Source organism: Actinomycetospora lemnae, assembly GCF_028737315.1.
Lineage (GTDB): Bacteria > Actinomycetota > Actinomycetes > Mycobacteriales > Pseudonocardiaceae > Actinomycetospora > Actinomycetospora lemnae.
On record NZ_JAQZAO010000008.1, the window covers coordinates 1 to 57,267 of the forward strand.

Consider the following 57,267-nt stretch of genomic DNA (forward strand, 5'->3'; position numbering starts at 1 on the left):
GCTCCTGGGCTGCCTGCTCCTGGGCTGCCTGCTCCTGGGCTGCCTGCTCCTGGGCTGCCTGCTCCTGGGCTGCCTGCTCCTGGGCTGCCTGCTCCTGGGCTGCCTGCTCCTGGGCTGCCTGCTCCTGCGCGACCGGCTCCGCGGGCCGGCGCTCCTCGACCGGCTCGCTCGCCGGGCGGCGGGGCCGCAGGCGCGGCGCCATCCCGGGCGAGAACGGCGCGCCGCTGGGCGGGAGTCGCCGGCCGGAGGGGCGGGTGCCCCGGGGCTCGCCCGGCGCCGCCGGCTCCTCGACCTCCCCCGGGACCCCGGGCTCGCGGTCCGTGGTCCCGGCGGCGCGGTCGTCCGCGGGCGCCTCGGGAGCGCCCGGAGACCGGCGCTGCGGCAGCGGCGCGGGTCCGGCCGGTGCCGCGGGCGCCTCGGGGGCGGCCGTGGCGTCCGGGGCGGCCGTGGCGCCGGGCGCGGCCGTCACGTCGGGGGTGGCGTCGGCGACCTCGGGCTCGTCGGTCGGCGCGTCGGCCGGGCCCTCGGGTGCCGGGGACGCCGGGGCGACCGGGGTCCCCGGGTGCGGGGTGTCCGGGCCCAGGCCCGGCCGCCTCTGCGTCTGCACCACGCGCGGGCGCAGCGGGAACGTGCCGCGCCGGCTCGGCGTGCGGGAGGGCAGTCCCGCCGCCGCGTCCGCGGCGTCGGTGTCCTCGCCGGTCTCGTCGGCGTCGGTGGTGCCCGCCTGCTCGGCCGCGGGGGCCTCGGGGACGGCGAACTCGGTGCGGTCGTCGACGAGCGCCTCGACGTCGGGGTCCCCGTCGACGAAGACCTCGGACTCCGCGACGGCGGCCTCGTCGGCGACGACCTCGTCCGCCGGGACCGCGTCGGCCTGCTCCTCGTCGGCCGGCGTCGGCCCGGGCGGGGGCACGACCGGCGCGCCGTTCCACATCGGCGGCGCGGCCGCGGGCCGGCGCGGCGGGCCGTAGGGCCCGTTCGGGCCGCCGCCGGGTCCGCCGGGACCACCAGGTCCGCCGGGACCGCCGGGACCGCCGGGACCGCGGCCCGGCGGGGTGCCACGCCAGCCGGGCGGCGGACCGCCCGGTCCTCCGGGTCCGCCCGGGCCGCCGGGCGGCGGGCCCCACACGGGGCCGGCGGGACCCGCGGGGCCCGGGGTGCCCGTGCCGCCACCGCCGCCGTAGCCACCCGGCCCGGTCGGCGCCCCGGGGCCACCCGGGCCGCCGGGCTGGCCGGGGCGTCCCGGCAGCGGGCCCTGCAGGGCGCCGGGCGGCGGGCCGTAGGGCGCACCGGTGGGGCGCCGCTCGGGACGTCCCCGGTCGTCGGCCTCGTCGGGGGCGGGCTCCGCGACGTCCGCCTCGGGCTCCTCGACCGGTGCCTCGACGTCCTGCGCGCGCTCGACCTCGGGCTCCGCCTCGGCGGGAGCCTGCTCCTCGGACCGGCGGCTGCGCCGGCGGGCGGCCGCCGCGCCGATCAGGGCCGCGGCACCGCCGGCCGCGGCCGCCGCCGCCCCGCCGACGAGCCCGTGGCGGCCGGCCTCCTCGCCGCCACCGGCCTGCTCGTCGGCCTGCTGCGGAGCCTGCTGCGGAGTCTGCTGCTGGGACTCCTGGGGCGTCTGCTCGGGTGCGGCACCCCGGCGCTCGTCGACGATCGCGGCGTCGACCGGGGTGCCCTCGTCGACGTCCTGCCCGTCCGCCGCGGCCTCGACCGGCTCGCGCGCAGGCTCCGGGCGCTCGCCCCGTCCCGGCTCCGCGGGACCGGGTCGACGCCCGGGACCACCCGGACCACCCGGACCCCCGGGCCCACCCGGGCCGGCGCCGTTCGGCCGGGCGTGGGCGTGCCCGTTCGTGCCGGGCGCGCCGGCGGCGCCGCGGCGCGGCAGGACCGGGCGACGCTCCGGCGACCCGTTCGGGCTGCCGTTGGTGTCGGGCCGGCCCTGCTCCTGGGTGGGATCGACGCCGGGCGAGAAGTACGACCCGGGCGCGCCGGGCTCGCGGCGGTGGCGCTGGGGCAGGCCCGCACCGTTGCGCGCCTGTTCCGGCACCGCCCCGTCGCCACCGCGCGCGCCCGTGCCGGCGCCGACCGCGGGCGCGCCCTGGTCGACGACCGCGAGCACCGCGGACGCGGGCACGAGGGCCGTCGCGGCGACGCCGCCGTCCTCGCGGTTGCGCAGCTCGACGGTGATGCCGTGGCGCGTGGCGAGGCGGCCGACCACGAACAGGCCCATGCGCCGGGACGCCGAGACGTCGACGGTCGGCGGCGAGTCGAGGCGCACGTTGGCCTCGTGCAGGTCCTCCTCGCTCATGCCGACGCCCGAGTCGAGGATCTCGACGAGCACCGAGCCGTCGCTGTTCTGCGTCGCCTGCACCCGCACGCGGGTGTCGGGTGCGGAGAACGTGGTGGCGTTCTCGAGCAGCTCGGCCACGAGGTGCACGACGTCGCTCGCGGTGCGCCCGAGGAGCTGGGCCTGCGGGAGCTGAGCGAGGTCGATGCGCTGGTACTGCTCGACCTCCGACGCCGCGGCGCGAAGGACGTCGACCAGCGGCACCGGGCGGCTGCCGCGCCGCGACAGGTCGGTGCCCGAGAGGACCAGCAGGTTCTCCGAGTTGCGGCGCATGCGCGTCGCGAGGTGGTCGAGCTGGAAGAGGTTGGAGAGCGCCTCCGGGTCCTCCTCGGAGTTCTCCAGCTGCTCGATGAGGCGCAGCTGGCGCTCGACCAGCGCCTGGGAGCGCCGCGAGAGGTTCACGAAGATCGAGTTGAACGCGGAGCGCAGGCCCGCCTGCTCGGCCGCGAGGCGGACCGCCTGTTCGTGGACCTGGTCGAAGGCCCGCGCGACCTGCCCGATCTCCTCGCGCGTGGTGATCGGCGTGGGGACGATCGTGGTGTCGGGCGTCTCGCCCTCGCGCAGGCTGCGCACGGCCTGCGGCAGGCGCCGCTCGGCGACGTCGAGCGCGGTGCGGCGCAGGAGGCGCAGCGGGCGCAGCAGTGAGCGGGTGACGAAGAAGACCACCGCCGCGCCGGCCATCAGTGCCAGCAGCAGGACCACCGAGGAGATGCCGGCGCTGCTGCGCGCGGCGGCCTGCAGCGAGCCGGCCTGCTCCTGGAGCTGCCCGCGCAGCTGCTCGGAGGTCGCGGCATCGCGGTCCTCGACCGCCGCCGACGCGCGCTCCCAGTCGGGCCCCGCGACCTGCAGCGGGAGACCCGCCGCACCGCGGCCGAGCACGACCTGGGCGAGCAGGTCGCGGTTGTCGACGTCCGGCCCGACGACGGCGTCGGCGAGCGCGGCGTTGTCGGTGCCGATCGCCGAGCGGAAGTCGTCGACGGCGATGGACCGGCGCAGCGTCGCGTTGCGCGCCTGGTCGATCGAGGGGGCGTCGATGCGGCCCGCGGCGATCCCGGCCGCGACGACGGCCTGGACGTAGGCGTCCTCCTCGCGCACCACCGAGAGCGAGTAGAGCCCGGAGGCGAGGCCCGCGACGCTCGGGTCGGCGGCCTCGCGCGAGAGCGAGCGGTCGAAGATCTCGACGCTGTCGATGGTCTCGGTGTAGCGCGCGATCGCTCCGGCGGCGTCGGTCCGGCCGTCGATGACGTCGTCGCGCAGCTGGTCGAGCTGCTCGAACTCGGCGTCGGCCTGGTCGAGGGCCGTCGTCGTCTGCTGGTCGAGCGAGTCGGCGGACCCGGCCGCCCGGCGCAGCTGCGAGACCGCGTCGGTGGTCGCCCGGATGCGCTCCTCGACCGGCCCGGAGCCCCCCGCCCGGTTGGCCGCGACGTAGACCGCGGCGGCCGACCGCTCGTCGGCGAGGTCGCCCAGGACCTGCGCGGTGCTGTCCTCGAGGGCCACCGCCTGCTGCACGTTGTCGTACGACGCCGCCTCGCGCGTCTCCTCGGCGATGCGCAGGACGCCGAGGGTCAGCACGAACATCGTCGGCACCAGCAGGACCGCCGCGAGCTTGACCGGCAGGCTCCAGTTGCGCAGTGCCAGGCGCTCGGTCCAGTCGCCGCCGGGGCGGTCGTCACCGGAACGGCCGTCGCGCGGGTCGTGGTAGCGCACCGGCGTGCGCTCGGGTGCTCGTTCGTGGGTGGTCACGGACGGGTCCTCCCGGTTCCGCCGGTCGGTCGGAGGTCGCCCCGCGCGCCCCCACGCCGAACGCGTCCCTGGTCGACGCTCGGTGACGAGGGATGGGCTATGGTCCGGTCCGACCGCCGCTCGGCGTGGCAGGTGGGTGACACCGTGCGGCCGTGCGGTGACACGTCGGCACGACGGATGGGGAGCAGGGCGGGCGAGCGCATCAGCGTGGTCAGGCGTCCAGGGCGGTCGGTGCGGGGTCCACGGGCGGCGAGGCCACGCGGGGACGACGCAACGGGCGGGCCGGGGCGCCAGCCTGGGCGCCGTCAGCCCATCGGGTCGGTGGTCACTCCTCGAGGGCGGGGTCGAGCGCGCCCACTGTAACGGTCGCGTACCGGGGAATGACCGGCCGTTCCCCAGCGCTCCCCGAGCGGCGTCCCTGCTCCGCCCGACGGCCTGTCGGTGTCGCGGAGGACAATGGGACGGACCACCCGTCGACGTGCCCGGAGGTCGAGAGGTTGAGTCAGCCCGGCAACGGACCGCTCATCGTCCAGTCCGACAAGACCTTGCTGCTCGAGGTCGACCACGAGGCCGCACCTGCCGCTCGGCAGGCGATCGCGCCGTTCGCCGAGCTGGAGCGCGCGCCCGAGCACGTCCACACCTACCGCGTGACGCCGCTGGCGCTGTGGAACGCCCGCGCCGCGGGGCACGACGCCGAGCAGGTCGTCGACGCGCTCGTCCAGTACTCCCGCTACGCCGTGCCCCAGGCCCTGCTCGTCGACGTCGTCGACACCATGGGCCGCTACGGGCGCCTGCAGCTGACCAACTCGCCGGTCCACGGCCTGGTCATGCTGTCGAACGACCGCGCGGTCCTCGAGGAGGTGCTGCGCAACAAGAAGATCACCCCGATGCTCGGCGACCGCATCGACGACGACACCGTCGCGGTGCACCCGTCCGAGCGCGGGCGGCTCAAGCAGGCGCTGCTCAAGGTCGGCTGGCCCGCGGAGGACCTCGCGGGCTACGTGGACGGCGAGGCCCACCCCATCTCGCTGGTGCAGGACGACTGGGAGCTGCGCGACTACCAGGCCGACGCCGTCGAGGGCTTCTGGCACGGCGGATCGGGCGTCGTCGTGCTGCCCTGCGGCGCGGGCAAGACCCTCGTCGGCGCCGCGGCCATGGCGAAGGCCGGGGCGACGACGCTCATCCTCGTCACCAACACCGTCGCGGGGCGGCAGTGGAAGCGCGAGCTCGTCGCGCGCACGTCGCTCACCGAGGACGAGATCGGCGAGTACTCGGGCGAGCGCAAGGAGATCCGCCCGGTCACCATCGCGACGTACCAGGTGATGACCCGCAAGTCGAAGGGCGAGTACCGCGCGCTGGAGCTGTTCGACACGCGTGACTGGGGCCTCATCATCTACGACGAGGTCCACCTGCTGCCCGCACCGGTGTTCCGCATGACCTCGGACCTGCAGTCGCGCCGCCGCCTCGGCCTCACCGCGACGCTCGTGCGCGAGGACGGCCGCGAGGGCGACGTCTTCTCGCTCATCGGCCCGAAGCGCTACGACGCCCCGTGGCGCGACATCGAGTCCCAGGGCTGGGTGGCGCCCGCCGACTGCGTCGAGGTCCGCGTCACCATGACCGACAACGAGCGGATCATCTACGCCACCGCCGAGGCTGACGAGCGCTACCGGCTCTGCGCCTGCGCCAACACCAAGATCCCGGTGGTCAAGAGCATCCTCGCGCGCCACCGCGGCGAGCCCGCGCTGGTCATCGGCGCCTACCTCGACCAGCTCGACGAGCTCGGCGTCGCCCTCGACGCCCCGGTGATCCAGGGCTCGACGAAGAACAAGGAGCGCGAGGCGCTGTTCGACCGGTTCCGCCGGGGCGAGATCCCCGTGCTGGTCGTGTCGAAGGTCGCGAACTTCTCCATCGACCTGCCCGAGGCGTCCGTCGCGATCCAGGTGTCGGGGACGTTCGGGTCGCGCCAGGAGGAGGCCCAGCGCCTCGGCCGGCTCCTGCGACCCAAGGGCGACGGCCGGCAGGCGCACTTCTACTCGGTGGTCGCGCGCGACTCGGTCGACGCCGAGTACGCCGCCCACCGCCAGCGCTTCCTCGCCGAGCAGGGCTACGCCTACCGCATCGTCGACGCCGACGACCTGCTCGGCCCCGCCATCCCCGGCACCGAGACCGAGGGCGAGCCGGAGTCGGAGCGTCCCGACCCGCAGGGCTAGCTAGCGAGCCGGCGCGCGCATCCCGTCGAGGAACACCCCGACGGTGTGGCGCACGTCGTAGCGGTCGTCGGCCGGGCCGATGCACAGCCCGCCGACGCCGCGCATCAGCTCGATCGCGGTGACGTCGTCGCGCACCTCGCCCGCGGCCACCCCGGCCTCGAGCAGCCGGGTGCCCACGGGCAGGAGGCGGTCGAGGAAGTAGGCGTGCAGGACCTGGAACTGCGGGTCGTCGGACTGCAGCGCCCCGGCGAGGCCGTGCTTGGTGACGAGGAAGTCGACGAACACGTCGATCCAGCGCCGCAGTGCCTCGAACGGGCTGTCGGCGCGCTCGAGGGCCTCCTCGCCGGCCACGGCGCACGCCTCGACCTGGTGGCGGTAGACGGCGACGACGAGGTCCGCGCGCGTCGGGAAGTGGCGGTACACGGTGCCGACGCCGACGCCCGCCTTCGCGGCGATGTCGCGCACCGGCGCCTCGACCCCGGACGCGACGAACACGGCGGCCGCCGCGTCGAGCAGCGCGCTCTCGTTGCGTCGCGCGTCGGCGCGGCGCCGTGGCGCGCGCCCCGTCTCGTCCGTCACCTGGGATCCCGTCGTCGACAAGCGGAACTTAGTTCCGTATTGTTGGTGGAACCGCGTTCCGTCTCGCCAGGGTAGACGGGCGCGCACCGGCGAGGGGAGACGGCCGTGACCGCGACGAGCTTCGGGATCCTGACGGCGCCGCAGCAGGTCGCGTACGCCGACGTGCTGCGGGTGTGGGAGGAGGCCGACGAGGTCCCCGAGATCGAGCACGCGTGGCTGTTCGACCACCTGCTGCCCATCGGGGGCGACCCGGACGGCCCGATCCTCGAGGGCTGGACGCTGCTCTCGGCGCTCGCGGCCCGCACGCGACGGATGCGCCTCGGTGTCATGGTGACGAGCAACCGCATCCGCCCGCCGGCCCTGCTCGCGAAGATCGCGACGACGGTCGACCACGTCTCCGGCGGGCGGCTCGACCTCGGCATCGGGGCCGGCTCCCGCCCGAGCGTCCCGTGGGCCCGCCGCGAGTACGAGGCCCACGGCCTGCCCTACCACGACTTCGGCGACTCGGTGGCCGCGCTCGACGAGGCGTGCACGGTGATCGAGCGGCTCTGGACCGCGGACGCCCCGTTCGACCACCACGGCGAGCACGTGCAGCTCACCGGGGCGTGGGGCAACCCGAAGCCCGTCCAGCGGCCCCGCCCGCCGATCCTCATCGGGGGTCGGGCGTCGGCGACGCTGCGCGTGGTCGCCCGCCACGCCGACCTGTGGAACATCCCCGGTGGCGACCTCGCCGACGCGGTCGAGCGCAGCGCGCTGCTCGACCGCTACTGCGCCGAGATCGGCCGCGAGCCCGCGGAGATCACGCGCTCGATCTTCCTCCCGGTCGCCTACGACGACCCCGGCGCGACCCGGGACGCCGCCGCCGCGGCGGTCGAGGCGGGGTTCTCGCACCTCGTGCTGGGGCTGCCCGCGCCCTGGCCCCCGGGCGTCGCGCGCTGGGTCGCCGACGAGGTCGTGACGCCGTCCCGGGCGGCCGGGGCGGTGGGCTGACCCGGACTCCGTCCTTCCTCGGCGGCCTTTGCTGAGGCGGTCTCAGCGTTCGGGGTCTGGGTGTCGGGGGTCCGGGCTACGGTCGAACACATGAGCGAACAGGTGGGTGCGGCCGAGCGGGAGGCGCTCGAGCGTGCCCGCGCGGACGTGGTCGCCCAGCGCGCCGGCTACCACCGCCGCCTGCAGGCCATCGCCGCGCTCGCCGACCTCGGCACCGCGGTGGCCACCGGTTACCGCTCGACCGAGGCGCTGCTCGCCGACCGGGACAACCTCGACCGCGCCGACGCCACGCGCCTGGTGGCCGAGGCCGGCGACCTGTGCGCGCGGACCGCGATGACCGGTGAGCTGCTGCCCGCCCGGTTGCCGGCCACCGCCGACGCGCTGGCCGCCGGCGCGATCGACCCGGCCCATGTGAAGATCATCCGGGAGACGATGCGCCACCTCGACGCGCTGATGACCCCGCCCCCGCCGCCCGAGTGGTCCGGGGTCGAGGCGACGCTGGCGGACCAGGCGCGGCGGCTGCCGCCGCGGATGCTGCGGCTGCTGGCCAAGAAGGTCGTCGATCTCTACGACCCCGACGGCGCCGCCCCGCCCGACGGCGAGGACACCCGCGACGAGCTGCGGTTGCTGCGCCGCCGCGACGGGTCGCTGTGGTTCACCGGCCGGCTCGGCGACCCGCTCGACGCCGAAGCGGTCGTCGAGGTGTTCGGGGTGCTGGCCGCGCCGTGCGGTGGCGAGGACGAGCGCAGCCTGGAACGGCGCCAGGCCGACGCGTTCAGCGAGCTCGTCCAGGACGCCCGCGGCCCCCGCGGCCTGGCCACCGACACCCGCCACGACCACGAGCCCGACCACCAGCCCGACCACGACCACGACGCCGACACCGACGCCGACGACGCCCGGCCCGCCGGTGAGGGCGAGGACCCCGAGGGCGAGAACCAGGTGGCTGACAATGCTGGGTCCGGTGGTGAGGCGCCCCTGGCGCTGATCCCCGCGCCGCGCCGCGGCGGCGCGCCGACCTCGCCCGGCCCGGCCGGCGGTTGGACCGAGCGGCCCGGCCGGGCGCTGCTCACCGTCACCATCGACCACCGCTGGCTGTGCGCCGCCCTCGGCGAGCGCGGCGGCTACGGCACCCTGGACTCCGGGCACCCCGTCGACCCGGCCACCGTGCGCCGCTGGGCCTGCGACGCCGAGATCGTCCCCATGATCCTCGGATCGACATCAGAACCCCTCGACGTCGGCCGCCGCCAGCGCACCGCCCCCGACGCCCTGCGCCGCGCGCTCACCCTCCGCGACGGCGGCTGCGCGTTCCCCGGCTGCACCCGGCGCCCCCGACGCTGCCACGCCCACCACATCCGCCACTGGCTCGACGGCGGCGACACCGCCCTGCACAACATGTGCCTGCTCTGCCGCTACCACCACCAGCTCATCCACCGCGGCGGCTGGCAGATCACGATGATCGACAGCCGGCCCTGGTTCACCCCACCCTGGATCATCGACACCGAACGACGACCCCGCCCCGGCGGACGCCCCCGCGTCCCCCTCTGACCGGTCGACCGTCGCCGGGATGCTCCGAAACCGAAGCAGTCCGGGGAAGGGCACCTCCCGAACACGCTCGGGAATCCCACCGAGCTGCGGCAGTCTCACGCGCGACCTCGGCGGTGGCCTCGCGGGCACGGTCGGTCGTCGGCGCGATATCTGCTCGACGGCCCCCTCACCATCGTGTGGGACCACCGAGGTGAGGGCGCGATCGATGACTGTCGAGCAGGGCCGCCTGCGTCGGGCCCGCGAGGACGAGGTGCCGGCGCTCGAGGAGCTGATGCGTGCGGCGTCGCTGATCTGGCCCGACCACCGCGAGGACCTGCTCGCCCACCCCGACGCGATCACGGTCCCGGTGGACGAGGTGCGGGCCGGGCGCGTGCGCGTGCACGAGCAGGACGGCGAGGTCACCGGCTTCGCGACGGTACAGGCCGTCCGCGGCGGGGAGGCCGAGCTCGACGCGCTCTTCGTCCGCCCTGCCTCCATGCGACGTGGGATCGGCGCCCGACTCGTCGAGGACGCCGCGGCGCGGGCCCGTGCCGAGGGCGCCGTCCGGCTGGCGGTCACCGCAGACGCGAACGCGAGCGCGTTCTACGGCCGGTGCGGCTTCCGCATGGTCGGCGAGACGCCGACCCGCTTCGGGCCGGCGCTCCGGATGCTGCGCGACCTGATCTCCGAGCCGGTGCCACCACCCGCGCGTTGACGCCTCGCGAGCGACGCGCCCGCAGAGGTGACGACCCCGACTAGGGACCTCCGCGGCGCGACATGGGGAGCGCTCACCGACGAGGCGGCACCGCCCCGGGGTGCACGCTCGGTGACGTCGTCGGACAGCGAGGTCCGGCACCGCGAAGAAGGACACATCATGCGCCTCGTCAGCCGCATCGTCACCGGCGCCGTCACCAGCACCGTCGCCAGCGCGCACACCAGCACCGTCACCGCGACCGCCCCGGCCGGCGGGAGACCGGTGCCCCGACCCCATGACCGGCCGCCCAGCGTCACCCTGCGCGAGCTGGGGCCCGGCGAGACCGACGTCCTCGACGCCGTGTTCGCCGGTCTGTCCGGGCACAGCCGCTACCTGCGCTTCCACGGCGCCACGCCGCGGCTGACCGGTCCGGTACGGCGCACGCTCGCCGCCGTCGACGGCCGCCGCCACATCGCCGTCGCCGCGTTCGGCCCCGACGGCGTGCCGATCGGGATCGCGCGGCTCATCGGGTCGGGCGGCACGCAGCGCCGCGGAGCTGCCGCGCCGGAGGCCGTCGGCAACCTGCGTGCGGTGGAGCTCGCCATCGAGGTGGTCGACGCCTGGCAGGGCCAGGGGATCGGGCGCCGGCTGCTCGTCGCGGTCGCCGCCCGCGGACGCCAGGAGCGCTACGCACGTCTCGTGGCCGACGTCGTCGCCGAGAACACGGCGATGCGCGTCCTGCTGGCCTCGGTGCTGCCGATCGTGTCGGTCGAGACCGACGGCCACCAGGTCACCCTCACCGCCGACCTGCGCGCCGGGGTCCTCGGCCTCGCCGCCGCCTGAACCCGGAGCACACCGTGACCACGACGATCACCACCGCCCTGACCGCCCTGACCGCCCTGACCGCCCTGACCACCGACCTGGACGCCGCGGTCCGCGGCGCCGCCCCGGGCACGGCGCAGGTCGAGGCCGTGGGCGCGGCCCTGGCCCCGCACCTCGGCGACCCGCGCCTGCTCACGCCCGAGCAGTGCGTCGGCGACCCGGAGCACTACCGCCAGCTCGTCCTGCACGTCGCCGACGACGGCGCGTTCTCGCTGGTGGCGCTGGTGTGGCTGCCCGGGCAGACGACGCCGATCCACGACCACCTCTCGTGGTGCGTGGTCGGCGTGCACACCGGCGAGGAGCACGAGACCCGCTACCGACGGCTCGGCGACGTGCTCGTCGTCGACGGCGAGGACGTCGCCGGCCCCGGCGCCGTGACCGGCCTGCTGCCGCCCGGCGACGTCCACCGCGTCACCAACACGGCCCCGACCACGACGATCTCGCTGCACGTCTACGGCGTGGACGTGCGCCGTCTCGGCTCGAGCATCCGCCGGCGCTACGAGCTGCCGGTGGTCGCCTGAGGTGCCAGCGAAGTGCCGTCGCTGACACCCAGTGTCCGTATCGGTACTTCGATCAGCGCCGCGCGCCCACCGGGGGTGCGGCGTGGTGCCCGTCGACGCCGAAGCCGCGGGGGTCGTCGGTGTCGACGATCCGGCGGCCCAGCGGCGTGAGCGACACCGGGATCATCTTGAGGTTCGCCCAGGCGAACGGGATGCCGACGATGCTCACCGCCAGCGGGATCGCGGTGAGCACGTGCCCGATCGCGAGCCACCACCCGGCGACGACGAACCACACGATGTTGCCCAGCGTGGAGCCCACGCCGGCGTCGTAGCGGCGCTCGATGCGGCTGCCGAAGGGCCACAGCGCGAACAGCGCGATCCGGAACGACGCGATCCCCCACGGGATCGTGACGATGAGGATGCAGCAGATGATGCCGGCGACGAGGTAGCCCAGCGCCATCCACACACCGGCGAGGACCAGCCACAGCAGGTTGAGCACGGTCCGGAGGAGCTCCATGCCCCCAGCGTGCCACCACCCGCCCGGTTCGTCCCCTACGTCAGCTCGCGGCCCTTCGTCTCGGGCAGCGTGAGGATGATGAGGAACGCGATCAGCGCGCCGCCGGAGACGTACCAGAAGAAGAGGTCGGGACGCCCGGCGCCGGACAGCGCCGCGATGAGCAGGGGCGCGGTGCCGCCGAACAGGGCGACCGTGAGGTTGTACCAGGCACCGATGCCCAGGGCGCGCAGCTCGGTCGGGAAGATCTCGCTCATGATGGCGGGCGCGATCGACGAGAACACCGAGTAGAGCCCCAGGCCGACCGAGAACACGATGATCAGGTTGATCAGTGGCGGTCGGTCGGTGATGAGCAGGCTCAGCGGCACGGTCAGGAGCACGAAGGCCCCCGACCACACCAGCATCTGCGGCTTGCGCCCGTACCGGTCGGCCAGGGCACCCATCGGGTACTGGCCGATGATGAACACGACGGTGCCGATCGAGAGCGCCAGGAACACGTCGCTGCCCGCGGCGTCGCGGAACTGCACCGCGAAGGGGGTCAGGGCGCTGAAGAACGTGTAGTAGCACAGCGTCGAGAGCAGCGTGAAGCCGAAGAGCTGCAGCACCGACTTCGGGTAGTGGGTCAGCGTCTTGAGCAGCGGGTTCTTCGTCGCCCGGGCGGTCTCGACGTTGGCCTCGAACTGCTCGGTCTCGGCCAGGGTCCGGCGCAGCCACAGCCCGACGAGGCCCAGCACGCCGCCCACGACGAACGCGATGCGCCAGCCCCACGACTCCAGCTGCGGCCGGGTGAGGGTGCTGGTCAGCAGCAGGCCCAGCAGGCTCGCGGCCAGCAGCGCGGTGCCGGTCGAGATGTAGAAGAAGCTGGAGTACCGCCCGCGCCGGTCCGGCGGGGCGATCTCGGCCAGGTAGGCGCTCGCGTTGGAGACCTCGCCGCCGAGGCTGAGGCCCTGCGCGATCCGGGCGAGCAGGAGCAGGATCGGCGCGAGCCACCCGACCGCCTGGTAGGTCGGCAGGACGGCGATGACCAGCGACCCGCCGGCCATGAGCAGGATCGTCACGAGCATCGCGAAGCGGCGTCCGCGCAGGTCCGCGAGCCGCCCGAGGAACACCCCGCCGAGCGGGCGGAAGAAGAACGCCAGCGCGTAGGTGCTCGTCGTGCCGATGAGCGCGAGCGTCGGCGACGACTTGTCGAAGAACTGGGACGAGAAGTAGACGGCGAACGTCGCGTAGATCGTCCAGTCGAACCACTCGACCGCGTTGCCGATGCTGGCCGCGACGAGGGTCCGTACCGGAAGTTGATGACGCTCGGTACTCGTCTGGCCGGACACCTGACTCATCCGTGCTCCTCACGCTCACTGTCGTGTCGACGCACAGTAGGCGAGCGGGCGCTGTGGGTACAGGGCGCTCTCGTCGAACGGCTACTCGCGCACGATCCCGACCTTCCCGCCCGCGCCGACGTCGGCGACCTCGTAGGCCCGGGCGGCGTCGTCGAGCGCGAAGCGGTCGGTGACCACGCGCTCGGGGTGCAGGTCCCAGCGGGCGAGGCGCTCGAGCAGCTCCGCCATCCGCCACGTCGGCGCGACCCACGACCCGTGCACGGTCAGCTGCCGGTGGATGATCACCTCGCTGACCTCCACGGTCAGCGTCCCGCCCTCGCCGACCAGCGCGCAGCGGCCGTGGCGGCGGGTGTGGCGCAGCGCGGTGAGCTGGGCCGCGCCGACCCCGGAGCAGTCGACCGTGACCTCGGCGCCGTCCCCCAGCAGGTCGTCGAGCTCCCCGTCGACCTCCCCGTCGTCGGACTCCACCGCGACGTCCACCGCCCCCAGATCCCGGGCCAGCGCGCGCCGCTCGGGCGACGGGTCGGTACCGATCACCCAGGGCGCACCCATCGCCGCGGCGAGCATCCCGACCGCGAGCCCCACCGGACCGAGGCCCGTGACCAGCACCTGCTCGCCCCCGGCGAGCGCGACCCGGCACAGCGCTTCGTACGCCGTCGCGAAGCCGCAGGCCACGCACGCGCCGTCGAGGTAGGTGAGGCTCTCGGGCAGGACGAGCAGGTCGCGCTCCTCGGCGAGGAGGCGCTCCGCGTGCCCACCGTCGCGCTGCCAGCCGTACGCCCGGCGCCGCGAGGACGTGCAGCTGATCTGGTAGCCGCGGCGGCACTCGTCGCACTGGCCGCAGCCGCTGATGTGGTAGACGACGACGCGGTCGCCGACGCGCAGCCGCTCGACGCCCGGGCCGACCTCGAGGACCTGCCCGCACGGCTCGTGGCCGCCGATGACGTCCTGGTAGGCCTCGGGCCCCTCGCCGAGGTGCTCGCGGTAGATCGCGCGCAGGTCGCTGCCGCAGATCGTCGAGGCCTTGACGTCGACGACGACCTGCCCGGGCCCGGGCTCCGGGTCGGGCACGTCGCGCAGGTCGACCCGTCGCCCGCCCGGGAGGTACACGCCGCGCACGTCAGCTCCTCTCGAGGGCCCACCGCCGGAGCTCGGCCGCCTTGATCTTCGTGCCGTTCGTGCCCGACGTCGTCGGCATGGCGTCGACGACATGCACCGCCGCCGGCACCTTGAACGCCGCCAGGGCTTCGTTGCACCACGCCACCAGATCGTCCCCCGACGGCGCCGCGCCCGCCGTGCCGACGACGAAGCCGACCGCCCGCGTGGCGCCGTCCACGTCCGGCACGCCGACCACCTTCGCCGTCGCGACGTCGGGGTGCGCCGCCAGTCGCCGCTCGATCTCGGCGGGGTCGACGAGGAAGCCGCGCAGCCGCAGCGCGTCGCCGCGGCGGCACACATAGACGAAGGCGCCCTCGTCGACGAGCACGCCGAGGTCGCCGGAGCGGAACCAGCCGTCGGCGGTCCACGCGTCGGGCACCTCCGCGCCCAGGTAGGCGTCGACGACGTTCGGGCCGCGGAACTGCAGCTCGCCCTCCTGGCCCGCGGGGAGGACCGCGTCGGTGTCCGGGTCGGCGACGCGGACGGCGATGTCGGGGTGCACGACCCGCCCGCCGCCGGCCCAGCACGCGGGGGCGGGCTCGTCGGCCGGCCAGGTCGCGGTGAGCGCGAAGACCTCCGACGACCCGTATACGCCCGCGACCCGCGTCCCGAACTCGCGTCCGAGCCACGCGGCGAGCTCGTGGGACCGGCCCTGGAAGTCGGCGACGCCCCACCAGCGCCAGCTCGACAGGTCCCGCTCGCGCGATGCCCAGGCGTCGTGGAGCCGCAGCACCAGGTCGTCGCCGCTGGCCAGGTGCGTGACCCGGTGGGCCTCGACGTGGTCGAGCACCCGGTCGGCGTCGAACGTGGGCTCGAGCAGCACCGACGCGCCGGCCGCGAGGCCGGCCATGACGGCGTTGTAGCCGAACACGCCGGACAGCGGCAGCGCGCCGAGCACCACGTCGCCCTCGCCCAGCCCGAGCACGGCGGCGTCGGCCACGGCGTGGGCGAGGACCGCGGCGCCGGTGTGCGCGGCGAGCTTCGGCAGCCCCGTCGAGCCCGAGGTGGTGAACGCGACCGCGAGCGCGCCGGGGTCGGAGCGCGCGGGCTCCGGGCCGTCGTCGCGCCGCGGGGCCCAGGCGCCCGCGCCGACGTCGGCGGCGGCGGGGTCGGGCGCCGGGCCGGAGGGGCCGGTGACGACGGCCACCTCGGGAGTGACCCCGGACCGCGCCACGGCGGTCTGCAGGCGCTCGTGCAGGTCCAGGCCGTGGAAGCCCTGCGCCAGCGCGACGAGGCGCGGCCGCGCCCGCTCGAGGACGTGAGCGGCCTCCTCCACGCCGTAGCGGGTGTTGACGCCGACGACGTGCGCGCCCCGCGCCGCGACCGCCGCCTGCCAGACGAGCGCGTCGCTCCAGTTCGGCATCCACACCGCCACGGCGTCGCCCGGGCCCAGGCCGCGCTCGCGCAGCTCCTCGGCCAGCGCGCGCACGCGCCGCCAGAGCTCGCCGCGGCTGATCGGGTGCGTGACGCCGTCGGGGGTCGTGTCGAGCACCGCGGTGACGTCGGGGTTGCGGCGGGCGAGACGGCCGAGCAGGTCGGGCAGGTCGGCCGGGACCTCGCCGGGCGCGGGGAAGCCGCTGACGCGGTGGGGCGCGGGGGCGGTGGTGGTCACGAGGCCTCCCGGACCGTGGTCATCTCGGTGAGCCAGCCGTCGATGGCGGCGGCGGCGTCCGGCAGCTCCTCCATCGGGTAGTGCCCGATGCCCGCGAGCACCGTGCACCGCCCGCCCGGCACGAGCGCCGCCGCCGCGCGGACCCGCGCGACGTCGAGCCACAGGTCGTCGTCGCCGACGACGAGGTGGGTCGGGCAGGTGACGCGGGGCAGCTGCTCGCGCAGGTCGTGGGTGGCCCAGCCGATGAGGTCGGAGGTGGACACGGCCGGATCCTCGCGCCGGTGCATCGTCGCGATGAGCTCGGCCCGCTCCCGGGGCACGTCGCGACCGACGACCGCGAGCGTCCCGAGGTAGGTGCGGTCGCCACGACTGGGGGCCGCGACGTCGGACAGCTCGCGGCGCAGCCCGCGCACCGAAGGCCGGCCGCCGGTGTGGGCGTCGGCGGCCATCGCGACGACGGCGGCGAGCTGCTCCGACGCGCGGACCGCGACGTCGAGGGCGATCTTGCCGCCGATCGAGCAGCCGACGACCGCGGGCCGTCGCAGTCCGAGGTGCGCGACCAGCTCGAGGCACCAGGCGGCGTAGGCGCCGAGGTCGGTGACCGGCCCGCCCGGCGCCGGCTCGGAGCGGCCGTGTCCGGGCAGGTCGGGCACGACGACCCGGTGTCCGCGCGCGGCGAGGGCGGGCGCGGCGTGACGCCACTGGACCCCGCTCTGTCCGGCGGTGTGCAGGCAGAGCACGGGCGGGGCGTCGGGGTCACCGTGCTGCTCGACGAAGGCGAGGCCGCCACCGATCGTCAGGTAGTCGGCACGCATCAGGCGATCTCCCGGGCGGCGTCGACGAGGCGGTGGAGCGCGGCGGTCAGCCGCAGGTACTCGTAACCGTCGCCGGTGACGGTGAAGCGCCCGGCCATCGCCAGGCGCATGAAGGGGTTCTCGGGCGCCTCGACGATCTCGAGCCACGTCGCCGCGTCGGCGCCGAGGGTGAACGTGGCGCCGCGCGGGGCGCGCCGGGTGACCTCGATGACGCGGCCGCGGTAGACGCGCAGGTGGACCTCGTCGTCCTCGCAGCGCAGGCCGACCGTGCCGTCCCAGCTGGCGAGGTCCTCGGCGAGGTCGGCACGGGCGGCGAGCGCCTCGGCCCACGGCACGGTGCCGAAGGCGCGGACCACGGGATCGGGGCCGGCGCCGCGGGCCCGGAGGAGCGCGGTGGTCGTGCCCTCCTGGACGGTCTCGCCCTCGTCCAGCAGCCGCATGTGCCGCGTGACGACCCCGCGATCGCCCGAGGAGGTGCGCCGGCACCGGACGATGGTGACCTCCAGGGTCAGCACGTCGCCCACGCGGACGGGGCGCCGGTAGGCCCAGTGGGTGTCGAGCAGCCCGAGCACCGCGTCGCCGTGGATGCCGAGCCGCTGCAGCAGGCCCATCGCCACCGCGACGCCGAACGGTCCCTGCAGCACGGCGTCGGGGCCGGCGTGCAGCGGGTGGTCGTCGCCGCTGATCCGCGTGAAGTCGGCGAGGTCGTCGGCCGTGACCGGGCGCGGCGGGCTCGTCCACCGCTGCCCCACCGCGAAGTCCTCGAACCACCGGTCGCCGGCGGCCGGGGACGTCGTGCCCCTCCGCTCGTCGAGCTCCGTCACCCAGGCCTCCGCCCCGCACACGAACGACTGTTCGTGTGCCAATCCACCACTTCGCCCGCCGATGCGTCAAGGCGGGCCCCCGCGCGCCTCTAGGGTGGACGACGTGAACGCGCGTTCGACGGCCTCGCTCGTCGGGGACACCGGCCGGGGCAACGAGGCGGCGATCCTCAACGCCGCCCTCGCGGCGTTCGGGGACAAGGGGTTCCACGGTGCCTCGATGCGCGACGTCGCGCGCGGCGCCGGCACGAGCCTGTCGAACCTCTACAACTACTTCCCCTCGAAGTCGCGGCTGCTGGCCGAGGTGCTGCGCCACGCCAACGACGAGCTCGTCACGCGGCTGCACGTCGCGGTCGACGACGCCGGCGACGACGCGGTGTCGCGGATGCGCGAGGCGGTCCGGGCCTACGTGCGGTTCGTGGTCGACCACCAGCTCGCGATGGTCGTGTCCACCAACGAGGTCCGCTACCTGGCCGGTGAGGACCGGGAGCGCCTGGTCGTCGACCGCGACGCGACCCAGGCGGTGTTCGAGCAGATCGTCGAGCAGGGGGTGGCGTCCGGCGAGTTCCGCACGCCCTTCCCCGCCGACGCGGCGCGCACCGTGCTCTCGGCGCTCGCCGGGGTCGCGCAGTGGTACCGACCGGACGGGCGCCTCTCGCGCGGCCAGCTCGCCGAGCAGCAGGCGCGCTACGCCCTCGCGCTGCTGGAGAGCCCGCTCGCCCGCTGACGCTCGCGCGCCGACGCTTGCCGCGAGCGCGGCCGCGCTTCTACGGTACGAACGATCGTTCGTACCGACGCGATGTCGCGACCCGAGGGGCTACCGCCGTGACCCAGAACCGTCCCCCTGCACCGGCTGCGCCATCCGCGGGGCCACCTCGCATGGGGCGGCTCGCGACCGCCGCCGTGTTCGCCACGACCCTCGAGTGGTTCGACTTCCTCATCTACGCCACCGCGGCCGCGCTGGTCCTCGGGCCGCAGTTCTTCCCGTCGTCGAACCCCGTCGCCGGGACGCTGGCGTCGTTCGCGACGTTCGCCGTCGGCTTCGTCGCGCGGCCCCTCGGCGGCATCCTCGCCGGTCACGCGGGCGACAGGTACGGCCGCAAGCCCCCGCTGGTCGCCGCGATGCTCGTCATGGGCGTGGCGACGTTCGCCATCGGCGTGCTGCCGACGTACGCGAGCATCGGGGTCTGGGCGCCGATCCTGCTCGTCGTCGCCCGGCTCGTGCAGGGCCTCGGCGTCGGCGCGCAGTGGGGCGGGGCGGCCCTGCTCCTCACCGAGCACGCGCCGCCGGAGCGCCGCGGGTTCTACGGGAGCCTCGTGCAGACCGGCGCCGTGCTCGGGGCCGTCGCCGGCAACCTGTTCTTCCTCGTGCTCACCGCGACCCTGTCCGACGAGCAGTTCACGAGCTGGGGCTGGCGCGTGCCGTTCCTGTCCGGGCTGGTCCTCGTGCTCATCGGCATGTACGTGCAGCTCAAGATCGAGGACACGCCGGTCTTCCGGGCGATGCGCGAGAGCTCGGCGGCCGCGCAGCGCGAGGCCGGGCTGCGCAAGGCGCCGCTGCTCGAGGCGATCCGCCGCTACTGGCGCGAGATCCTGCAGGCCACCGGCGCGTTCTTCGTCGTCAACGCGACCTTCTACATCCTCATCAGCGGCGTGCTCGACTACGCGACCAAGACCGTCGGCATGTCCCGCACGTCGATCCTGCTCTGCGTCATGGGCGCCGGGCTCACGCAGGTCGTCACGATGCCGTTCTTCGGCGCGCTCACCGACCGGATGGGCACCCGCAAGCGGCTCTACCTCGCCGGCACGGTCGGCATGGCGATCTGGGCGTTCCCGCTGTTCTGGCTGATCGACACGGGCTCGGTGCCGCTGGTCTTCCTCGCCCTGCTGGTCGGGTTCACGATCCACGCGACGATGTACGGGCCGCAGGCCACGCTCTACGCCGAGATGTTCCCCGCCGACGTCCGCTACTCGGGTGCCTCGCTGGGCTACCAGTTCGCGTCGGTGTTCGCGGGCGGCCTGGCGCCGTTCGTCATGACCGCGCTGCTCGCGGCGACCGGCGCGTCCTGGTCGGTGTCGCTCTACATCATCGGCACGGCGGCGCTGACGTTCCTCGCGGTGATCACCATCCGCGAGCGGTTCCGCCGGGACCTCTACCAGACGTCGCAGGACGAGGACGCCGATTCCTCCGCGGCGCAGTCGGTGCGCGCCGGCTGAGCCTCGCTCCACCCCCGGCCACCACCACGGCACCAAACCCCGGCACGACGAAGGGCCCGCACCCCTCGGGGTGCGGGCCCTTCGCGTGAGGCTCAGGCGTGGATCAGAAGTCCATGCCGCCCATGCCGCCGGTCGGGTCGGCGGCGCCGCCGCCCGACTTCTCCGGCTTGTCCGCGACCACGGCCTCCGTGGTCAGGAACAGCGCGGCGATCGACGCGGCGTTCTGCAGCGCCGAGCGGGTGACCTTGGCGGGGTCGATGATGCCCGCGGCGATCAGGTCCTTGTACTCGCCGGTGGCGGCGTCGAGGCCCTCACCGGTGTTGAGCCCACGGACCTTCTCGGCCACGACGCCGGGCTCGTGGCCGGCGTTGTGGGCGATCTGCTTCAGCGGCGCCTCGAGCGCGGTGCGCACGATGTTGGCGCCGGTGGCCTCGTCCCCGTCGAGCCCGAGGCCCGAGAAGACGTCGCCGACCGAGGCCTGCAGCAGGGCGACGCCACCGCCGGCGACGATGCCCTCCTCGACCGCGGCCTTGGCGTTGCGCACCGCGTCCTCGATGCGGTGCTTGCGCTCCTTGAGCTCGACCTCGGTGGCGGCACCGGCGCGGATGACCGCGACGCCGCCGGCCAGCTTCGCGAGGCGCTCCTGGAGCTTCTCGCGGTCGTAGTCCGAGTCGCTGCGCTCGATCTCCGAGCGGATCTGGGTGACGCGGCCCTGGATCTGGTCCGCGGCGCCCGCGCCGTCGACGATCGTGGTCTCGTCCTTGGAGACCGTGACCTTGCGGGCGCGGCCCAGGAGGTTGAGGTCGGCGGACTCGAGCTTGAGGCCGACCTCCTCCGAGATGACCTCGCCACCGGTCAGGATGGCCATGTCGGCCAGCATCGCCTTGCGGCGGTCACCGAAGCCGGGGGCCTTGACGGCGACCGACTTGAAGGTGCCACGAATCTTGTTGACGACCAGGGTGGCCAGGGCCTCGCCCTCGACGTCCTCGGCGATGATCGCCAGCGGCTTGCCGGACTGCATGACCTTCTCCAGCAGCGGGAGCAGGTCCTTCACCGACGAGATCTTGGAGGACATGAGCAGGATGTAGGGGTCATCCAGCTCCGCCTCCATCCGGTCCTGGTCGGTGACGAAGTAGGGCGAGATGTAGCCCTTGTCGAAGCGCATGCCCTCGGTGAGCTCGAGCTCGAGCCCGAAGGTCTGCGACTCCTCGACGGTGATGACGCCTTCCTTGCCGACCTTGTCCATCGCCTCGGCGATGAGCTCGCCGATCTGCGAGTCGCCGGCGGAGATCGACGCGGTGGCGGCGATCTGCTCCTTGGTCTCGACCTCCTTGGCCGACTTCAGGAGCTGCTGCGAGACGGCCTCGGTGGCCTTCTCGATGCCCTTCTTGAGGGACATCGGGTTGGCACCGGCGGCCACGTTGCGCAGACCCTCGCGGACGAGGGCCTGGGCGAGGACGGTCGCGGTGGTCGTGCCGTCACCGGCGACGTCGTCGGTCTTCTTCGCGACCTCCTTGACGAGCTCGGCCCCGATCTTCTCCCACGGGTCCTCGAGCTCGATCTCCTTCGCGATCGAGACGCCGTCGTTGGTGATCGTGGGGGCGCCCCACTTCTTCTCCAGGACGACGTTCCGGCCGCGCGGGCCGAGGGTCACCTTGACGGCGTCCGCGAGGCTGTTCATGCCCCGCTCGAGGCCGCGGCGGGCCTCCTCGTCGAACGCGATCATCTTGGCCATGCGGGTGGTCCTCCGATGAGAGACACGTGTGCTCGGCCAGGCGCGGTGCCCGCGACGGACGACCGGCTCCATTGCGCCGGCCTCACCGTCCCGACCTGGCACTCGACGATACCGAGTGCCAATCCCATGCTGGCACTCGGGTCGGGCGAGTGCAACCGAGCCCGCGGGGTGTCGGCGGGCGTCCGCTCAGACGATGAGCAGCACGAGCACGACGACGAGCAGCAGCACGACCGCCCCTGCGATGACCAGGACCACCGGCCGCGGTCCCGGCCCGCCGCCGCGGGTGAAGGAGCCGTCCCGATCGGGCGGCAAGGGATCGCGCAGGCGCATCGGAGGTGCCACCGACGAGCGCGTCAGCGGCCCCGGTGGGGCGCCGGGCGGCGCCGGGAAGGAGCCCGACCTCCCGCCGCCGGGGGTCGGGCCGCTGCCCGTGCCGAAGACCTGACCCGGGCCCGGGGCGGCGAAGGGGCCGGACGGTGGCGCAGCGCTCGGCGGCGTCGCCGGTGGTCCGCCGCGGGGCGGGGTCGGCGGTGGGACCGGCCGCCCGCGCGGTGCGCCCGACGTGCCCTGTGCGCCGGGAGAGGCGCTCGTCCGCTCCTCGTCGGCGGCCGCGGCCGTCGACGATGCGCCCGGGAGCGCGGTCTCGGTCGCCGATCCGGCGGCGCGACCGGTGTCCTCGGAAGACACCTCGTCGGCGCTCGACGCCGACCCCGCCGAGCCCGACCGACCGTTCCGACCGGCGCCCGCCGATCCAGCCGGAGCCGCCGGCGGCCCCGCAGCGGTGGGCGGCACGGCGCCGGCCGGCGGCACGGCAGAGACCGGTGCCGCCGCCGCGGGCGGGACGGACGGGGCCGGGGGCACCGACGCGGCCCGCGGCACCGACGCGACCGGTGGCACCGGGCGCGCGATCGGGGCACCGCGCCCGGAGGGACCGGCCGGCACGGGCGGCACCCCGCGGCCGAAGGGCCCGGTCGGCGGTCCGCCCGGACCCGACGGTGGCCGCGCACCCGCGACCGGGCGCCGCGCCGGGCCGGCACCGGCACCGGGCCCCGGGCCGACGAGGGGCGCCGGGCCGGGCCCCGTCAGCGCGCCCCGGGCCGCCTCGATGACCGCGCTCGCGGACCCGTGGCGTCGGGGGCGGTCGGGGTCCATCCCGCGATGGATGACGTCGTCGACGCGGGGGTCGAGGGCGCCGAGGTCGGCGACCGACGGGACCTCGCCCGCGAGGTGGCCGTCGATGACCTCGGTGACCGACCCCAGGTACGGCGCGCGCCCGGTGAGGCAGGTGAACAGCACGCAGGTCAGCGAGTAGACGTCGGTGCGGGCGTCGACCGGCTCGCCGCGCAGGTGCTCGGGCGCGGCGTAGGTGGGCGAGCCGAGGAAGTCGCCGCCGGAGGTCCGGTGGCCGGTGGCGCCGCGGCGGGTGAGGCCGAAGTCGGCGAGGTAGACGTGCTCGCCGGCCGACTCCCGCGTCGTCACCAGCACGTTCGCCGGCTTGACGTCGAGGTGCACCAGGCCTCGGGCGTGCACGGCGTCCAGGGCGTCGGCGACCTGCCCGAGCAGGCGCAGCGTCCGCGCCACCGTCAGCGGGCGGCCGTCGATGACGCTCGCGAGGTCGGGACCCTCGACGTGGCGCATGGCGATGTAGAGGTGGCCGTCGGTCTCGTCGAAGTCGTAGAGCGGGACGACGTGGGCGTGGTCGACGGCGGAGGTGTTGCGGGCCTCGTCGACGAAGCGCTCGCGGAACTCGCGGTCGGCGGCCAGCGCCTCGTCGATGACCTTGAGCGCCACCCGGCGCCCGAGCCGCGTGTCGGTGGCCCGGTACAGCACGCTCATCCCGCCGCGGCCGATGACGCCGTCGACGCGGAAGTGGCCGAGCCGCTGCCCGGTCAGGTCCTGCGTGCTCCGGTCCCCCACGTCGCCGACCCTAACGCCGCGAGCACCCCGGACCGGGCCGGATCGCGCAGCACCGGCCCCGGGCGGCACGATGCGCGCCGTGACGGGACACGGGCACGGCGCGCAGGGCAGCCACGGTGGGCACGGGCACGACCACGGCGACCCCGCGGCGATGCGCCCGGTCGCGGAGCACGCCGCCGCCGTCGCCGCGCTGTTCGCCCCGACCGCCACGGAGTGGGTCCCGCTGGCCGAGGCGCGGGGCCGCGTGCTGGCGCAGGACCTCGTCGCGCCGCACCCCCTGCCGCCGTTCGCGAACTCGGCGATGGACGGCTACGCGGTGCGCAGCGCCGACCTCGCCGCCGTGTCCGTCGAGCTGCCCATCGAGCTGCCCGTCGCCGCCGATCTCCCCGCCGGTCGGACCGACGGTCCGGCGCTCGCGCCCGGCACCGCGCACCGGATCATGACCGGCGCCGCGATGCCCGACGGCGCGGACGCCGTGGTGCAGGTCGAGTGGACCGACGGCGGCACCGAGCGGGTGCGCGTCGACCGGGCCGTCGAGGCCGGGCAGAACGTGCGCGGGGCCGGCGGCGACGTCACGGCCGGGGAGGTCGTGCTCGAGGCCGGCACGCTGCTCGGGCCGGCGCAGGTCGGGCTGGCCGCGGCGATCGGCTCCGGCACGCTCCCGGTCCGGCGCCGGCCGCGGGTGCTGGTGCTCTCGACCGGCTCGGAGCTCGTCGCGCCGGGCGAGCCGCTGCGCCACGGGCAGATCCACGAGTCGAACGGGCCGATGCTCGCCGCCGCGGTCGACGACGCCGGCGGGCGCGCCGAGCTGCTGCGCTTCGTGCCCGACGACGTCGAGCAGTTCGTCCGCACCCTCGACGACGCCCTCGCCGCGCGCGCCGACGACCCCGTCGACCTCGTCATGACTTCCGGCGGCGTGAGCGCGGGCGCCTACGAGGTCGTCAAGGACGCGTTCTCCCGGACGCGCAGCGACGAGGGGAGCACGCCGACAGGGGAGCCGGACCGTCGAGAAGGCCGGGGCGTCACGTTCACCAAGGTGGCGATGCAGCCGGGGATGCCGCAGGGCCTCGGGCACCACGCTGGACCGACGGGCGAGGTGGCCGTGGTGACGCTGCCCGGCAACCCGGTGAGCTCGCTGGTGTCGTTCGAGGTGTTCGTCCGCCCGGCCCTGCGCGCAGCGTTCGGCCACCCGCAGCCCGAGCGTCCGCGGGTGCGGGCGCGGCTCGCCGAGGCGCTGGACAAGCCGGCGGGCCGGCGGCAGTTCCGTCGCGGGCGGATCGACGCGGTGGCGGGCACGGTCGCGCCGGTGGGCGGGGCCGGGTCGCACCTGCTCGCCGCCCTCGCCCGCGCGGACTGCCTGATCGTGGTGGACGAGCAGGTCACGCACGTCGACGCCGGCGAGACCGCGGAGGTCTGGCTCCTGGACGGGTGAGGCCCGGGTGGCTCGATGGAGCCCCCGGCAGGACGGATCGGGCACCGGTCGAGCGTCCCGTCGAGCGGCACCGTTGCACCGTTGGGGCGACTCGGCCTTCCGCCGCCGCGCGACATCGGGCACCATGTGTGACAGGTGTCATGGGCCACCGCACGTGTGTCCGGACGCCGCCGGGTGAGACCAACCGCTTGTCGCTGGGGAGCGGACGAGCGGTTCCCGGCCGGGGTCGCCGACTCGGGGGTTGGCGGCCCCGGCCCCATCCCCGGGCCTTCCCACTTCACTCGCGAGCCGGCCCGAGCCGATAGGTTGCCCGGGCGCGCCGTCGAGAAGAGGGATCCGTACCGACGATGGTCTCGTCCGACCACTCCCCCGCCCAGCACGCCGTCCCGACCGGCCCCGCCGGCACCGTGCGTCACGCTCTCGCCCTCGTCCGCGACACGATCCCGCCGCTGCACCCCGGCGGCGCCCCCGTCATCGGTGCGGTCGCGGTCGCCGCGTTCGGCCTGCGGGCCCTGCGCGGCCGCGGGACCTTCGCGGCGCTGGCGACCACGGCCGGGGTCGCCGCGTTCTTCCGTGCGCCGAAGCGCACCACGCCCCGCCGCGACGGCATCGCCGTGGCCCCCGCCGACGGCACCGTGAGCCTCGTCGACACGGCCGAGCCGCCCGAGGACCTCGTCGCCCTCGGCCTGCCGCCCGGCCCGCGCCCGCGGGTCAGCGTCTTCCTGTCGGTGTACGACGTGCACGTCCAGCGCGTGCCGGTCGACGGGCAGGTCCAGGCGGTCGAGCACCGGCCGGGCGGCTACCTGTCGGCCGACCTCCCCGCGGCCAGCGACACCAACGCGCGCACCGCGCTCTGGGTGCACGGCACCGACGGGCACGACCTCGTGGTCCTGCAGATCGCCGGGCTCGTGGCGCGCCGGATCGTGTGCGACGCCGCGGCCGGCGACGAGGTCCGGGCGGGCGAGGTCTACGGGCTCATCCGGTTCGGGTCGCGGGTCGACCTGCTGCTGCCGCCGGGCAGCACGATCCACGTCGAGCCCGGCCAGCGCGCCGTGGGCGGCGAGACGGTGCTGGCGGACCTGCCGGCCGCCGACCGACCCGGTACCGGCACACGATGACCCCCGAGACCGTGGCGGGGCGTCCGGGCGGCCGCGGGGTGCGGCTGCTGCCCAACGCGGTGACCGTCCTCGCGCTGTGCTCGGGGCTCTCGGGCGTGCAGTTCATGATCTCCGACAACCGCGTCGCGGCCCTCGCCGCGATCGCGCTCGCGGCGGTGTTCGACGCGCTCGACGGGCGCCTTGCCCGCCTGCTCGACGCGACCAGTCGCATGGGCGCCGAGCTCGACTCGCTGTCGGACTGCGTCTCGTTCGGCGTCTCGCCCGCCCTGATCCTGTTCCTCTGGACGCTGGACGACATCCGGATCGGCTGGGTCGTCGCGCTCGTGCTCGTGGTCTCGGCCGCGCTGCGCCTCGCGCGCTTCAACACGCTCTCCGACGACGACGAGGCGCCGCCCTACGCGGGCGAGTTCTTCGTCGGCGTGCCCTCGCCCGCGGGCGCGCTGGTGGCCCTGGCCCCGATGGCGCTGGAGATCCAGCTCGGGCCGGGGTTCTGGTCGCAGCCGGCGGTAGTCGCCGTGTGGACGGTGCTCGTCGGCACGCTCATGATCAGCCGGGTGCCGACCGCTTCGCTGAAGAGCGTCCGCGTGCCGCCCCCGCTGGTCGCGCCCCTGCTCGTCGCGGTGGCCTTCGCGGCGGCGGCGCTGGTGACGTTCCCGTTCGTGGTCTATGCCGTGGCCGTCGCCGCCTACCTGCTGCACATCCCCTACGCGGTCAGCCGCTACCGCTGGCTGGGCCGCCACCCCGAGGTCTGGCACGTGCCGCCGCGCCAGCGCCGGGCCGTGCGCCGCGCCCACCGTCGGCTCGGCCTCGCGCCGCCCGGGCGCCCGCTGCGCCGTCGGGTCGCGGGTGCCGCCGCCCGCGCCGGGTCCGCGGCCCGCAACATCGGCCGGGACCGCGACCAGCGCGAGCGGGAGCGTGATCGCTTCCGCGCCGGGGAGTCGCCGCCGGTCCCGCCCGCCGACCGCAACGGACGGGGCGACGGCGTGCGTGACGGTGTGCGGGACAGGCTGCGCGACGGGTCCCGCGACCGCCGGCCCCGCGCCCGCGGCTCCCGGCGCCTCGGCCTGCGCCGCGACCGGGAGGACCGCCCGTGAGCGCCCCGGTCGGCATCGACCTCCTGGCCCGGCTCGGCACCTCCGCCGGCGACGCGCGCCGCGGCGTCGTGCGCCTGCACCCCGAGGTCATCACCGCCCTGGGCGTCGAGGCCTGGGACGCGGTCCGCGTGACGGGCGTGCGGACGACCGCCGCCCTCGTCGCTCCGGCCGCCGACCCCGCCGGCCCGGGCACGGCGGTGCTGGACGAGACGACGATGGTCAACGCCGGTGTCGTCGACGGCTCGACGGTCGGGGTGGTGGCGGCGCCGGTGGCCGTCGCGCGCCAGGTGGAGCTCGCGGGCTCCCGGCTCGCCACCGCCGCGCTCGCCCCCGAGACGCTGCGCCTGGCCCTGACCGGCAAGGTCCTGCTCCCCGGCGACACGCTCTCGCTGTTGCCGCAGGACCTCGTGCCCGTCCCCGGGGCCGACGCCGCCGGGGCGCGGCGAGGGCTCGCCGCCGCGCTCGGCGGCACCTGGACCACCGAGCTCGTCACCGTCACCGCCGCCGAGGCCCCGAGCGGCACCGACCCGTCGGCGGCCCTCGTCGTCGCGCCGACGACGGTCGTGCGCTGGCGCAACGGGGCGAGCACCGGTGCGACGCCCGCCGTGGTCGCCGCGAGCCCCGTGCCGGCACGGCGCGCGGGGACGTCGCCGGCCTCCCTCCTCGGCGAGGCCGGAGCCGCGGCCCCCGCGACCGCCCCCGCCCCCGCCCCCGCGCCCGAGGTCCCGGCCGAGCCGACCGTCGCCGTCGCGGACCTCATCGGCCAGGCCGGGCCCGCCCGCCGCCTCGCCGAGTGGTTCGACCTCGTGTTCCGGCGCCCCGACCTGCTCGAACGGCTCGGCGCGGCGCCGCGGCTGGGCGTGCTGGTCAGCGGGCCGGAGGGCGTCGGCAAGGCGACGCTCGTGCGCGCGGTCGCCACCGAGGAGGGCGTGCGGGTCGTGCGGCTCGACGCCCCGGCCGCCGCGGCCATCGAGGCGGGCGCCGCGGCCGCGCGCGTCCGGGAAGCCGTCGACGACGCGACCGCGAGCGGCCCGACCGTCCTGCTCGTCACCGACGGCGAGGTGCTGCTGCCGGCGACGGACCCGCCGCCGCTGTCGACGCTCGTGCTCGAGGCGCTGCGCCGGGCCGTGGCGACGCCGGGGACCGCGCTGGTGGTGACGTCGGGGCGGACGGAGGCGCTCGACCCGCGCCTGCGCGGCGCCGACCTCGTCGACCGCGAGCTCACCCTGCCCGCCCCCGGCGACCGCGACCGCGCCGACCTGCTGCGCGTGCTGCTGCGCGGGGTGCCGCTGGCGAAGGACGTCGACCTCGGCGCCGTCGGCGCGCGGACCCCGGGGTTCGTGGCCGGCGACCTCGTCGCCCTGCGCCGCGAGGCGGCCGTGCGGGCGGCGCTGCGCGCCGGGACGAGCGAGGAGGACCCGACGCTCGGCACCGACGATCTGCTCGGCGCCGTGTCGTCGGTGCGCCCGGCGTCGCTGTCGACGGGGTCGCAGACGCTGTCGTCGGGCGGGCTGACGCTCGACCGGGTCGGCGACATGGTGGAGACCAAGCAGGCGCTCACCGAGACGATCCTCTGGCCGCTGCGCTACCCCGACTCGTTCGCGCGCCTCGGCGTCTCGCCGCCCCGCGGGGTGCTGCTCTACGGCCCGCCCGGGTGCGGCAAGACGTTCCTCGTGCGGGCGCTGGCGGGGACCGGCTCGCTCAACGTCTTCGTGGTCAAGGGCGCGGAGGTGCTCGACAAGTACGTCGGCGAGTCCGAGCGGGCGGTGCGCTCGCTGTTCGCCCGGGCCGCGGCGGCGTCCCCGGCGCTGGTGTTCCTCGACGAGATCGACGCGCTGGCCCCGCGCCGCGGCGGCTCGACCGACGCCGGCGTCGCCGACCGGGTCGTCGCCGCCCTGCTCACCGAGCTGGACGGCGCCGAGCCGCTGCGCGACGTCGTCGTGCTCGGGGCCACCAACCGCCCCGAGCTCATCGACCCGGCGCTGCTGCGGCCCGGGCGCCTCGAGCGCCGCGTCTACGTGCCGCCGCCGGACGCCGCCGCTCGGGCGGACATCCTGCGGGCCGCGGCACGCGACACCCCGCTCGCCGACGACGTCGACCTCGACGCGCTCGCGCAGGACCTCGACCGCTACTCGGCCGCCGACTGCGCCGCGCTCGTCCGCGAGGCGGCGCTGACCGCGATGCGGACGTCGCTGGAGTCCACGGAGGTCTCGGCGCAGGACCTGGCCACCGCCCGCGAGGCCGTGCGGCCCTCGCTGGACCCGCGCCAGCTCGCGGAGCTGGAGGCCTACGCCGGCGAGAACTAGTCGGTCGCGCCGGGGACGACTAACCGCGGTTCTGGCCCCAGTTGTTCGTCGCGATGACGATCACGCCGGGCGAGGCGCCGGCGATGCCGTCGAAGCGCGGCATCACGCGCAGCCCGAAGTCGCGGGCGATGGCCTCGGCGGCACCCTGCTCGCCGGTGTTCGGCCGGTAGTAGACGGTGCTCTCGGGGATGACGCCGCTCGGGTAGTTGCCGACCTCGACGACGTTCCAGCCCTCGGCGCGCAGCTGACCCGCGGCCCGGTCGGCCAGCCCGACGATCGTCGAGTTGTTGAAGACCCGCACCTCGACCGCGCGGTTCACGCCGACGCCGCCACCGCCGCCACCGCCGCCACCGCCGGGGGCCCCACCGGACCCGCCGCCGGGGCCCCCGGCGACCACGCCGCCGCCGGCACCACCGGGGGCGCCACCCGGGGCACCGCCGCCGGGCACGATCGGCGCGCCGACCGCGGGGCCGGCACCGACACCGCCGGGCGCCCCGGGGCCACCGGGCTGCCCGGGCACGCCGCCGGGGAGGGCACCGGGCTGACCGGGACCACCGGGCTGTCCGGGCTGTCCGGGGCCACCGGGCTGTCCGGGGAGCGCGCCGGGCACGCCGGCCTGGTTCGGGGGCGGCGGCAGCGGCGAGCTGTTGCCCGTCGCCCCGGGCAGCGGCGGCGCGGGGCTCGCGGGCGCGGCCGTGGGGCTGGACGGCCCCTCGCCACCGAGGGCGAGCAGGCCGACGACGGCGGCGACGCCCGCGATCGCGAGCAGCACGATGCCCGCGATCCGCATGCGTGAGGCGTCGGACCCGGGCCCTGTCATCTCCTGCTCCCCTCAGCGGACATCGTCCGCCTCGCCGCTCGCTCGAGCGGATGACCGCTCGGGAGTCAGGAGACCATCAACGGGGCTCCACACCGAGGCGACGCGCCGCACGGGCCCGCTGCCGACTCTGGCGGAGGCGGCGCAGCCGCTTGACGAGCATGGGGTCGGCGGCGAGGGCCTCCGGCCGGTCGACCAGGGCGTTGAGCACCTGGTAGTAGCGGGTGGCGGACATGTCGAAGAGCTCGCGGATCGCCTGCTCCTTGGCGCCCGCGTACTTCCACCACTGGCGCTCGAACGCGAGGATCTCGCGATCGCGCCGGTCGAGCCCGTCCGAGGGCTCGTCCTGCGGGGGCTGCACCCGAACGGCGTCCGCCACGCTCCTCGCCTCCTGCCCACCACGCCTGCCGAGCCGAATGACACGCCTGTCATTCGGGCCCCTCCATTACAGCACGGCGCCCCGACAACGCGCGGACTCTCCCGCCGATGGGGTCGAGCTCCGGCTGCGCTCCGCCTCCCGGGCGTCGGGAACGCCGCTCGTGGCGGGCACTACGGTGCCCGCCGTGACCGTTCGGCGCGTCGTCATCCTCGGCGACCCGGTGCTGCACCGGCCCACGCGGCCCGTCGCCCCCGAGGAGCTGGGTGGCGAGTCGCTGCGCGCGCTCGTCGACGACCTCTTCGAGACGATGGACGCCGCGAACGGGGTCGGGCTCGCCGCCAACCAGATCGGCGACGACCGGCGGGTGTTCGTCTTCGACTGCCCCGACCCCGAGCAGGGCGGGGAGCACCGTCGCGGCGTCGTCGTCAACCCCGTCCTGACCGCCGACCCGCCGCCCGGGACCATGCCCGACCCCGACGAGGACGAGGAGGGCTGCCTGTCGGTGCCCGGCGAGTCGTTCCCGACCGGGCGCGCGGCGTACGCCGAGGTGCGGGGCACGGACGTCGACGGCGCCGAGGTCGTCGTCACCGGGACGGGCTACCTGGCCCGCTGCCTGCAGCACGAGACCGACCACCTCGACGGGTACCTCTACGTCGACCGCCTCGTCGGCCGGTACCGCCGCGCCGCCAAGCGCGCCGTCCGCGACCACGGCTGGGGCGTCCCCGGCCACTCCTGGATGCCGGGCGTCGACCCCGACCCGTTCGGGCACTGAGCCGCGCCGTCCGCCCACAGCGGACAGGGCGGTCCGCACGCGTGCAACGGTGTAAGCACGGGTGCATGGACGAGCTCGACGCCTACTCCCGCACCGTGAGCGCGGTCGCGGCCTCCGTGGGCCCGTCGGTCGCCGCGGTGCGCGCGGGGCGGGGCAGCGGGTCGGCCGTGGTCGTCGACCCCGGGGTGCTGGTCACGAACGCCCACGTCGTCGGCGGCCACCGCTCCGGCGAGGTGGCCTACGCCGACGGCAGCGAGGGCCGGGTGACGGTGCGCGGCACCGACCCGCTCTCCGACCTCGCCGTCCTGACGACGCCCGACCCCACCCCGCCCGCGCTGGAGCTGGGCGACGCGGGGCAGCTGGTCGTCGGGCAGCTCGTCGTCGCCGTCGGGAACCCGCTGGGGCTCGCCGGGTCGGTCACGGCCGGCGTGGTCAGCGGCCTGGGCCGGGCGCTGCCGGTACGCAGCCGGACGGCGAGCCGGGTGGTCGAGGACGTCATCCAGACCGACGCCGCGCTGAACCCGGGCAACTCCGGCGGCGCGCTCGCCGACGCCTCGGGGCGCGTGGTCGGCATCAACACCGCCGTCGCCGGGGTGGGCCTGGGCCTCGCGGTGCCGATCACCGCGACGACCCGGCGCATCCTCGCCAGCCTGCGCGAGGACGGGCGCGTGCGCCGCGGCTACCTCGGGCTGGTCGGCGCGCCCGCGCCCCTGCCCGCGGACGTCGCCGCACGCCTGGGGCGTCCGCGCGGCCTGCGCGTCGCCGAGGTCGTGCCGGGCAGCCCCGCCGCCCGCGCCGGCCTGCACGCCGGCGACCTCGTGGTGTCCGCCGACCGCGAGCCGGTCAGCGACGCCCAGGGCCTGCAGCGCCGCCTGTTCGCGACCTCGATCGGGCGCACGATGCCGGTGACGGTGCTGCGGGGCGAGGCCATGGTCGACGTGCTCGCCGTGCCGTCGGAGCTGACCGACCACTGAACACAGGCCGGTCACGGTGAAGGTCGCGGTGCCGGTCGCGTTGCCGGGTGCGGGGTCGACGGTTAGCGTCCGCGCCGTCGTCGGGCACCCCGGCGGCACCACGCGGGAGTCCGCCGGGAGCGGGCTGAGAGGGCGGCTGGTGGCCGCCGACCGCCGGACCAGCCGGGTCATGCCGGCATGGGAGGAACGCCCGATGAGCGGCACCCACGACGGCACCCACGACCGCACCCCGCCCGTCGCGCTCGCGATCGCCGGCACCGACTCCGGCGGCGGCGCCGGGCTGACCGCCGACGTCCGCGCCTTCACCGCCTGCGGCGTCCACGGGGCCGTGGCGGTCGCGGCGGTGACCGTGCAGAACTCGGTCGGCGTCGAGGGCTTCCACGCGATCCCGCCCGACGTCGTCGCCGCCCAGATCCGGACGGTCGCGGGCGACATGGGCGTCGACGCCGCGAAGACGGGGATGCTCGCGTCGACCGAGATCATCGAGGCGGTCGCCGCGGCCGGCGACGAGGTCGGGCTCGGCACGCGGGTGCCGTTCGTCGTCGACCCCGTGGCGGCGTCGATGCACGGCCACCAGCTCCTGGCCGACGACGCACTGGACACGCTGCGCTCGGTGCTGATCCCGCGCGCCACGCTCGTCACGCCGAACCTCGACGAGGTGCGCCTGCTCGTCGGGGTCGAGGTGGTCGACGACGCCTCCGCGCGCGCGGCCGCCCGGGCGCTGCTCGACCTCGGGGCGGGCGCGGCGCTGGTCAAGGGCGGGCACCTGACCGGCTCGCCGGACGTCGTCGACCTGCTCGTGTGCGCCGACGGCACCGAGCGCGCGTTCTCCTCCCCGCGCCGCGACACCGAGCACAGCCACGGTGGCGGGGACTCGCTGGCGTCGTCGATCACGGCGGGGCTGGCGCGGGGCATGGCGCTGGTGGACGCCGTGGCGCTGGGCAAGGCGTACATCACCCGCGCGGTCGACCACGCCTACCCGCTCGGCGCCGGCCACGGGCCCGTGTCGTCGCTGTGGTCGGTGGCTGCGTGGGAGCCGGGCGCCTGACGCGATGATGTCGTGATGGCCGAGACCCCGCCCCGGGCGCTGACGATCGCCGGCTCCGACTCCGGCGGCGCCGCCGGGCTCGAGGCCGACCTGCGGGCGATGACCGCGTGCGGGGTGCACGGGTGCGTGGCCGTCACCGCGGTGACCGTGCAGAACTCGCTCGGGGTCTCCGGGGTGCACCTGGTGCCGCCGGAGACGGTCGCGGCCCAGGTCCGTGCCGTGGTCACCGACATCGGCGTGGGCGCGGCGAAGACCGGGATGCTCGCGTCGGCGCCGATCATCGAGGCGGTCGCGGACGTCGTCGACGAGGTCGGCATCGGGCGCGGGGAGGGGCCGGACACGAGGCGCGGCGGAGCGCGACCGTCGACGACCGTGCCCTTCGTCGTCGACCCCGTCGCGGCGTCGATGGCCGGGGAGCCCCTGCTCGCCGAGGACGCGATGGAGGCCATCCGGACGCGGCTGTTCCCGCGCGCGGCGCTCGCCACCCCGAACCTCGACGAGGTGCGCCTGCTCGTCGGCGTGACCGTCACCGACACGGCGAGCGCGCTCGAGGCGGCCAAAGCGCTGCACGCACTGGGACCGCGGTACGTGCTGGTCAAGGGCGGGCACCTGCGCGGGTCGCCGGAGGTCACCGACCTGCTCTACGACGGGTCCGAGTCCTGGGAGTTCTCCGGCCCGCGCATCGACACCCCCGACGTGCACGGCGCGGGCGACGCCCTGGCCAGCGCGACCTGCGCCGCGCTGGCCCGGGGCCTGGCGATGCCCGACGCCGTCGCCTCCGCCGAGCGCTACATCCGCCGCGCGGTCGCCGAGTCCTACCCCCTCGGCGCGGGCGTCGGCCCGGTGTCGCCACTGTGGGCCGTGCAGGCGCACCGGTGAGGTGCGCTGCGCGCAGGTGAGCAGAAAGACGTGCTGGAGCACTTCTTTCTGCTCACGAGCGCGGAGCGCACCCGAGCTCGCGGATCGGCGCACCGTCGGCCCAGGCCCGGATGTCCTCGACGGCGTCGCGGTAGAAGACGTCGTAGGTGCCCTCGGTGACGTAGCCGAGGTGCGGGGTGAGCACGGTGTTCGGCGCCGTGCGCAGCGGTGAGTCCACCGGCAGCGGCTCGGTGCCGAACACGTCGAGCCCCGCACCCCCGATCGTCCCGGCGTGCAGGGCCTCGACCAGCGCGTCCTCGTCCACGATCGGGCCACGCGAGGTGTTGACCAGCAGCGCCGTCGGCTTCATCCGCGCCAGGTCGTCGCGGCCGATCAGGCCGGTGGTGCGTGCGGAGAGCTTGAGGTGGACGGTCACGACGTCCGACGTCGCGAACAGCTCGTCCTTGTCCACCGGCGTCACGCCGGCGGCGCGGGCGTCGTCCGGGTCGAGGTGGCTGCTCCAGGCCACGACGTCCATGCCGAGGGCGAGCCCGACGGCGGCGACGGGCGCACCGATGCCGCCGAGCCCCACGACGCCGAGCCGCCGGCCGGCGAGGTCGCGACCCACGGTGTGCTGCCAGCGGCCCTCGCGGACCGCCCGGTCCTCGGCGGGGACGTGCCGGGCGAGCGCGTGGATCAGCGCCCACGTCATCTCGACGGTCGGGGCGTTGCTCGACACCCCGCCGGTGCCCGACACCGTCACCCCGCGCTCGCGGGCCGCGGCGACGTCGATGGCGACGTTCGCGGGGCCCGTCGTCACCAGCAGGCCGAGGCGCGGCAGGCGCTCGAGGACGTCGGCCGGGAAGGCGGTGCGCTCGCGCATGGCGACGACGACGTCGTAGGGCTCGAGCGCGGCGACGACGCCGTCGGCGTCCCCGAGGTGCTGGCCGAAGAACGTGACCTCCTCCGCACCGAGGGCGTCCCAGTCGGCGTAGGTGGACGCGACCTGCTGGTAGTCGTCGAGGACGGCGATGCGCCGCGGGGCACGGGGGTGGGCCACGGGCGGTGTGTGCCCTCGGGGGTGCGGGGGCACACACCCGCCGTGCCTGCCGACCCCGACCCCGCGCCCGTCCTCCGACCGACGCGCGCGGGCTGGCCGGTGTACGCCGAGCGCCCGCGACGCCGGGCACGCCAGTTCCTCGCCGACGTCGCGGTACTGGCGTGGGTGGCGATCGTGGTGTCTCTCGCGACCCTCCTGTACGACGCCGTGCTCACCCTGCAGGGCCCGGGGCGCCAGCTCGGCGACGCGGGCGCGAACGTGCGCGACACCTTCGCCGGCGCCGCCGAGACCGCCGGCGGCGTGCCGTTCGTCGGCGACGACCTCGCGCGCGCCCTCTCCGGCGGCACCCGTGCCGGGGAGAACATCGTCGCGGCCGGGGAGCAGGAGATCGCGGCGGTCGAGGCGCTGGCCTCGGGACTGGCGTGGACCGTCGGGCTGATCGCCGTCGTGCCCGTCGTCGTCGCGTGGGTCGTGCTGCGGGTGCGTTGGATGATCGCGGCGCGCGCCGTGCTCGCCCTGCGCGACGGGCTGCGCGGGGACGTGGGCGACGCCGACCTGCTCGCCCTGCGCGCGCTGTCCCACGGCTCGCCGCGGCGCCTCGCGCGGGTGCCCGACGCGGCGGCCGGCTGGCGCCGCGGAGACCCCCGCGTGCTCGCCCGCCTCGCCGAGATGGAGCTCGGCCGCCTCGGGCTGCGGGGCCCGACCCTCGTCCGGGCTCCGGCCGGGGGCGTACCGTCCGGGGCCGTACCGGACGAAACGGACGGCGCACAGGGGGCCGGCCCCGGACGTCCCGCCGGGGTCGACCCCGACGAACGGTGGGGTGACACACCCCCGCCACCGGGTCCGCGAGGCCCCCTGACGTCCTAGCCTCGGCCCCCGGTCGGCGTCGTCGCTCGCGGGGGAGGCAGAGTGGACACGGTGGTGGACCCTTCACGCCTGGCCGCACTGCGGTCGCGCGTCGTGGGCTGGGCAGCGCGCCGCTACCTCGCCTGGCGCAGCCGCCGCGGGCTGGACCCCGTCACGCTGCTGCCCGACCACGCCCTGACACCGTTGCGCCGCGACGGCCTCGACCCCGTGCCGGCGATGCGCGAGGCCCGCGAGGACGCCCCGGTGCGCCACTTCCCCATGCCCTTCGGGGTGACGGCGTGGCTGGTCACCGGGCACGAGGAGGCCCGCGCGGTCCTGGGCCGCACGCAGGGCCTGTCCAACGACTTCAGCCACCTCATCGGGCAGGCGGGCGTCAAGGAGGGGCAGAACCCCGGCGGCCTCGGCTTCACCGACCCGCCGGAGCACACCCGCCTGCGCCACCTGCTGACGCCCGAGTTCACGCTGCGCCGCCTGGCGCGCCTCGGGCCGCGGATCACCGAGATCGTCGAGGGCCGCCTCGACGCGATGGAGGAGCTGGCCGCCCGCGGCGAGCCGGTGGACCTCGTGCGCGACTTCGCGACCCCGATCCCCTCGCTGACCATCTGCGAGCTGCTCGGCATCCCCTACGACGAGCGCGACGAGTTCCAGGCGCTGTCCACGGCGCGGTTCGACCTGCTCGGCGGGGCCACCGCCGCCTTCGACAAGATCTCGGAGTCGCTGGTCTACCTGCGCGGGGTCATCGAGCGCCAGCGCGTCGAGCCCGGCGAGGGCCTGCTCGGCCAGCTCATCCGTGACCACGGCGACGAGCTCGACACCGACGAGCTCGCCGAGCTCGCCGACGGTCTGCTCACCGGCGGGCTCGAGACGTCGGCGTCGATGCTGGCGCTCGGGGCCATGGTGCTGCTGCGCGACCCCGACAGCTTCGCGCTCGTGCGCGACGAGCCGGCCGCGGTGCACGGGTTCGTCGAGGAGCTGCTGCGCTACCTGACCGTCGTCCAGATCGCCTTCCCGCGCTTCGCGACCGAGGACATGACCCTCGGCGGCGTCGCGATCAGCAAGGGCGACGGGCTGCTCGTGTCGCTCTCGGCCGCCGACCGCGACCCGCGCCTGACCCCGGACCCCGAGCGGTTCGACCCCCGCCGCCCGCCGACGCCGCACCTCGCGTTCGGGCACGGCATCCACCGCTGCATCGGCGCCGAGCTCGCCCGCATGGAGCTGCGCACGGCCTACCCGGCCCTTGTGCGCCGGTTCCCGGGCCTGCGCCTGGCCCCTGACGCCGGGACGCTCGACGACCAGCCGTTCCGGACCACCTCGATCGTCTACGGCGTCGACGCCCTTCCCGTCGCCCTGCGCTGAGCCGCCGGCAGGTCCGAGCGATGCGGCATCGCCGGGGTCAGTCCGCATCCTCGCCCCAACCTCGCCCCGCGCGACACGCCGAGGACCTGACGCCGGCTGGCGCACGGGGTGTTGCCAGCCTGGCGTCCACGCTGACGCTCAACGCCAGGAACGGACCCACGATCACCGCGTCGGCCGGGGCGCCCCGGCCTCCCGCTCGGCCGGCGCGCGGTCGAATGCTGCGATGCGGGCGGTGTCGGCGACCACGCGCTCGCCATCACACGCGCTCGAGGGCGCGTTCGTGCTCAGCCGGGCGCTGCGCTCCGCCGAGCCCATCGGCCGCGGCAAGGCTCGCCCTCACAGGCCCGCGCTGACTCGAGCGGGTGAGTTTCCTGGCGTCTGACGCCAGCGTGGCCGCCAGGCTGACACACCCCGTGCGTGCGACATCGCAGCCGGGGTCCGCGTGATCGAAGTACCGATACGGACGTTCAACGTCCGCGACGGCACTTCGCTGACACCCCTGGCGCGCTACTCCACCGCCGGGCTCGAGGCCTGGGCCCACCAGCGGCGGGGGATGCGCCCGGCGCCGTGGGCCGCGCGGCCGGCCTCGACGGCCAGGCGCATGGCGTGGGCCATGGTCTCCGGGTCCGAGGCGCGGGTGACGGCCGTGGCGAGCAGCACCGCGTCGCACCCCAGCTCCATCGCCCGGGCCGCCTCGGACGCCGTGCCGATCCCCGCGTCGAGCACCACCGGCACGGGCGAGGCGGCCGTGATCATCTCGATGTTGTGCGGGTTCCGGATGCCCAGCCCGGTCCCGATCGGCGAGCCCAGCGGCATGACCGCCGCGCACCCGGCGTCGGCGAGCTTCGCCGCGAGCACCGGGTCGTCGTTCGTGTAGGGCAGCACGGTGAAGCCGTCGTCGACGAGCTGCTCGGCGGCGTCGAGCAGCTCGATCGGGTCGGGCAGCAGGGTCCGGTCGTCGAACACGACCTCGAGCTTCACCATGTCCGTGCCCAGTGCCTCGCGTGCCATCCGCGCGGTGTGCACCGCCTCGGCGGCCGTGCGGCACCCCGCGGTGTTGGGCAGCGCCTCGATCCCCAGCCGCTCGAGCAGCGCGAGCACGCCCGGCCCGCCGTCGGCGTCGAGGCGGCGCATGGCCACCGTGGTCAGCTCCGTGCCCGACGCGACGAGCGCGCGCTCGAGCACCGCCAGCCCCGAGGCGCCCCCGGTGCCCATGATCAGCCGCGAGCCGAACTTGCGGCCGCCGATCTCCAGCGGTTCCACGTCAGCCCCCCTGCACCGCGGTCAGCACCTCGACCCGCGAGCCCTCGATCAGCTGCACGGTCGCCCAGCTCGCCCGCGGGACCACGGTGCCGTCGACGGCGACGGCGACGCCCCGCTCCGGCACGCCGTGCGCGTCCATGAGCGCGGCGACGGTGGTGCCCGCGGGCACGTCGCGCTGGTCGTCGTTGAGCCAGACGGTGGTCATCGCTCCCCCTCCCTGCGCCGGCATGACCCGGATCAGGTTCGACGGTCGGAGCCGCAGCTCCCTCTCAGCCCGTGGCCGGGCTCCCGTGGTGTCCGGTTTCACCGTACGCGCGCCGGTCAGGGCCGTGCAGCCGCCGACCGGTCCGCCGCCGCCGGCCGGGCCTCGTCGGGCAGCGCCTCCCCGCGCAGGACCGCGGCGACGGCGTCGACCGTGACCGCCACCAGCAGCATCCCGTTGCGCCCGTGGCCGGTCGCCGCGACGAGCCCCGCGGGGCCGACCGCGCCGAGCAGCGGGAGGTTGTCGTCCGTGCCGGGACGGAACGAGGCCGCGGTCTCCTCGAGGGCGTAGTCCGCGATGCCGGGCAGGACCCGCTCGACATCGGCGACGAGGTCGCGCACGCCACCGACCAGCACGTCCGGGTCGAAGCCGGCCTCGTACTGCGTCGCGCCGACGACCAGCCGCCCGCCGTCGCGCGGCACCGCGTACACCGGCCGCCCGCTCACCGCCGCGCGGACGGTGCGCGACGGCGGCGGCAGCGACGTCCGCCGGGCCCGCACGCGCAGGATCTCCCCCTTGACGGGCCGGACCCGCTCGGCGAGCACCGGGTGCAGCGCCGCCGACCACGCCCCCGCGGCGACGACCACCCGGTCGGCCTCGAGCACCCCGTCGTCCAGCTCGACCCCCGTCACCCGCACCCCGTCGTCGACCACGCGCTCCACCCGGCGGCGCTCGACGACGACCCCCCGCGCACGGCCCGCGTCCGAGAGCGCCGCGAGCAGCGCCCGGTTGTCGACGGCGAGGTCGTCGGGCACCGCGAGCCCGGCCCGCACCGCCGGCCCGAGCGCGGGCTCGAGACGCCGCACGGCCCGCCCGGACAACCGCTCGACCTCGCGGCCCCAGGCGCGCAGGTGCTCGGCGACGCGGTCGAGGTCGGCGACGTCCGCGGCGTCGAGCGCCACCTGCACCGTGCCCTCCCGGCGCAGCCCGACCGGCCGGCCCGCGTCCTGCGCCACCGCCTCCGCGAACGCCGGCCACCGCGCCAGCGACGCCGCGCCGAGCTCGAGGACCTCCCGCTCGCCGGGCCACGCCTCGCTGATCGGGGCGAGCATGCCCCCGGCCACCCGCGAGGCCCCGGAGCCGGGGTCGGGGTCGACGAGCACGACCTCGCCCGCCACCCGCTCCCGCGCCGCAGCCCAGGCGATCGCGGACCCCACCGCGCCCGCACCCACGACGACGAGCCGGTCCCGCACGGTCACGCACGGTACGCGATAGCGTCGCGACGGTGAGTGCGCCGACCACCGACCGGACCGACCGCCGCGCGCGCCTGCAGGAGGCCCGGCTCTACCTGTGCACCGACGCGCGCCGCGACCGCGGGGACCTCGCCGCGTTCGCCGACGCCGCCCTGCGCGGCGGGGTCGACGTCGTCCAGCTGCGCGAGAAGGGCCTGGAGGCGCGCGAGGAGCTGGCCGCGCTGGAGGTCCTGGGGGCGGCGGCGCGGCGGCACGGGGCCCTGCTCGCCGTCAACGACCGCGCCGACCTGGCCCTCGCCGCCGGCGCCGACGTCCTGCACCTCGGCCAGGACGACCTGCCCGTACCCTGGGCGCGCCGGGTGGTGGGCGACGACGTGCTCATCGGCCGCTCCACCCACGACGCCGACCAGGCCGCCGCGGCCGCCACCGAGCCCGGCGCCGACTACTTCTGCACCGGCCCCTGCTGGCCCACGCCGACCAAGCCCGGCCGCCCCGCTCCCGGCCTCGACCTCGTGCGTACCACCGCCGCCGCGGCACCCGCGCGGCCCTGGTTCGCGATCGGTGGCATCGACCGGGACCGGCTCGGCGAGGTCCTCGACGCCGGCGCCACGCGCATCGTCGTCGTCCGCGCGATCACCGACGCCGACGACCCGGAGGCCGCGGCCCGCGAGCTGCGGGGTGCGCTGGCGCGCAGGTGAGGAGGTGAGCAGGTGAGCAGAAAGGAGCGCTCCAGCACGCTTTTCTGCTCACGTGCGCGGAGCGCACCTCACGTCGCCACGGCCAGGGTGAGCCGCTCGGCGCGCAGGACCTCCTCGATCGGCTGGTAGAGGCTCGTGCCGCCGGCGCGGGTGCAGTCGCCCGTGCCGCCCGACAGCACCCCCAGCGCCGAGCTGCCGGAGACGAACGGGCCGCCCGAGTCGCCGCCCTCGCTGCACGCCGTCGTCAGCACGAGGCCCTCGACGGGGCCGGCGGGGTAGTTGGCGGTGACGTCGACCGCGGTGACCGTGCCGCAGCGCCACCCCGTCGTCGACCCCGAACGGCACACCGAGGCACCGACGGGCGCGGTCGCGACGCCCGTCATCGCGCGCGTCGTGGAGCCCTCCGCGGCCACCGACGGCGTCGGTCGCCAGCCCGGGCCGACGTCGACGACGCCCCAGTCGCCCGTGCGGTCGAACACCGAGCTGCGGATCGGGCCGATCGGCGCGGCGTTGGCGCCGGTGACCTCGCCGCCGCGGTTGGTGCAGTGCCCGGCGGTGACGAGCCGGGGCTCGCCGGTGGAGGTGCGCGCCGAGAACCCCAACGAGCACCGCGACCGGCCGATCCGGATGATGTCGCCCCCGACGAGGTCGTAGACGGGCGGGTCGGCGCGGGGCGTCGGGGCCGCGACGCCCTCGACCACGCGCACCGAGGCGTCCACCCGGCGCGCCTCCTCGACGAACGCGGCACCCCGGGCGTCGCGGGGCTGCGCGCTCAGCGCGAGGACCACCGTGCGCGTCGCTCGGTCCACCCACCAGGCGCTGACGGCCGCCGGCGCGCCCCGCTGCTCGGCGAGCCCGTCCAGGCGCTCCTTGACCGCGGTCAGCTCCGCGTCCGTCGACGCCGGAGCCGCGGGCGCCGCCGAGGCCGCCGGCGCCGGGTCCAGCAGCACCACGGCCACCACGAGCACCGCCACGAGCACCGCCACGAGCAGGCCGCCGCGCCCACGCCCAGCCACGCCCACCCCCTGCACACCCGAAGACCCGTCACTCGACCGTCGGTCGAGACGACGACGGCCGGGCGAACGCTAGATCGTCCGCCCGGCCGTCCGTGGGAGTGGCGCCGAGATGTCAGCCGTTGGTGGCCCCGCCGCCGGACCCGTTCGAGGCCCCCGGCACCAGGTTCGGCAGGACCCCGCCCGGCGAGGTCCGCGTCGTCGGCCGCGAGGTGCTGGTGTCCGGCTGCTGGGTCGCCGTGTCACCGCCCTGCTGCTCGTCCTGCTGCTGCTCCTGGCTGCTCGAGGTGGAGGTCGGCGCGTCGGTGTCCTCGGTCGCCGAGTCCGAGGGGGTCGTGGTGGCCTCGCTCGCGTCGGTCTGCTGACCGAACAGGCTCCCCACCGACGTCCCGCTCGACCCGCCGGACAGCGGTCCGCCGGCCGCGGTCTCGACGCCGAACGTCGCGAGCAGCGCGATGACGAACACGCTGGCCGCGAGGCCGCCGAGGGTGACCCACGTCTTCCAGCCCAGCCCCTTGAGGATGGCCAGCGCGCCCGCGAGCGAGAAGCGACGCCGCGGCGGCTCCGGCTCGAGCGGCGCCACCTGGGTGACGTCACCCGGACCACCGGGTCCACCAGGACCGCCGGGCCCACCGGGACCCGTGGGCCGTCCCGGCTGCCCCATGACCGCGGTCGGGCCGCCGCCGGGCGGCGTGCCCGTCTGGCGGCTCTGCGGGATGAACGCCGTCGAGCGGGCCTCGGTCGGTGGGGCACCGGGCGCACCGGGTGCCCCCGGCGCCAGCGAGGTCGGCGGGCCGTTCGGGTCCACCCGCGCGTGCACGCGGGTCGGGTCGCCGACGCCCTCGGCGCGCAGCGCCACGCGTCCGGGCTGCAGGGGCCGCCCCGGTCCGGTCGGCGGCCCCACGGGCCCCGGCACGCGACGCGTCGGGTCGCCCGGCGGGGTGCCCGGGCGCGCCTGGCGCTGGGAGGGCGGGACCGGGACGCCCGGGCCGGGCGTGGGCGGGCCCATCGGGCGCTGGCCGGGCTGCACCCGGGTGGGCGCCGCCGGACCCTGCGGCGCCTGCACCTGCGCCGGTCGGCCCGCGGCGCGACCGACGGCCGTCGCCACCTTCGTGTTGGCGCCGGCGACGACGAGGCGCTCCTTGACCCGGTCGCGGGTGACCTCGAGCGACTTCTGGTACAGCGCCGCGCCGACCGTGGAGATGATCGACGCGAGCGCGGCGCCTCCGATGGTGCCGACCACGCCGATGAACGACCCGAGGATCGCCGCCGTGGCGGCCGCCAGCGCACTGGCGATGATCTGCGGGAAGGTCAGGCCGAGCCCTTGCGAGGAGGAGGCGTCGGGCTTCTCTTCGGGGTTCGCTGGTGACATGGCTCCCGGACACGGATCGGGGTCAGCTGGTGCGGCCTGGCGTGCCGGCGGGTGCGTCCGCGTCTCTCGACGCACCGCCGACCACACCCGACGACGCCCGTCCATCGTCCCCCGTTGTCCGTGCGTGAGAGCGTTCACCCACGGACCAAGTCGGTCCCCTCCGACCAGCCCAATCGCTCGGCCGAACGGCTCAGGACCCCTCGCCGGAGCGCGGGACGACGGGACGCAAAGGCCCGGGGTGCCCGGTCGGCAGGGCCGAGCGAACCAACGGCCACGAGGCTGCGACACAGACCACGACGAGCGGCCACGTCAGCACGATCTGGGCGATGCCGAGGGCCACGACCTGGTCCGCAGCCCACAGGCCCGTGAACACCACGACGCGCACCGCGTACTGGGCGACCCACACCCAGCTCGCCCGGCAGTAGCCGCGCACGAGGTCCGGGTCGCGGCGCCACAGGGTCGGCCTGCCGGTCAGCGCGCCCACGACCAGCCCGAGCAGGGGCCAGCGGATCGCGATCGAGACGAGCCAGGCGGCGAGGCTGCCGGCGTTGGCGACGATGCGGGGCAGGAAGAAGTCCTGGGCGCGGCCCGTGTACAGCGCGAGGAGGGCCGCACCCACGGCGAGCAGCAGCCCGACGGCCACGGCGCGCGGGCGCTCGCCGCGGCGGTGCCGCCACAGCGCGATCCCCCCGGCGGCGACGACCGCGAGGACCCCGCCGACCAGCACCGGCTGCGCGGCGCCCCGCGCGCCGGCGACGAGCCACCCGACGACGAACGCCACCGACGGCACGGTCGCGTCGAGCGCCTGGCCCTTCCCGCCGAGGATCTCGGTGAAGGGGTTGGGCCCGTGCCCCGCGGGGGCGTCCCCGGCGCGCCCGTCGCGCCGCTGCTCGTCGGGCACGGTCAACCGGTGGTCTCCGGGGCCCAACCCGGCGCACGGCCCTGGCGCGCCATCTCGGCGGTGAACGCCGGCGACGGCGTGCTCGGGCTCGAGATCTCGACCAGCATCCCGTTGGGGTCGGTGACGAGCATCTGGCGCCGGCCGTGGAAGAGGTCCCGCGGCGGCGCGACCAGCGGCAGCCGCAGCCGCCGGGCCTCGGCGTGCACGGCGTCCACGTCGTCGACGACGAAGGTGAGGATCACCCCGGCCGGGTCGGCCCGGTACGGGGGCGGCACCAGCTCGTGGCCGACGGCCCAGATCGCGAGCTCGTGGACGTCGCCGGCGTCGGGTCCGTCGGTGCGTCGCAGCGCCACGTACCAGTCGCTGTCGAAGGCGACCTCGAAGCCGAGGAGGGCGACGTAGAAGTCCCGCGTCTCGGGCAGCCGGTCGGACAGGACGGTGGGGAACGAGCGGCGCATCGCCATGCGTCGGATCCTCTCTCCGGCGGGACCTCCATCGTCGCGCACGGCCGGGCCTCACCCGGTCGGGGGGCCGATCACGTGTCGATCACACGTCGTCGGCCACCGCGAGACGGTCGGTGCCGACGGTTGCCCGGATGACCGCCCAGCACGACTCGGTCAGCTGGGTCGCGAGCTCGTCGCGGGTGGCGCCGTGGGGCTCGTCGAGCCAGTGCGCGCTCGCCGAGTCGACCATCCCGACCAGCCCGAACGCGAGCGGGTGGGCCACCGGGGGCGGGATCTCGGCGCCCAGCGAGCCGTCGACGAGCATGCCCGCGATGTGCGCGGCGACCGTCGCGCGCACGTTCGTCGTGGCCGACTCCCCGCCGGTGCCGAACGAGGTCCGCTTGAGGTAGCGGTAGACGTTGGCGTTCGCCTCGAGCCAGCCCAGGTGCGCCCGCAGCGCCTTCGCGAGCATCTCAAACGGGCGGCCCGACGGTCGCCACACCGGCTCGAGCTCGTGGACCAGCCGTTCGACCGAGCGCGCGGCGATGGCGCTCTGCAGGTCGTCGCGGCCGTCGAAGTGGCGGTACAGCCCGGGCCGTGACACCCCGGCGCGGGCGGCGATCTGCTCGGTGGTGACCTCGGGGCCGTGCTCACCGATGGCCGCCACCGCGGCGTCGACCAGCTCGAGACGCCGGGCCTCGCGGTGTCCGGCCCACCGCGCGGCCCGTCCGTCGACGGGCTCGTGCTCGGTCTCGGACATGGTCCGGTCAGCGTGGCACCGCCGCGGCGGCGCGGCCAGCGCGGACGTGCCCGCCCTCACGGGGATCTCAGGCGCGGTCTCAGCGGCGCGTGCCGACGTGCTCGCCCGCGCGCCCGACCAGCACGAGCACGCAGCCCGCGAGCAGGCCCGCCACCACGGCGCGCCCGCCGTCGGTCGGGTCGGCGAGGGCCACCAGCGACGAGAACACCGTGACCGCCCAGGCGAAGGCGGCGAGCCAGCTGGAGATGGGGCGCAGGCCGGCGACGTCCGAGGTGTCCCGGCGGGCGCGGACGGCCCGCCACGCCGCGAGCACGAACGCGAGGACGACGGCGACGACGACCGCGACGGTGCGCCCGGTGCCCGGCGGCACCAGGCCGACGACCAGCAGCGTCGCCGCGGCCACCAGGAGCGCCGCCAGGGTGACCAGCCACCCGGCCCGGCGCACGCGCACGACACCGTCGTCGGCGGCCGTCCCGATCGGCATGCGCGGCAGCGTAGCGGCGGCCGGGGTCGCGGCGCCGGACGTCGCGTGGTCCCGGACGCCGTCCACGCGACGTCGACGCCTCACCGCACGCGGGTCGACCCGGCGCCGCCCGACGCGCGGAGGTCGCCGGCCTCGTCCCCCGTGCCGTCCCCCGTGCCGTCCCCCGTAACGGCCCCGACCTCCGGGCCGGACGCGAACGCGCGCTCGCGCGCGGCGTACTCCCGCGCCTGGCGGGCGTGCTCCCGCAGGCGCTCCGCGGCGTGGGGTCGCAGGCGCGCCGACTCCTCGTAGACCTCGGCGATCGCGTCCTCGGCCACCGCGATCTCCTCGGCGAGGGTCGCGATCCGCCGCCGCAGGTGCTCGGCGTGCTCGTGGGCCGACCGGCGATCGGTGACGATGTGCCTCTCCACGTGGCGCGGGGTCTCGTCCATGCGTCCTCCGTGGATCCCTGGCGAGCGCCGTGCCGAGGGGCACCGTCTCCCGTTTAGCATGACGCAGCCCCCCGGTTGACGCCCCCAGCCGTCGCGCGGCATCGCCGACAGCCGCCGTTCGGCGTCGGGGGCGCTGTCGCGGGAGAGGCAGGCGTGAGGATGCACGAGGACGGGCCCCCGATCGTGATCGGCGTGGGCGCCTCGGCCGGCGGCGTGGAGGCGCTGCTCGCGCTGTCGGAGAGCCTCGACGCCGACCTGCCGGCCGCCGTCCTCGTCGTGCTCCACCAGCCCGCCGAGGCCCCGACCGTGCTGCCGAGGCTCATGGACAACCGCTGCGCGCTCCCGGTCCGGCACGCCGAGCACGGGGACGCGCTGGTGCCCGGCACCGTCCTGCTCGCCCCGCCGGACCACCACCTGCTCGTCGTCGGCGGTCGGCTGGAGGTCACGCGGGGACCGCGGGAGAACGGGCACCGCCCGGCGATCGACCCGCTCTTCCGGTCGCTCGCGGTCGAGGCCGGCCCGGCCGCGGTCGGGTGCGTGCTCTCCGGGCTGCTCGACGACGGGGCCGCCGGGCTGCTGGCGCTGGTGCGCCACGGCGGGACGGCCGTGGTGCAGGAGCCGGACGAGGCCCTCTACTCCTCGATGCCGCGCGCCGCGCTCGCCCAGGTCCCGGGAGCCATCGTGCGGCCGGTGGCCGAGCTCGGGCCGACGTTCGGCGAGCTCGCGGCACGCCCGGTGATCGGGGGCCGGCGACCGAGCCCCGGGCTCGTGCGCGAGGTGGCGGCCAGCAGGGCGGGAGCGATCGTGGACGACCAGGACAGGGTCCCCGGACCCGCGGCGGGCCTCGTGTGCCCGGACTGCTCGGGGCCGTTGTTCGACCTCAGCGAGGGCAACCTGCTGCGCTTCCGGTGCCGGGTCGGCCACGCGTGGTCGGAGCAGAGCCTCTCGAGCGTGCAGGACACCGGCATCGAGCGGGCGCTGTTCACCGCGCTGCAGGCCCTCGAGGACAAGGCCGACCTGCAGCACCGGATCGCCCGGGCCGCCACCGAGCGGGGCTCCGACCGGACCGCCGGCCGCGCGCGCGAGGCGGCCCACCAGGCGCTGCAGTCGGCCGGCCTGGTCCGTGACCTCCTCGCCGACCGCAAGCCCGGGGACAGCGCATGAGCGAGGACGAGGACGTGGACGAGGTCGAGGTCGGGAACGCCGGCCGGGACGGGGACGGGGACACCGGCAACGGCGTGGCAGCGGTCGCGACCGCGGGCCAGGAGGCCGCGTTCGAGTCGCTGCTCGACTTCCTCAAGGAGAGCCGCGGGTTCGACTTCACCGGCTACAAGCGCTCGAGCATCTGGCGGCGGGTGACCCGGCGCATGCAACAGCGCGGCATCCCGGCCTTCAACGACTACCTCGACCTCCTCCAGGTCGACCAGGACGAGTTCACGCACCTGTTCAACACGGTGCTCATCAACGTCACCGGTTTCCTGCGCGACCCCGAGGCGTGGCGCGAGCTGCAGGCGGAGATCGTCCCGCAGCTGCTCGCGACCAAGAGCCGGGGCGAGTCGGTGCGCGTCTGGTCGGCGGGCTGCGCGAGCGGCGAGGAGGCCTACGGCCTCGCGATGGTGTTCGCCGAGGCCCTCGGCCTCGACGAGTTCCGCCAGCGGGTGAAGGTCTACGCCACCGACGTCGACGAGGAGGCGCTCGCGACCGCTCGGCAGGCGACGTACGGCGAGCGTGAGCTCCAGGCCCTGCCGGCCGAGTGGCGCGAGCGCTACTTCGAGCGCACCGCCGGCCGGTACACGTTCCGCAGCGACCTGCGGCGCAGCGTCATCTTCGGCCGCAACGACCTCGTGCAGGACGCACCGATCGGGCGCCTGGACCTGCTCGTGTGCCGCAACACGCTGATGTACCTCAATGCCGAGACCCAGGCGCAGGTCCTGCGGCGCTTCCACTTCGCGCTCAACCCGTCCGGGGTGATGTTCCTCGGCAAGGCCGAGATGCTGCTGTCCCACGGCCGCCTGTTCCTGCCGATCGACCTCAAGCGCCGCTTCTTCCGCAAGGCCGAGGAGGTCAACCAGGCGGATCGGCTGGCGGCCATGGCCGGGCGGGCCGCGCAGGCCGAGAGCCGTCGCGACGTGCACCTCGAGGACGAGACGCTGCTGTTCAGCCCGATCGCGACGATCGTCGTGACCGCCGACGACGTCGTCGCCAAGGCCAACCAGCGCGCGGAGGCCCAGCTCGGGGTGTCCGCCCGCGAGATCGGGCGCCGCTTCCGCGACCTGGAGATCTGCCACCGCATCACCGGCCTGCGCTCGTCGTACGAGGACGTGCGGCGCCACCGCACGTCGATGTGGCAGCACGAGGCGGAGTACACCCGCTCGACCACGGAGACCCTCGTCTTCGACATCCAGATCGTGCCGCTGGAGGCGCAGAGCGACGACGGCGTCTCGGTCGCGCTGTTCTTCACCGACGTCACCCGTTACCGGCGCATGACCGTCGAGCTCCAGTCGGCCCACCGCCAGGTGGAGACCGCCTACGAGGAGCTCCAGTCCACCGTCGAGGAACTGGAGACCACCAACGAGGAGCTCCAGTCCACCGTCGAGGAGCTCGAGACCACCAACGAGGAGCTCCAGTCCACCGTCGAGGAGCTCGAGACCACCAACGAGGAGCTCCAGTCCACCAACGACGAGCTCCAGTCGATGAACGACGAGATGCGTGAGCGCACCGGTCAGCTGGACCGGGCCAACGATTTCCTGGAGTCCGTCCTGGGCAGCCTGCGGACGGCGGTGATCGTGGTGGACTCGGAACTGATCGTGCAGGCCTGGAACGGCCGGGCGGACGACCTGTGGGGCATGCGCAGCGACGAGGCCCTCGGCCAGCACCTGCTCAACCTCGACATCGGACTCGCGACCGACCGCGTCCGACCGCTCGTCCGGGACGTCCTGCAGGGCCACGTCCCCCGGGAGGATCCCTTGCGCATCGACGCCATCAACCGCCGCGGCCGCTCGGTCAGGCTCGCGATCGCCGTGTCGCCGCTGACGGGCCGGGACGCCCGGCCGGGAGGCGCCATCATCCTCATGGACCACGTCGACGGATCGTCGCCGAGCGAGGCCGGGCCGGAGGACCCGGCGACGTCGTGAGCGAGGCCGAGCAGCGCCGGCACCGGAAGGCCGGCCGAGCGGGCACCCCGGACGCGCGGCGCGTCGCCGACATGCTCGACGACATCTCGACCGAGCTCGAGACGACCAGCCTCCAGGACCGCGGCCGGGTGACCGGCGACGGGGCGGAGGCCACCGAGAACCGCATGGTCCGCGAGACCCAGGCCTCGCTGGCCCGGGCGGCGGCGACGGCGTTGCGCGGGGACGTCGACGAGGTCCTGCGCGTCGCACGCGGGCGCCGGGGAGACGCCCAGCGCGCCAAGGAGCAGACCCGTCGGGGCCGCGCGGTCCGGCCGGCCACTGCGGAGGTCCCCGTCGCCGACCTCGAACGCCTGGCACGGCAGGCCCTCGCGGTGAGCGGGGACGTCGTGTGGGCGGAGATCGCGGTGCCCGTGCTCGAGGGCAGCGTGCTCGAGACGGCGGCCGGACGCCTGCCGTCCGCGACGGCGCGGGCCGTGGCGCTCGGGCCACGGGCCGAGGTGCTGCGGTCCGCCTTCCCCGTCACCGTCGACGAGCCGGGCGCCGACATCCGGTGGCCCGACCTGCGCTCCGCGCACGCGGGCGCCTTCCTGGTGCTCCCCCTCGGCCTCTTCGGGACCCTGACCCTCGCCACCGCGGACGCCCTCGACGACGCCGACCGCGCCGTCGCCCGCGAGATCGCCGCCCACGCCGCCGCCCTGCTCACGCGGGACGGGGTCGCCGTCGCGACCCGCACGGCGGCCCGCGCGCGCTCGCTGGTGGTCACAGCGAGCACCCTGCTCGCCCGGCAGCACGAGCTCGACCCGTCGGAGGGCCTCGACGCCCTGCTGGAGCGGGCGGTGTCGGCCGGGACGACGGTCCTCGACAGCGCCCGCCGCGTCGTCGACGAGCTCGGCCCGCCCACCGACGACGGGACGCCGCGGGCGCCCGAGCCCGCGACGCTGCGCCGGGCCGTCGCCTACCTCGAGGAGCACGCGGCCGGGGAGGTCGACGTCGCGGACGTCGCCGCCGCCGCGGGCCTCGGGGTGCGCGGCCTGCAGATGACCTTCCGCCGGTGGCGCAGCACCACCCCGCTCGGTCACCTGCGCGACATCCGCCTCACGCGCGCCCACGAGGAGCTCCAGGCCTCGGACCCGCGCGAGACGACGGTCGCGGACGTCGCCCACCGCTGGCACTTCACCCACCCCGGGCGCTTCTCGGTGACCTACCGCCGGCGCTACGGCTGCTCCCCCAGCGAGACGCTGCGCGCCTGACCCCTGTCCCGGTTCGCACGGCGGCACTACCGTCGAGCCTCGTGAGCCGGGAGGTGGAGGCCGCGCGCCGCCGCTTCCTGCGCTCGGGGCGGGACGCGGTCGGGCCGGGCGTGGTCGCGCCCGCGGTGCTCGCGTCGTGGGAACGCTCCGCGGGCATCGACCTGCAGCGCCTCGCCGCCGCCGTCCCCGACGGCACGGGTGGGGCGCCGCCGGGCGCGGCCCGGGTGCTCGACGAGGTCCACACCCGTCACCCCGACCTCGACGCCACCGTCCTCGTCGTCGGCCGCGACGGCGTGGTGCTGCGGCGTCGCGACGGCGAGGAGTCGCTCGCCGAGATCCTCGACGCCCTCGACCTCGTGCCCGGGCGCCGCCACGGGGAGCGCGACGTCGGCACCACCGCGGCGGCGGTCGCCCGGCACGAGGGCGTCGCGGTGACGGTCGAGGGCCCGGAGCACCTGCACCCCGCGCTCGGGGTGCTCGCCGCGGCCGCGGCGCCGGTCGAGCCGGGCGAGCTCGCCGTCGTCGTCGTGCGCCACGCCGCCGAGGGCGCCGCGCGCGACCTGCCGCTGGCCCGGGCGCTCGCGCGCGAGATCGCCGACGAGGACGCCCGGGCGCGCCGCGGCCGGATCCTCGCGGTGCACGACGCGCTGGCCGCCGAGGCCGCGGGCGGGGCGGTCTGGGTGGTCGCGACCGACGGCGACGACGTCGTCCTCGGGGCGGGCGCGCGCCGGCTCCCGCCCGCCGACCAGCAGGTCCTCGCCGACCTCGCCCTCGCCGGCCTCGCCCTCGAGCGCCCCGGGGCGCCGTACCACGTCGACCTGCCCTCGGGCGGCTGCGCGGAGGTGGCCGTCCGGGAGGTCCGCCACGAGGAGCGCCTGGTGGGCTGCGTCGTCGGCGCCGGGCCCGCGGTCGACGAGCAGGGCCGGCGCGAGGCCGAGGCGCGCCGCCGCCAGGGCTCGCACGTCGCCCCCACCCGCCGCCGCGACTTCGCCGCCGACCTGCGCGGCGCCGGCTCCGAGGAGCGGGCGCACGCGGAGGCCCGGGTACGCGCCAACCGCGACCTGCTCACGCCCTCGCTGCGCGCCCGCCAGGAGCTCGCCGCGAACCTCGCGCGCCGCCGCCACCAGGTGCTCGTCGGCGAGGCCGGCGTCGGCAAGCGCACGATGGCCGTCGAGCAGTTCGGGCGGCTGTACCGCGACGGGGCGGTCACCGTCATCGCGACCGACGCCACGGACGCCTCCGGCGACGGGGTCCGCGCCGCCGCGCCGCTCGCCCGCCTCGTGCACCGGCCGCCGTCCCGCCCGCACCTCGTGGTGCTCCGCGGTCTCCAGGGCGTGACCCCGCTCGTCGCGCGTCGCCTCGACGAGCAGCTGCGCCTGCTGCTCGCCCGCACGGGCGACGTGGTCGTCGTGGCGTGCCTCGACACGGCGTCGGTGGACACCAGCCGCCCCTACGGCCTGCTGCTGCGCCACTTCCACGAGACCGTGCGCATCCCCGCGCTGCGCCACCGCGCCGACGAGCTCGCCGACCTCGCCCTGTCGGTGCTGCGCTCGATCGGCGGCGGGCGCTCGCTGCGGCTGTCGCACCAGGTGGTGCGGGTGCTCGAGGGCTACGCCTGGCCGGGCAACGTCAGCGAGCTCGAGGACGTGCTGCGCTACGTCGTGGCGCGCAAGCCCGTCGGCGTCATCCAGGCCCCCGACCTGCCCGCCCTGTGCTTCACCCGCCGCGCCCCGCGCCTGTCGATGCTCGAGACCGCGCAGGCCGACGCGATCATCCAGGCCCTCTACGAGGCACGCGGCAACCGCTACCAGGCCGCGGCGATGCTCGGGATCGCCCGGTCCTCGCTCTACCGCAAGATCGACGCCTTCGGGATCAGCTACATCGCCTAGGTGCCTCCGGCAGGTGAGCGCACCGGGTGTCCCGGACCCGGGTCACTGATCGTCGGCGGCGGCATCGGGCCGCCGCGGGTGGTCCCAGGATGGGACAGGCGACTGTGGCCCGCGCCACTAGCGTCGGAGCACGGCGGCCCGCGGGGGAGCGGCCGGGCCGCCCGGCAGCGCGAGCGACGAGGAGCGGCGATGAAGGCACTGGTCTACCACGGTCCCGGCAACAAGGCCTGGGAGGACGTCCCCGACGCCACGGTCCAGGAGCCGACCGACGTGGTGGTGAAGGTCGAGACCACGACGATCTGCGGCACCGACCTGCACATCCTGCAGGGCGACGTCGCCGCGGTGACCGACGGGCGCATCCTCGGCCACGAGGCGGTCGGGACGGTGACCGCGGTCGGCGACGCCGTGCGCGGCTTCTCGGTCGGCGACCGCGTACTCGTCCCCGCGATCACCAAGTGCGGGCGCTGCGAGTACTGCCAGCGCGGCATGCCGTCGCACTGCCAGACGGTCGGCGGCATCGGCTGGATCTTCGGACACCTCATCGACGGCACCCAGGCCGAGTACGTCCGCGTCCCCTACGCGGACACCTCGCTCTACGCCGTCCCGCCCGAGGTCACCGACGAGCAGGCGATCTTCCTCGCCGACTCGCTGCCCACCGGCTACGAGGTCGGCGTGCTCGCCGGCAACGTGCGCCCCGGGCACACGGTGGCCGTCGTCGGCGCCGGCGCGGTGGGCCTCTCGGCGGTGCTCACCACCGGCCTGTGGGGCGCGTCGAAGGTCATCGCGATCGACTCGAACAAGTTCCGCCTGGAGAAGGCGCTGGAGTTCGGGGCGACCGACACCGTCGAGGTCGGCCCGGGGACCGTCGGCGACGTCGTCGCGCTCACCGACGGGCTCGGCGTCGACGTGGCGATCGAGGCCGTCGGGTACCCGGAGACCCTGCTGACCGCGGCGTCCCTGGTCCGCCCCGGCGGCACGATCGCCAACGTCGGTGTGCACGGCACGCCCGTCGAGCTGCCGATGCAGGACATGTGGATCAGCAACGTCACGCTGACCATGGGCCTCGTCGACACCGTGTCCATCCCGACCCTGCTCAAGATGGTCGCGTCCGGCCGCATCCCGGCCGAGAAGATGGGGACCCACCGCTTCACGTTCGACCGGATCGACGAGGCCTACTCGGTCTTCGCCGACGCGGCCGCGAACCTCGCGCTCAAGGTCGTCATCACGCCCTGACCCGCGCCGTGGACGCTCGTCGGGCGCCGGTCCCCAGCCCCGGGCCGGCCCCCGACGTGGTCTGGTGGTGCTCCCCCGTGGCAGCGAACGCGCTGTTCGCGGCTTCTACGCGTCCGAACGCCGCGGTGATCACGCGTCAGAGCAGGACGACGAGCGTCGCGAGCCCGACGGCGAGCAGGAGCAGGAGCCGCCCGACCCACGACACGACGGCCGCCTGCGACGCCAGCCGCGTGGCGACGACCTCCGGGTGGTCCTCGGGCTCGGTCACCGACCGCGGGCCGGACGTGGGCGCCGGCACGGGCGACGGCGCGGGCGACGGCGCGGGCGACGGCACGGTCGGACGCGCCGCCGGCGTGCGCGGCGCCGGGACGGCGACCGGCCCGTCGACGATCGTGCGTGCCTCGATGATCATGTGCTCTCCCCGCGGAGTCTCGGTGCTCGCGGGGGACGTCGGCCCAGCTCAGGAGCTCGTTAGCGGATCTCCACGCGGTTCATCCCATGGGGTGGCTCGCGTTTCGGACCCCGTCCGACCGTCACCCGCGGTGGCGCCTCAGGGACCCGGCACCCGGGCCGGCGCGGTCCAGTCGAGGATCTTCTCCGGCAGCGGGGCGACCGGCGGCCTCGACAGGTCGAGACCGAAGACGTCCATGAGGAACTCGCGGAACTCGACGTCGAACGGCTCCTGCGAGGTCGCGATGAGCCCGAGCGTCCGGGCGGGGTCGTCGGCTTCCATGACCATGATCTCCATCGGCCCGCCGGCCGTGTGGTGGACGAACACACCCTGACGGACCACACCCTGCCGGGCCCGCGCCGCGGTGTACTCCTCGCTGCGCGCGCCGCCGAACGAGCTGATCGCCTCACGCCACTTCTCGTACTTCTCCGGCGGGATGGGCTGAGCCATCACGATCATCGGCATCGGGCGCTCCTCGGGTCGCCGCTCGGGTGCGACCGAGTGTGGCGCCGCCGACCCGGGCCGGCGGCGAGCTTCACCCGATGCGAGCAGCGACGACGCCTCGGCACGACGAGCGCGTCCCGGGCCGGTCACGCCACCGGCCGCGTCCGTTGCTCCTCGTGCCAGGCCAGGGTGCGGGCGAGCCCGGCCCGGAGTGCGGTGGTGGCTCGCCAGCCCAGGGCGGCCGCGGCCGGGCCCGGGTCGACGACGTGGGCGAGATCGTGGCGGCGGTCCTCGGTCTCGCCGAAGCCGAGGGGCCCGTGGTGGCCGGCGAGGTCGGCCAGGGTGCGGACCACCTCGGCGATCGAGGACGTGCGGCCGGACCCGACGTCGAGGACGAGGCCGGCGGCGCCGGGCGTGGTCGCGGCGCGCACGAACGCGTCGCAGACGTCGTCGACGTAGACCCAGTCGATCATCCGGGTGCCGCTGCTCAGGGCGGGCGTGGTGCCCTCGAGCAGGCAGGAGCACACGTAGGGCACGAGCTTGCGGGTGTCCGGCTGGTCGGGGCCGTAGACCATCGCGAGGCGCAGCACCGTCACCGGGAGCCCCCACTGCGCGTGGAACAGCCGTGCGTAGCCGGTGGCGGCGCTCTTGGCCGCCGCGTAGGGCGAGACCGGCGGCTCGTCACCCCGCGGCTCCTCGACCGAGCCCGCGAGCACGACCCGGCACCCGGGCACGTCGTGCGCGGCGGTCATCACGGCGACCGCGGCGTGGGTGTTGGCCTCGAGCATCGGCAGCGCGAGGGCGCTCTCCCGGTCGCCCTGGACGAGGCTCGCGAGGTGGAGGACGGCCGCGGGGCGGACCCGCCCCACGACCGCGGCGACGTCCTCGTCGTCGGTCAGGTCGCCGCGGTGCCAGGTCAGGTCGGGCAGGGTCGCGACGTGGGGTCGGGGGTCGCGCGAGAGCGCGTGGACCTCGGCGCCGAGGCGCAGCAGGCGTCGGCACAGGTGGCGGCCGACGAAGCCGGTGGCGCCGGTGACGAGCACGCGCCGGCCCCGGAGCTCGCGGATCGGGTCGTCGTCACCCTGCGGGGTGGGCGCGGGGATGGACAGGGCAGGACGAGAGGCAGGCCGGGGGGCAGGCAGGGACATGGTCGAGTGCGCCTCAAGGAAGCGTGGCCCGCGGTCGGGCCGGTGGACGTGGTCGGTGCGACGGGGCACCGCGACCTGCTGTCCGCACGCGCGGCGCGGGACCACCCGGGCGGGTGGCCGGGTCAGGTGGCGAGCCCGACCGTCAGCGGCGGGCCGCGACGGGGACGGCACCGGGTGAACGCGTGGTCGTCGTGTGGTCGGGGCCGGTCCGGGCGCGCGGGCAGCAGCGCCGGGCCGGTGGAGACCGCCACGGGCAGGCGCGCGACGACGGCCGCCGCCGTGATCACCGTGGTGGCCACGAAGGCCACGATCGGCTCGCTGCCGGCGACGACGGCCACGAGCAGCGCCACCGCGAGCTGGATGGTCAGCCCGGACAGCTCCTCGGGCACGTCGTGGGAGTGCGGCAGCAGGCCCCCGGTCGCCTGGGCCAGCTCCCCGACGCCGTGGGCGACGGGCTGGACCACCACCGCGACGTTGACCAGGAAGAACAACCCGCGCAGGCGGCCGCGCAGCATCCACCGCAGCAGGCCGACGGCGACGGCGACCAGGACCAGGCTCAGGGTGTGGTCCGGGCGCTCGCCCGCGAGCACGTCGAAGGTCCCGGCCACCGCGACCACCGCGAGCGAGGAGGCCACGAGCGCCCACGAGCCCACGCGCGACGGAGGCACCGTCGCTCCTCGCGGTCGCCTGTACCCCATGACAGCGACGGTAGCAGTCCCGATGGAGTGGCACCGTCACGGATAGTGACCGTCGACAGCACCCGGTGGTGGCCACCATCGCTCGACACCCGGGGGTCCGCGGGGACGGGTGGCTAGGCGACGTGCGGTCGGCCCGGTCCGGCACCGCTCGTGGCGCGCTCCCCGCACTGCTCGTCGACCCACCGGGCGACGTCGACGACCTTGATGTTGGAGGCCTGGGACGCCTCGACGAGGCGGGCGAAGGCGGCGTCCTCGTCGAGCCCGAAGCGCTCCATCATCACGCCCTTGGCGCGGCCGATGAGGTCGCGGTTGGCGAGGGCCCGCTGCAGGCAGGCGGCCTGCTCGGCAGCGAGCAGCAGCATGCCGGCGTGCAGGGCGAACACACCGGCGGCCCGGCGGGCCTGCCCGTCGAACGCGTCGGCCCGGGAGCCGTAGAGGTTCAGCGCCGCCCGCGGGGCGCCCTCGACCTCGAGCCGCACCGAGATCATCGACCGGTGGCCCGCGTCGAGGACGTGCTCGCTGAAGGTCGG

At 75.9% G+C, this 57,267-nt stretch carries 52 protein-coding genes and 1 riboswitch (1 of these 53 only partly in view); of the genes, 24 read left to right on the forward strand and 28 right to left on the reverse strand.

Translation table 11 applies throughout. The features are described from left to right. Window positions 1-4,084, reverse strand: a 4,084-nt coding sequence (locus PGB27_RS18345) for a sensor histidine kinase (RefSeq protein ID WP_274201838.1), incomplete at its 3' end; no start/stop codon positions are given. A 497-nt stretch (window positions 4,085-4,581) separates the two neighbouring features. Here PGB27_RS18345 and PGB27_RS18350 point away from each other — a divergent pair. Further along, window positions 4,582-6,294 carry a DNA repair helicase XPB gene (locus tag PGB27_RS18350; RefSeq protein WP_274201839.1) on the forward strand — a complete coding sequence of 571 codons (1,713 nt, stop codon included), beginning with the start codon at window positions 4,582-4,584 and terminating at the stop codon, window positions 6,292-6,294. Here the strand turns inward: PGB27_RS18350 and PGB27_RS18355 are convergent, their stop codons facing one another. Continuing rightward, the gene (locus PGB27_RS18355; protein WP_274201840.1) at window positions 6,295-6,873 is read right to left on the reverse strand and encodes a TetR/AcrR family transcriptional regulator; all 579 of its coding nucleotides are present in this window, start codon (window positions 6,871-6,873) and stop codon (window positions 6,295-6,297) included. Between the two features lie 105 nt (window positions 6,874-6,978). On the opposite strand from PGB27_RS18355, the gene PGB27_RS18360 reads away from it, so the two are divergent. From PGB27_RS18360 to PGB27_RS18380, 5 genes are all read left to right on the forward strand, one after another. After that, the gene (locus PGB27_RS18360; protein WP_274201841.1) at window positions 6,979-7,863 is read left to right on the forward strand and encodes an LLM class flavin-dependent oxidoreductase; all 885 of its coding nucleotides are present in this window, start codon (window positions 6,979-6,981) and stop codon (window positions 7,861-7,863) included. Window positions 7,864-7,953: 90 nt separating this feature from the next. Further along, a complete protein-coding gene (locus tag PGB27_RS18365) occupies window positions 7,954-9,408 on the forward strand; it encodes an HNH endonuclease signature motif containing protein (RefSeq protein WP_274201842.1) in 1,455 nt (484 codons plus the stop codon). Window positions 9,409-9,613: 205 nt separating this feature from the next. After that, window positions 9,614-10,102, forward strand: coding sequence for a GNAT family N-acetyltransferase (locus PGB27_RS18370; protein WP_274201843.1), 489 nt, complete (start codon window positions 9,614-9,616; stop codon window positions 10,100-10,102). A 111-nt stretch (window positions 10,103-10,213) separates the two neighbouring features. Continuing rightward, complete coding sequence (locus tag PGB27_RS18375; RefSeq protein WP_274201844.1) at window positions 10,214-10,924, forward strand: GNAT family N-acetyltransferase; 711 nt, start codon at window positions 10,214-10,216, stop codon at window positions 10,922-10,924. Window positions 10,925-10,938: 14 nt separating this feature from the next. Then, on the forward strand, window positions 10,939-11,484 hold the full coding sequence (locus PGB27_RS18380) for a cysteine dioxygenase family protein (protein ID WP_274201845.1): 546 nt from the start codon (window positions 10,939-10,941) through the stop codon (window positions 11,482-11,484). A gap of 52 nt (window positions 11,485-11,536) precedes the next feature. On the opposite strand, the gene PGB27_RS18385 is transcribed toward PGB27_RS18380, so the two are convergent. The 6 genes from PGB27_RS18385 to PGB27_RS18410 form a co-directional block, all read right to left on the reverse strand. Next, window positions 11,537-11,980, reverse strand: coding sequence for a YccF domain-containing protein (locus PGB27_RS18385; protein ID WP_274201846.1), 444 nt, complete (start codon window positions 11,978-11,980; stop codon window positions 11,537-11,539). A 35-nt stretch (window positions 11,981-12,015) separates the two neighbouring features. Next, a complete protein-coding gene (locus tag PGB27_RS18390; protein ID WP_274201847.1) occupies window positions 12,016-13,314 on the reverse strand; it encodes an MFS transporter in 1,299 nt (432 codons plus the stop codon). A gap of 81 nt (window positions 13,315-13,395) precedes the next feature. Then, on the reverse strand, window positions 13,396-14,433 hold the full coding sequence (locus PGB27_RS18395) for a zinc-dependent alcohol dehydrogenase family protein (protein ID WP_274201848.1): 1,038 nt from the start codon (window positions 14,431-14,433) through the stop codon (window positions 13,396-13,398). Between the two features lies 1 nt (window position 14,434). Then, window positions 14,435-16,084, reverse strand: a complete 1,650-nt coding sequence (locus PGB27_RS18400) for an AMP-binding protein (RefSeq protein WP_274201849.1) — start codon at window positions 16,082-16,084, stop codon at window positions 14,435-14,437. After that, window positions 16,081-16,899: an alpha/beta fold hydrolase gene (locus PGB27_RS18405; RefSeq protein WP_274201850.1), complete on the reverse strand. Its 819-nt coding sequence runs from the start codon at window positions 16,897-16,899 to the stop codon at window positions 16,081-16,083. The genes PGB27_RS18400 and PGB27_RS18405 overlap by 4 nt, the downstream gene beginning before the upstream one ends. Next, complete coding sequence (locus PGB27_RS18410) at window positions 16,899-17,723, reverse strand: MaoC/PaaZ C-terminal domain-containing protein (RefSeq protein WP_274201851.1); 825 nt, start codon at window positions 17,721-17,723, stop codon at window positions 16,899-16,901. The genes PGB27_RS18405 and PGB27_RS18410 overlap by 1 nt, the downstream gene beginning before the upstream one ends. A 103-nt stretch (window positions 17,724-17,826) precedes the next feature. Between PGB27_RS18410 and PGB27_RS18415 the strand changes: the two genes are divergently transcribed. Both PGB27_RS18415 and PGB27_RS18420 read left to right on the forward strand, forming a co-directional pair. After that, window positions 17,827-18,447, forward strand: coding sequence for a TetR/AcrR family transcriptional regulator (locus PGB27_RS18415; protein WP_274201852.1), 621 nt, complete (start codon window positions 17,827-17,829; stop codon window positions 18,445-18,447). 152 nt (window positions 18,448-18,599) lie between these two features. Further along, window positions 18,600-19,937 (forward strand): MFS transporter, encoded by a 1,338-nt coding sequence (locus tag PGB27_RS18420; protein WP_274201853.1) that lies wholly within the window; start codon window positions 18,600-18,602, stop codon window positions 19,935-19,937. 103 nt (window positions 19,938-20,040) lie between these two features. Here the strand turns inward: PGB27_RS18420 and groL are convergent, their stop codons facing one another. Together groL and PGB27_RS18430 are read right to left on the reverse strand one after the other, a co-directional pair. Continuing rightward, entirely contained in the window at window positions 20,041-21,672 is a 1,632-nt protein-coding gene (groL, locus tag PGB27_RS18425; protein ID WP_274201854.1) for a chaperonin GroEL, read from the reverse strand. Between the two features lie 186 nt (window positions 21,673-21,858). After that, the gene (locus tag PGB27_RS18430) at window positions 21,859-23,589 is read right to left on the reverse strand and encodes a serine/threonine-protein kinase (RefSeq protein WP_274201855.1); all 1,731 of its coding nucleotides are present in this window, start codon (window positions 23,587-23,589) and stop codon (window positions 21,859-21,861) included. Window positions 23,590-23,740: 151 nt separating this feature from the next. Here PGB27_RS18430 and moeA point away from each other — a divergent pair, with 151 nt between their 5' ends. The 4 genes from moeA to PGB27_RS18450 all read left to right on the forward strand — a co-directional run bounded on the left by moeA (window position 23,741) and on the right by PGB27_RS18450 (window position 29,539). Beyond that, window positions 23,741-25,021, forward strand: coding sequence for a molybdopterin molybdotransferase MoeA (gene moeA / locus PGB27_RS18435; RefSeq protein WP_274202147.1), 1,281 nt, complete (start codon window positions 23,741-23,743; stop codon window positions 25,019-25,021). A gap of 347 nt (window positions 25,022-25,368) precedes the next feature. Beyond that, complete coding sequence (locus PGB27_RS18440) at window positions 25,369-26,139, forward strand: phosphatidylserine decarboxylase (protein WP_274201856.1); 771 nt, start codon at window positions 25,369-25,371, stop codon at window positions 26,137-26,139. Further along, window positions 26,136-27,233, forward strand: coding sequence for a CDP-diacylglycerol--serine O-phosphatidyltransferase (gene pssA / locus PGB27_RS18445; protein ID WP_274201857.1), 1,098 nt, complete (start codon window positions 26,136-26,138; stop codon window positions 27,231-27,233). The genes PGB27_RS18440 and pssA overlap by 4 nt, the downstream gene beginning before the upstream one ends. Further along, window positions 27,230-29,539, forward strand: coding sequence for an AAA family ATPase (locus PGB27_RS18450; RefSeq protein ID WP_274201858.1), 2,310 nt, complete (start codon window positions 27,230-27,232; stop codon window positions 29,537-29,539). The genes pssA and PGB27_RS18450 overlap by 4 nt, the downstream gene beginning before the upstream one ends. A gap of 19 nt (window positions 29,540-29,558) precedes the next feature. Here PGB27_RS18450 and PGB27_RS18455 read toward each other — a convergent pair whose 3' ends face one another. Together PGB27_RS18455 and PGB27_RS18460 are read right to left on the reverse strand one after the other, a co-directional pair. Then, window positions 29,559-30,359: a LytR C-terminal domain-containing protein gene (locus PGB27_RS18455; protein ID WP_274201859.1), complete on the reverse strand. Its 801-nt coding sequence runs from the start codon at window positions 30,357-30,359 to the stop codon at window positions 29,559-29,561. Window positions 30,360-30,435: 76 nt separating this feature from the next. Continuing rightward, window positions 30,436-30,735, reverse strand: coding sequence for a DUF3263 domain-containing protein (locus PGB27_RS18460; protein ID WP_274201860.1), 300 nt, complete (start codon window positions 30,733-30,735; stop codon window positions 30,436-30,438). A gap of 184 nt (window positions 30,736-30,919) precedes the next feature. On the opposite strand from PGB27_RS18460, the gene PGB27_RS18465 reads away from it, so the two are divergent. From PGB27_RS18465 to PGB27_RS18480, 4 genes are all read left to right on the forward strand, one after another. Continuing rightward, window positions 30,920-31,507: a peptide deformylase gene (locus PGB27_RS18465; protein WP_274201861.1), complete on the forward strand. Its 588-nt coding sequence runs from the start codon at window positions 30,920-30,922 to the stop codon at window positions 31,505-31,507. A gap of 65 nt (window positions 31,508-31,572) precedes the next feature. After that, window positions 31,573-32,481: a S1C family serine protease gene (locus tag PGB27_RS18470; RefSeq protein ID WP_274201862.1), complete on the forward strand. Its 909-nt coding sequence runs from the start codon at window positions 31,573-31,575 to the stop codon at window positions 32,479-32,481. Between the two features lie 193 nt (window positions 32,482-32,674). After that, window positions 32,675-33,529, forward strand: a complete 855-nt coding sequence (gene thiD, locus PGB27_RS18475; protein WP_274201863.1) for a bifunctional hydroxymethylpyrimidine kinase/phosphomethylpyrimidine kinase — start codon at window positions 32,675-32,677, stop codon at window positions 33,527-33,529. A 15-nt stretch (window positions 33,530-33,544) separates the two neighbouring features. Then, window positions 33,545-34,408 carry a hydroxymethylpyrimidine/phosphomethylpyrimidine kinase gene (locus PGB27_RS18480; protein ID WP_274201864.1) on the forward strand — a complete coding sequence of 288 codons (864 nt, stop codon included), beginning with the start codon at window positions 33,545-33,547 and terminating at the stop codon, window positions 34,406-34,408. A gap of 52 nt (window positions 34,409-34,460) precedes the next feature. Here the strand turns inward: PGB27_RS18480 and PGB27_RS18485 are convergent, their stop codons facing one another. Continuing rightward, window positions 34,461-35,447: a D-2-hydroxyacid dehydrogenase family protein gene (locus tag PGB27_RS18485; RefSeq protein ID WP_274201865.1), complete on the reverse strand. Its 987-nt coding sequence runs from the start codon at window positions 35,445-35,447 to the stop codon at window positions 34,461-34,463. Between the two features lie 42 nt (window positions 35,448-35,489). Between PGB27_RS18485 and PGB27_RS18490 the strand changes: the two genes are divergently transcribed. Both PGB27_RS18490 and PGB27_RS18495 read left to right on the forward strand, forming a co-directional pair. Continuing rightward, window positions 35,490-36,314 (forward strand): hypothetical protein, encoded by an 825-nt coding sequence (locus tag PGB27_RS18490; RefSeq protein WP_274201866.1) that lies wholly within the window; start codon window positions 35,490-35,492, stop codon window positions 36,312-36,314. Window positions 36,315-36,383: 69 nt separating this feature from the next. Further along, window positions 36,384-37,670, forward strand: a complete 1,287-nt coding sequence (locus PGB27_RS18495) for a cytochrome P450 (RefSeq protein WP_274202148.1) — start codon at window positions 36,384-36,386, stop codon at window positions 37,668-37,670. Between the two features lie 507 nt (window positions 37,671-38,177). Here PGB27_RS18495 and thiG read toward each other — a convergent pair. From thiG to thiO, 3 genes are all read right to left on the reverse strand, one after another. Continuing rightward, a complete protein-coding gene (gene thiG, locus PGB27_RS18500) occupies window positions 38,178-38,933 on the reverse strand; it encodes a thiazole synthase (protein ID WP_274201867.1) in 756 nt (251 codons plus the stop codon). A 1-nt stretch (window position 38,934) separates the two neighbouring features. Continuing rightward, complete coding sequence (gene thiS / locus PGB27_RS18505) at window positions 38,935-39,138, reverse strand: sulfur carrier protein ThiS (RefSeq protein ID WP_274201868.1); 204 nt, start codon at window positions 39,136-39,138, stop codon at window positions 38,935-38,937. Then, window positions 39,131-39,235, reverse strand: a riboswitch (TPP riboswitch). Its footprint overlaps the gene before it by 8 nt. A 19-nt stretch (window positions 39,236-39,254) precedes the next feature. Further along, window positions 39,255-40,394: a glycine oxidase ThiO gene (gene thiO / locus PGB27_RS18510; protein ID WP_408630093.1), complete on the reverse strand. Its 1,140-nt coding sequence runs from the start codon at window positions 40,392-40,394 to the stop codon at window positions 39,255-39,257. 26 nt (window positions 40,395-40,420) lie between these two features. On the opposite strand from thiO, the gene thiE reads away from it, so the two are divergent. After that, window positions 40,421-41,086 carry a thiamine phosphate synthase gene (gene thiE / locus PGB27_RS18515; protein ID WP_274201869.1) on the forward strand — a complete coding sequence of 222 codons (666 nt, stop codon included), beginning with the start codon at window positions 40,421-40,423 and terminating at the stop codon, window positions 41,084-41,086. A 68-nt stretch (window positions 41,087-41,154) separates the two neighbouring features. On the opposite strand, the gene PGB27_RS18520 is transcribed toward thiE, so the two are convergent. The 7 genes from PGB27_RS18520 to PGB27_RS18550 form a co-directional block, all read right to left on the reverse strand. Further along, window positions 41,155-42,102, reverse strand: a complete 948-nt coding sequence (locus tag PGB27_RS18520) for a S1 family peptidase (protein ID WP_274201870.1) — start codon at window positions 42,100-42,102, stop codon at window positions 41,155-41,157. Between the two features lie 112 nt (window positions 42,103-42,214). Further along, entirely contained in the window at window positions 42,215-43,471 is a 1,257-nt protein-coding gene (locus PGB27_RS18525) for a hypothetical protein (protein ID WP_274201871.1), read from the reverse strand. Between the two features lie 190 nt (window positions 43,472-43,661). After that, a complete protein-coding gene (locus tag PGB27_RS18530) occupies window positions 43,662-44,372 on the reverse strand; it encodes a DUF3159 domain-containing protein (RefSeq protein WP_274202150.1) in 711 nt (236 codons plus the stop codon). A gap of 2 nt (window positions 44,373-44,374) precedes the next feature. After that, window positions 44,375-44,836 carry a VOC family protein gene (locus PGB27_RS18535; protein ID WP_274201872.1) on the reverse strand — a complete coding sequence of 154 codons (462 nt, stop codon included), beginning with the start codon at window positions 44,834-44,836 and terminating at the stop codon, window positions 44,375-44,377. Between the two features lie 82 nt (window positions 44,837-44,918). Further along, window positions 44,919-45,575, reverse strand: coding sequence for a TetR/AcrR family transcriptional regulator (locus PGB27_RS18540; RefSeq protein WP_274201873.1), 657 nt, complete (start codon window positions 45,573-45,575; stop codon window positions 44,919-44,921). A 79-nt stretch (window positions 45,576-45,654) separates the two neighbouring features. Beyond that, entirely contained in the window at window positions 45,655-46,059 is a 405-nt protein-coding gene (locus tag PGB27_RS18545) for a hypothetical protein (protein WP_274201874.1), read from the reverse strand. Between the two features lie 80 nt (window positions 46,060-46,139). Further along, window positions 46,140-46,490 carry a hypothetical protein gene (locus PGB27_RS18550; protein WP_274201875.1) on the reverse strand — a complete coding sequence of 117 codons (351 nt, stop codon included), beginning with the start codon at window positions 46,488-46,490 and terminating at the stop codon, window positions 46,140-46,142. 159 nt (window positions 46,491-46,649) lie between these two features. On the opposite strand from PGB27_RS18550, the gene PGB27_RS18555 reads away from it, so the two are divergent. From PGB27_RS18555 to PGB27_RS18575, 5 genes are all read left to right on the forward strand, one after another. After that, window positions 46,650-47,654, forward strand: coding sequence for a chemotaxis protein CheB (locus PGB27_RS18555; protein ID WP_274202151.1), 1,005 nt, complete (start codon window positions 46,650-46,652; stop codon window positions 47,652-47,654). Beyond that, window positions 47,651-49,624 carry a CheR family methyltransferase gene (locus PGB27_RS18560; RefSeq protein ID WP_274201876.1) on the forward strand — a complete coding sequence of 658 codons (1,974 nt, stop codon included), beginning with the start codon at window positions 47,651-47,653 and terminating at the stop codon, window positions 49,622-49,624. Before PGB27_RS18555 ends, PGB27_RS18560 begins: the two co-directional genes overlap by 4 nt. After that, window positions 49,621-50,874, forward strand: a complete 1,254-nt coding sequence (locus PGB27_RS18565) for a helix-turn-helix transcriptional regulator (protein WP_274201877.1) — start codon at window positions 49,621-49,623, stop codon at window positions 50,872-50,874. Before PGB27_RS18560 ends, PGB27_RS18565 begins: the two co-directional genes overlap by 4 nt. Window positions 50,875-50,915: 41 nt before the next feature. Continuing rightward, window positions 50,916-52,763: a helix-turn-helix domain-containing protein gene (locus tag PGB27_RS18570; RefSeq protein ID WP_274201878.1), complete on the forward strand. Its 1,848-nt coding sequence runs from the start codon at window positions 50,916-50,918 to the stop codon at window positions 52,761-52,763. A 189-nt stretch (window positions 52,764-52,952) separates the two neighbouring features. Further along, a complete protein-coding gene (locus PGB27_RS18575) occupies window positions 52,953-53,996 on the forward strand; it encodes an alcohol dehydrogenase catalytic domain-containing protein (protein ID WP_274201879.1) in 1,044 nt (347 codons plus the stop codon). 136 nt (window positions 53,997-54,132) lie between these two features. Here PGB27_RS18575 and PGB27_RS18580 read toward each other — a convergent pair whose 3' ends face one another. From PGB27_RS18580 to PGB27_RS18600, 5 genes are all read right to left on the reverse strand, one after another. Next, the gene (locus PGB27_RS18580; protein ID WP_274201880.1) at window positions 54,133-54,408 is read right to left on the reverse strand and encodes a hypothetical protein; all 276 of its coding nucleotides are present in this window, start codon (window positions 54,406-54,408) and stop codon (window positions 54,133-54,135) included. Between the two features lie 138 nt (window positions 54,409-54,546). Then, window positions 54,547-54,912 (reverse strand): hypothetical protein, encoded by a 366-nt coding sequence (locus PGB27_RS18585; protein WP_274201881.1) that lies wholly within the window; start codon window positions 54,910-54,912, stop codon window positions 54,547-54,549. A 125-nt stretch (window positions 54,913-55,037) separates the two neighbouring features. Then, window positions 55,038-56,039, reverse strand: a complete 1,002-nt coding sequence (locus PGB27_RS18590; RefSeq protein WP_274201882.1) for an NAD-dependent epimerase/dehydratase family protein — start codon at window positions 56,037-56,039, stop codon at window positions 55,038-55,040. A 122-nt stretch (window positions 56,040-56,161) separates the two neighbouring features. Next, the gene (locus PGB27_RS18595; protein ID WP_274201883.1) at window positions 56,162-56,707 is read right to left on the reverse strand and encodes a hypothetical protein; all 546 of its coding nucleotides are present in this window, start codon (window positions 56,705-56,707) and stop codon (window positions 56,162-56,164) included. Window positions 56,708-56,850: 143 nt separating this feature from the next. Further along, window positions 56,851-57,267, reverse strand: partial view of a GAF and ANTAR domain-containing protein gene (locus PGB27_RS18600; protein WP_274201884.1) — the 3' portion only. 321 nt of this gene lie beyond the right edge of the window; only the last 417 of its 738 coding nucleotides appear in the window; its start codon lies beyond the right edge, outside the window; it ends in the stop codon at window positions 56,851-56,853.

What these genes read in the sequence shown, in the direction of transcription:
- PGB27_RS18365 (WP_274201842.1), top strand. Translation starts at nt 7,954, where the DNA reads ATGAGCGAACAGGTGGGTGCGGCCGAGCGGGAGGCGCTCGAGCGTGCC.
- PGB27_RS18370 (WP_274201843.1), top strand. Translation starts at nt 9,614, where the DNA reads ATGACTGTCGAGCAGGGCCGCCTGCGTCGGGCCCGCGAGGACGAGGTG.
- PGB27_RS18385 (WP_274201846.1), bottom strand. Translation starts at nt 11,980, where the DNA reads ATGGAGCTCCTCCGGACCGTGCTCAACCTGCTGTGGCTGGTCCTCGCC.
- PGB27_RS18390 (WP_274201847.1), bottom strand. Translation starts at nt 13,314, where the DNA reads ATGAGTCAGGTGTCCGGCCAGACGAGTACCGAGCGTCATCAACTTCCG.
- PGB27_RS18405 (WP_274201850.1), bottom strand. Translation starts at nt 16,899, where the DNA reads ATGCGTGCCGACTACCTGACGATCGGTGGCGGCCTCGCCTTCGTCGAG.
- PGB27_RS18420 (WP_274201853.1), top strand. Translation starts at nt 18,600, where the DNA reads ATGGGGCGGCTCGCGACCGCCGCCGTGTTCGCCACGACCCTCGAGTGG.
- groL (WP_274201854.1), bottom strand. Translation starts at nt 21,672, where the DNA reads ATGGCCAAGATGATCGCGTTCGACGAGGAGGCCCGCCGCGGCCTCGAG.
- moeA (WP_274202147.1), top strand. Translation starts at nt 23,741, where the DNA reads ATGCGCCCGGTCGCGGAGCACGCCGCCGCCGTCGCCGCGCTGTTCGCC.
- PGB27_RS18440 (WP_274201856.1), top strand. Translation starts at nt 25,369, where the DNA reads ATGGTCTCGTCCGACCACTCCCCCGCCCAGCACGCCGTCCCGACCGGC.
- pssA (WP_274201857.1), top strand. Translation starts at nt 26,136, where the DNA reads ATGACCCCCGAGACCGTGGCGGGGCGTCCGGGCGGCCGCGGGGTGCGG.
- PGB27_RS18455 (WP_274201859.1), bottom strand. Translation starts at nt 30,359, where the DNA reads ATGACAGGGCCCGGGTCCGACGCCTCACGCATGCGGATCGCGGGCATC.
- PGB27_RS18470 (WP_274201862.1), top strand. Translation starts at nt 31,573, where the DNA reads ATGGACGAGCTCGACGCCTACTCCCGCACCGTGAGCGCGGTCGCGGCC.
- thiD (WP_274201863.1), top strand. Translation starts at nt 32,675, where the DNA reads ATGAGCGGCACCCACGACGGCACCCACGACCGCACCCCGCCCGTCGCG.
- PGB27_RS18480 (WP_274201864.1), top strand. Translation starts at nt 33,545, where the DNA reads ATGGCCGAGACCCCGCCCCGGGCGCTGACGATCGCCGGCTCCGACTCC.
- thiS (WP_274201868.1), bottom strand. Translation starts at nt 39,138, where the DNA reads ATGACCACCGTCTGGCTCAACGACGACCAGCGCGACGTGCCCGCGGGC.
- PGB27_RS18525 (WP_274201871.1), bottom strand. Translation starts at nt 43,471, where the DNA reads ATGTCACCAGCGAACCCCGAAGAGAAGCCCGACGCCTCCTCCTCGCAA.
- PGB27_RS18535 (WP_274201872.1), bottom strand. Translation starts at nt 44,836, where the DNA reads ATGGCGATGCGCCGCTCGTTCCCCACCGTCCTGTCCGACCGGCTGCCC.
- PGB27_RS18540 (WP_274201873.1), bottom strand. Translation starts at nt 45,575, where the DNA reads ATGTCCGAGACCGAGCACGAGCCCGTCGACGGACGGGCCGCGCGGTGG.
- PGB27_RS18545 (WP_274201874.1), bottom strand. Translation starts at nt 46,059, where the DNA reads ATGCCGATCGGGACGGCCGCCGACGACGGTGTCGTGCGCGTGCGCCGG.
- PGB27_RS18550 (WP_274201875.1), bottom strand. Translation starts at nt 46,490, where the DNA reads ATGGACGAGACCCCGCGCCACGTGGAGAGGCACATCGTCACCGATCGC.
- PGB27_RS18555 (WP_274202151.1), top strand. Translation starts at nt 46,650, where the DNA reads ATGCACGAGGACGGGCCCCCGATCGTGATCGGCGTGGGCGCCTCGGCC.
- PGB27_RS18560 (WP_274201876.1), top strand. Translation starts at nt 47,651, where the DNA reads ATGAGCGAGGACGAGGACGTGGACGAGGTCGAGGTCGGGAACGCCGGC.
- PGB27_RS18575 (WP_274201879.1), top strand. Translation starts at nt 52,953, where the DNA reads ATGAAGGCACTGGTCTACCACGGTCCCGGCAACAAGGCCTGGGAGGAC.
- PGB27_RS18580 (WP_274201880.1), bottom strand. Translation starts at nt 54,408, where the DNA reads ATGATCATCGAGGCACGCACGATCGTCGACGGGCCGGTCGCCGTCCCG.
- PGB27_RS18585 (WP_274201881.1), bottom strand. Translation starts at nt 54,912, where the DNA reads ATGCCGATGATCGTGATGGCTCAGCCCATCCCGCCGGAGAAGTACGAG.
- PGB27_RS18590 (WP_274201882.1), bottom strand. Translation starts at nt 56,039, where the DNA reads ATGTCCCTGCCTGCCCCCCGGCCTGCCTCTCGTCCTGCCCTGTCCATC.